Origin of the sequence: Neolewinella persica DSM 23188, assembly GCF_000373105.1 — a bacterium.
Taxonomy (GTDB): Bacteria; Bacteroidota; Bacteroidia; order Chitinophagales; family Saprospiraceae; genus Neolewinella; species Neolewinella persica.
Window position 1 is genome coordinate 76,641 of the sequence record NZ_KB890447.1, and the last position, 57,671, is coordinate 134,311.

A 57,671-nucleotide genomic window follows, 5' to 3' on the forward strand; every position below is an offset into this window, starting at 1 on the left:
AACCTAATTCGAGTACTTGGCCTTTACTGATCCGCAACGGATGGCCGAAATGCTGACCGACGGCAATTATGTCGGCACCAATGGCCGGGGCTTCCGTACATATTTTGAGCGGTGGCAAATCAAAAGGTGTTTCCGGCTTCAGGAAAGCCAAATCGTAGTAAGCGTCCAGGTAGACAACGTGGGCGAGTTGCTCCGGCTCTTTTTCGCTTCCGACCACTACGGTGGCATTGTCGCGGACCACATGCTCGTTTGTAATCAGCAAATCGACCGCCGGCAGGTACACACCAGTACCAGTGCTAAAGGGAGTGGCAACCTGGAAAACGTAGGAGGAAAGCATGGGTTAAGGGTTGCAGTTGTTGCAGCTTGCAAGGGGGTGCAGATATTGCAGGAAGTGCAAGATCGGAAAATTGTTGGGAATGCAGATGGGTTCTGCGGACATCCCTCCGCTTTAGGCAGATTAGCAGGCGGAATAAATTCCGCGGAACCAACGTCTCGGTCCGGTTTGTGTCAAATTGCACTTCGGGCTTTGTTCCCCGGCACTTCTGCCGGTCCGCTATTGCCAACCGGCAGAAGTGCCGGGGAACAAGGCCCACCAAGCCGAGAGGGGGCGGAGATGCCAACCTTTTTGCACGATTTGTTAAACACACTTTGGCCAGTTCTCTCTCGTCTTCGCCTTCAAAATGCCTACTTTTGCGATCCAATTATGGAGCTGCTTTTTGGTGGTGCCCTTAGTGGCATTCCTACAAGCCCAGCAACCGGAGCGAAGCGACCCTGCAACAACTGCTACCTGTATGTATACCCCAAGTGAATACTACGAAAATATTGCCGCCGAAAACACTTTGCTGGCCACGACATTGCAAAGTAGGTACGACCGTCTGGCCATGGCTCGTCTGGTCATTTTTCTGGCCTGGATCGCGGCCATGATCGTCCTGATCGGCACCAATGGTTTGTGGGCCCTGGTTTTTTTTATCATCTCCGTTCCCCTGCTGGCCTGGGGCGTGCGCAAACACTTGAGGATTAAACGAGCAGCCGCTAAAGCCCGGGTAATGGGCGCCCTGGCGCAGGGCGAACTATTGGCCCTGGAACATAATTTCAGCCAATTTGACGACGGGCAAAACTACCTGGACCAGGCACATCAGTACGCGCTGGACCTCGACATCTTTGGTCCGAAGAGCATTTTTCAACTGATTAACCGGACAGTGACCGCACCGGGCAGCTTGCGGCTGGCCGAAGCCTTACGGGGGCGGCATGAGGAAGCAACGGCGGCGCGGACGCGGGTACAGGGAAAGGTTTTAGCAGCTATGCCCGACTGGTGCCTGCATTTTCGTACCATTGGTGATGATCTGGACGATGACATCCGGTACTTTGATCGCTTGCTGGGTTGGTTAGACCGGCCCAACGTAGTTGGCGGGGGTATCCACACCCTGCTTCTCTTCGTCACCCCACTGCTAACCATCGCCTCGCTGGCCTTCATGTTCCTGGTCAGCCCCTGGCAACTGGGCGTACTCGGTCTGTTGCCTGCCGCCTGGATGCTGCGAAAATACCGCGCCACCATCGAACAGGAGCACACCCAGACGGCCGAAATGGGCGACATGCTGTCTACCTACGCAGCCCTGTTGGAGCACATCCGGACTTTGCCGGAGGCTTCCTCCGACGCGGAAAAAGTATTTGCTGAAGCCGCTCGCTTAGGCGATGATTCCATCGTCGCACTCCGCAGACTAAGCTACCTCATCAGCCAGCTTGACGTCCGCTACAATCCGTTCGTGATCATCCTGGAAATCGGAGGGTTATGGAGCCTCCACTGGCTTCGTAAACTCGATCAGTGGCGGGAGGAACACCGCGCTGAGTTACCGGCATGGTTGGCCGTACTTGCCGAAACCGACACGCTGGTCAGCTGGGCTACTCTCCGCTACAATAACCCGGACTGGACAGACCCGGAGTTTACCGACCAGCCCATCGTAGAGGCCACCGGCCTCGGGCATCCGCTGCTGCCGGCCACCGGCCGGGTAACCAACGGTTTCAGCCTGGGAACCAACGGCCATATCCACCTCATCACCGGCTCTAATATGGCCGGTAAATCCACCTGGCTCCGGACCGTAGGCGTCAACCTGGTCCTGGCCAATGCCGGCTCCTCCGTCTGTGCACAGCACCTGCGTCTGCGCCCAAATCTGGAAGTATGGACCAGTATGCGTACGCAGGACGACCTCAGTGAAAGCACCTCCTCTTTCTATGCGGAACTGAAGCGCCTTAAAGCCATCATTGAAGCCGTTAGCGATGCGGACCAGCAGGTGTTCTTTCTCCTCGATGAGATCCTGAAAGGAACCAACTCCAGGGATCGGCACACGGGCTCCCGGGCGCTCATTCGTCAGCTCATCCGTGAGCGGGGTGCTGGCATCATCGCTACCCACGACCTTGAACTCGCGGCCCTGGAGTCAGAACCCGGCTCCCACGTCGAAAACTACGCCATGGAAGTACAGACCGACGGCGACAAGCTGACCTTCGATTACAAACTCCACCCCGGCGTTTGCCAATCGTTCAACGCTACAGCATTGATGGCCCGGATGGGGATTGATATTCCGCCGGAAGAGATTCGGCTGCGGCACGATTAAGCCAGTCGCTTCGCTCCTTGTTGCAGAGCGCCTTCGGCGCGTTGCAGGTTGCAGCTACCGCACGAGGCAGCTCGCTCCGCTCGTTTTTAATGCTTTTTTTAAAAAAAGCTGGAAAAACTTGGATGAATTGCCTGTGGCATTTTTTTTCTGCAACCTGCAACCTGCAACCTGCAACCTGCAACCTGCAACCTGCAACCTGCAACCTGCAACCTGCAACCTGCAGAGAAGACACCAGAATTACGGCTTATTGTGATCGTAAAGGCAGACTTAAGTGAATAGCTAACTGTATTTTCGCATTTCTCCTTGATCCGGAGTTGCCACTTTGGGAACTCCCGCAACTCCTGCCCATGAAAATTCTGGTCACCGGCGGCGCCGGTTATATCGGTTCCCATACAATTGTCGACTTACTTGAAAACGGCTACGAGGTTGTTAGCGCAGACAATTTTCACAACGCACGTCCAACGGTGTTCGATGGCATTGAGGTAATCACCGGCGTTCGGGTGAAGAACTACAACGTTGACCTGGCGGACCGCACGGCGACGCTGGCGATGTTCGAGAAGGAGAAATTTGATGGCGCGATCCACTTTGCCGCCTACAAACTGGTTGGCGAGAGCGTGGACATGCCCCTGGCCTACTACCGCAACAACGTCAACAGCCTGGTGAACGTGATGGAAGGCCTGCACCAACAGGGGAGCAGCAACCTGGTCTTTTCGAGTTCCTGCTCCGTCTACGGCAACGCCGACGAATTGCCGGTGACCGAGGCAACACCCCGTAAGCAGGCCGAAAGCCCCTACGCATTGACCAAACAGGTGGGCGAGGACATGATCGTCGATTTCTGCAAAACAACACCGGAATTTAAGGCCGTATTACTTCGGTACTTTAACCCGGCTGGCGCACACCACAGTGGAAAAATTGGTGAAGACCCAAGTAATCCGGCTACCAGCCTGGTGCCAGTGATTACGCAAACGGCCGCAGGTAAGCGCCCCATGATGAAGGTATTCGGAACGGACTATGACACCCGGGACGGAAGTTGTGTCCGGGATTACATCCACGTCGAAGACCTGGCCCACGCCCATACCTTGGCAATCCGGTACTTGTTGGATGGAAAAGCCTCAGATAATCCCGCGCTGTTTAACCTCGGGATCGGAGAAGGACTTACCGTACTGGAAGCCATCAATGCTTTCGAAAAGGTTAGCGGGGTAAAGCTGAACTACGAACTTGGCCCACCCAGAGCGGGCGACGTGATCGCTGTTTATGCTGATCGATCCAAAGCAACCAGGGAATTGGGATGGGAACCCACCCGGGGAGTGGAAGAGATTATGGACTCGGCCTGGAAATGGCAGCAGACTTTGGCTTAAAGCTGCGGAACAATAAATTAAGGAGAGTAATCTGTTAATCTCCTGTTTTTCGTCCTATTGAATTGTAGCCGAACTGATGGATGCAAAAACTCTAGGCCCTTCCTTTTTAATCTCTATTTTGAGCGTGTTGTCAGCCTGAATAAGCCAATTAGAGTCATATTGTTCAGCCGAAAATGGCCGACTCCGCTTAATGTAGCCATCTAAATCGTAAATTACCCGTAACAATAGGAACAAGTCATTGATGGAGAGGTTTTTTCCGGAAATGCTTATCACTTGTCCGATGCGCTCAAACTTAAGGTCATATTGCTTGACAAAAGCGGCGTTGCCTTTTAATAAATCCCAGTATTGTGTTAGGTTTTTGGCCGACCGGTATACGGGCAAAGGGCTGGTAAGCCCGGAGAAGACATAGCCGTCAATTGTGTCCCGTTCTATTCGTGTCATGTATCCTTCCAGTTCAATATTGTCATTGAGTATACCAAAGCTAGAGTAGAAAGTGTCTATTTGAGGAACCTTCTTAACGATGGTGCCTAGTGATAGGTACGAAATAGGACTTGCCGTGCGAAGGTTTGCACCATCCCTAACATTTAGGCCGGTAGCTGACCAGACAAAAATGGTGTCCTTATAGCTTAATTTACGGCTAGAGGTAATGGTGTCTACCTTTCGCTCAATAGCCTGTACTCTTTGTAATAAGTCAACCTTTGCTTCAGCAGAAATTTCAGGGGAAATCATGCTGGTATCTATAATTATATTAGAAAGGACATCACTTGTCTCTTCAAGAAGTTTTTCTGTCTTGGCTTGGTCTTTTTGAATCTGCTTGTTCTTCTCAATAAGTAATTCCTGCTCTAAGGTTTGCTGCTTTTTAAACATGAAAACAAAAACAAGGACTAACGCAAGGGCAAGAATAATTATGCTAATGATCAGTACATTCTGAACGAATTGCTTCTTTCCTCGCCTTTCAAGGGAGTTAATGGTCTTATAAAGTAATTCGTCTTCGTCGCCTTTATTATCATTCATATGCCCGCGATTCTGCTTTCCTGCATTTTGTTGACTAAAGTTTTGATTCGCTTAATATCCTCAAAATAGGCGCCGGATTGAAGCGTGCTGTCAGTTAACATCATCTCAATTCGCTGTCGGTACCTCTTACATAGCTTAACGATGTCAAGTTTTTGATTGACATCTTTAACCGGGATGGCACCCAATATGGCTGGCATCAGTGAAATGATCGATACGATCATACGGATTAGAATATCGGAGTTGTTAAGCACAAAGAAAATCACGGTAAATAACGCGACACTTAGCAAAAGAAGGACTACGGAGAAAATGATTGAACGACTAATATTATCCGTATTGACTTGTATGATACTGTCAAGGTTCCATACCAGAACCCTAAGGTTCGAATTTTCAAGATCTTGCTTCTCGCTGTCTGTTTTGCTGTGATCGTTTCTGGTGTCAATTCGGCCACTGATCTCCAAAATGGCGGCATTGATGCGGTTCAGTTCCGTAGGCTCTACCTTGAGTCCTCGTAATTGATCACGGACAAAATAACCCATCTGGCTTTTCAGGAGGACAACCTCTTCACAATAATTAGGAGATTGTTCCAGAACATACGCATCCAGCAGGTCCAAGGCCTCTTCGGTCTTACCCTCGATAATCAGGTTTTGTATTTTACCGTTCTGGGTCATAGTTCAATACTTGTAAATATAGTGTTTTGTCGTCTATTTTAGAGATTGATGCATGTCTCGTTAAGGAATCAGGTAGATTTACTTAGAAAATATCGAAAATAACTTATGCTGCTAACGCTCCTAGGTACCGCTACCTCCCAAGGTATTCCCGTTATTGCCTGCGGCTGCAACGTCTGTCAGAGTACTGATCCACGAGACAATCGATTACGAGCCAGTGCATTACTCTCCGGCAAGGGAAAACATTTTGTGATTGATACCGGGCCTGATTTCCGGGAGCAAATGCTGCGTAACCAGATACAGGAGATTGAAGGGGTAATCATCACGCATGAGCACTATGACCATACGGCTGGATTGGACGATTTGCGGCCGTTTTGCTTCAAGCAAAAAATCGATATGCCGGTCTACTGCCTGCCGCGGGTAGCGGCGGATTTACGGAACAGGTACGCCTATGCTTTTTCGGGATATCCCGGCGTCCCGAGGTTGGACATTCGGGAGGTGAACTTCGGTGATAAGATCCCTTTTTCCGGGGGAAACATCGAACTGCTGGAAGTACTGCACGGGGAATTACCCATTCTGGGCATTCGGTGGGGGGATCTGGCTTACCTGACCGATGCTAAAGAGCTTCCGGCGCGGACGCTGGTGCAATGTAAAGGGATAAAAAAAGCAGTGATTTCAGCATTGCACCACGCTGGGACACATTCTCACTTATCTCTGGACGAAGCCATTGCTTACCTTAAGCAACTGGGTGTTGACCAGGGTATACTGACGCACTTCAGCCACCGGATGGGGCGGACGGCACCACTGAACGCCGAGCTGCCGGAAGGCGTGGAATGTGGCTGGGACGGTATGCGGATATTGGTTGATTCTCCGGCCTTCGGGCTGTGAAAGTGAAAAGCCTTCAGGCTGTTTTCGGGCCTAAAGGCCTCGCAACGGGACGGCCTGAAGTTCGGGCAATTAACCTCCTTCACCATTGCGTACCTTAGGGCTTTACTTCCTGATCTACTCAAAAAAGATGAACCTACTTCACACCCTTACGCGTGCGCTCAGCGCGCGCCTGCCACTTTTCCGGCTTTGCTCCCTTACTTTTCTTTGCACCGGCGCCCGCGCCCTGAAGAGAGGAAGAAGGAGAGAACGAAAAAAAAGGAGGTTGATTCTTGCGGCCATTCCTTTACTCCTTACTGCCTTTTCCCCCTTACTGGGGCAAGACATGCGCCCCGCCTGGCACTTCATGGACAAGGCCTCCATGCCCTTGCCCTCTGAGAACATGCCGGACTACGTGAAACCACTTTATACCACCGAAGTGGACTATAATGAAATAATGGAAATTCACCAGGAATACTACGCCGACCGGGGGATGCGGGAGTGGCGCGAAGACCTGGAGCGTGATCCATATGCCAAATTTTTCCACCACTGGATGCAGGGAGCCGCCGCTGAAGTGAACGCTGACGGTAAAGTCCGGCAATTGTCAACCACCGAACTCCTGGATCGCCGGGCCGCGATCATCGCTGCCGAGCGCAGGACGCCTGCCCTTCTCCTGGAAAAATCAGCCGCTACCTGGAGCTTCGTTGGCCCCAGGCGCACCGTCTGGCGCGCTGAGCACCGGCCCAACCAGCAGGTAGCCCCCTGGCAGGTCAATGTTTATGCTTTCGCCGCATCTCAGAGTAATCCTGATATCCTGTTCGCCACCAGCGAAACGGGAGAGGTGTATAAAACCACTGATAAGGGCCTGAACTGGATACCAATAATGACTTACAACTGGGGTGGCGCTGGCCGGGCCATCGCCATCCATCCCACCAACCCTTCCGTAGTGTTCGTTTCCACGAATACCGACATTGTCCGCTCCACCGACGGCGGGATGACCTGGGCCAGCGTACTGACCGCCTCTGGCCTGAGCGGGAACAGCCTTGAGTTCAGCCCCAACGGCGGAACCATCATCGCTGGCACCGGACAAGGAGTAAGAAGAAGTACCGACGGTGGTTCGACCTGGAGCACCCAACTGAGTGGCGAAATACTGGACGTGGCTTTCCGCCCCGGAGATAATAACACGGTGTATGCGCTGCTGCGGCAATCGAGTCCCAGCCAATGTATGCTTTACAAGTCAATGAATGGCGGTGTGTCTTTCAGCCTGAGCATGACCGGCTGGACGCCGTACCCCGATCACAGCGGTGGCCGCATTACCGTCACCCCCGCTGACCCGGATTACCTGTACGTGGGGCTGCTGCAGGACCCCGTAAATCAAGTGCCGGTCATCCTGAAAAGTACCAATGCCGCCGGCAGCTGGACCCAAACCGCGATCGGCGGCACGGCGAATTTCGATGGCAACAACGGCCAGGGCTACTATGATCTCGACATTGAAGCCAATGACCTCAATGCCGAAGAAGTGATCTTCGCCACCACCACCGCATGGAAATCCTCCGACGGCGGGGTATCCTATACTGCCATTGGCGGCTACAGCGGTGATTTTGATATCCATCCGGATATCCAGGAGATCATCAGTATTGGTGGGGATACCTGGCTGGCCACGGACGGTGGGATGAATTATTCCACTGACTTTTTCAGTGATGTTGCCAACTGGGAAGCCCGCATCGACGGCCTTGATGGAACCAATTTTTGGGGGTATGACCAGGGTTGGAACGAAGATTATATGATCGGTGGCCGCTACCATAATGGTAATACGGCCATGCACGAAAACTACCCGGCACAGTATGCCCTGCGGATGGGTGGTGCTGAAAGTCCGACCGGGCACGCCTGGCACGGTAAACCGCGACATGCTATGTTTGACGACATCAGTAATACCATCCTCCCCGCCAATTTTACGTCTGTGGCAGAAGGGTCTTTCTCTTTCTCAAAGTTTCCAAACATCTGGTATTATGGCAGTGGCTACAGTTCCTTACTGATCGACCACGAGGATTACGAGACCTTCTACGTAGGTGAAGGCAACGACTTCTGGCGGAGTGAAGATGGCGGCAATAGCTGGGAAAGCCTGCACAACTTCGGCAGTGAGGTATTCCACTTCGACATTTCCCGGGCTAACTCGGACTACGTGTACCTATTGGCCCGAAACGGTATTTACAAGTCGACGGATCGCGGCGAGAGCTTCACTTCGATAGCTTTACCACCGGGACTTTCCGCCAACAATGCCAGCTACGGCCGGATTGCTGCCAGCGGCACTAATCCGCTGGAAGTATGGTTGATGGATTACCGCGCTGGAGCAAGTAGCAGCCGTAACCGGGTTTGGTACAGTAGCAACGGCGGTAGCAGCTGGACCAGCTGGCATACTTCCACTTTGGCCGGCCGGCAGTGGACGGCCCTGGCGCACCACGTTGGGAGCAACGGCGGAATATACATCGCCTCAGATCGCGGGGGTATCGCCGGCACCATGCCCGCAAAGGTCATGTACCGCGATAAATCAATGACGGAGTGGATGGACTGCTCCGCAGGGTTTCCGGCTTCGGCCAACCCACAAAAGATGCTGCCGTTTTACCGGGACAACGTCTTGCGTTGGGCAGGTAACCGCGGCGTTTGGGAAATGCCGCTGGTAGAACAGAACTGGTCCCCAATCGCCCAGCCCTTCGTGAACGGCAGCGACGTATTATGCCCCAACGATCCGGTAAGTTTTGGTAGTTATTCCGTGGCCAAAGCTTCGGCGACTTACTCCTGGTCGTTGCCCGGCTCAACTACCACCACCGCGTTGAACCAAAGGGAAGTGAACGCTACCTACGCCACCCCTGGTACCTATACAGCGACGCTGACCGTGAGTCAGAGTGGGCAAACCGATACCAAAGCGGTGGAAATAGTCGTCGGGGATAATTGTGTCCCCGATAAGTTTCCAGGAAACAGTGTGGTATTGGCCGGCAATGCCGGAGACTACGTGACGATGAAGGACCCGCTCAACATCACCACCAATACCCTGACCATGAGTGCCTGGATCAAACGGGACGGACCACAGGTAAGCACGGCAGGTATCTTTTTTATGCGCTCCAGCTCCGCCGTCGCCCTGAATTTTTACGACAGTGAGAACCTATCCATCCACTGGAATGATACCCAGTGGTGGTGGGACAGCGGCCTGACCGTCCCCGACGGAGAATGGGCACACGTAGCCATGACGGTAGCGCCTGACCAGGTGATCCTCTATCTGAACGGCGTACCTTCCGTTAGGAACTTTACGGTGGATGCCGTAAATTTTGACGGGCCGATCAGTCTGGGCCGGGATCCGGGGCGGAGCTCCCGTCAGTTTAAAGGGGAAATGGATGAGGTCGTTATTTATGACCGGACCCTGAGCCAGGACGAGATCCGGGAATTGATGCACCTGACCCGGAAACCAGCTGAGGAGACCGGGGTTTTGGCCTACTACCAGTTTAACCGGGAGGAAGGTCTGGTGTCGAACCGGGCCACGGGAATCCACGCCGCATTGAGCGGCTCAGCGAGCCGCACCACCTCCACCGCTCCGGTTGGGCCGGGGGAGAGTGCCCGCCTCGACGTCAATGCTTCGGGAAATTACGCTTTTGGAGGTACGGGACTTGAGCTGGATTTCCCCACCGGGACTGTCCCCAACGGCGAACTCTGCGTTTCCCGGATTGATGTCCGCCCCGATCAGGTTCCGGCCATCGGAGAAGTGACCGACAAATACTGGGTGGTGCACAACTACGGAAGTAACGGTACTTTCAGCGAACTCAATGCCATGACCTTCAATAGTATTGGAACGGTGAATGGGGCCCAGGCTGCCGATCCGTCATCCATACAGTTATACAAACGAGCAAGTACAGCTCACGGTACGACATGGGGGGAGGTATCGGCTACGGCCACCAGTGCAACTGCAGGCGCAGACGGTTCCGCTACCTTCGGAACCGGCAACGGGCAGACGAGTTTCAGTCAATTCATCCTTGGCTTTCAGTCACCTGCTCTGGGCGCAGAGCTGATTCAGTTTGCTGCATCGATTCGTGACCAGAAAGTTGTTGACCTGACCTGGGTTAGTGCAAACGAAGAGAATCTGGCCTTCTATGAATTACAACGGAGTGCGGAAGGCGGAAGCTATATTCCGCTGGCTGAACTTCCAGCGGTGGGCAATAGTACGGTCAACCAAAGCTACGCCTACGTTGATGAGGCTCCTCTTCGGGGAAGGGCCTTTTACCGGCTGCGGCTGGTGGACGTTGATGGTATGGAGACCTTCTCGGAGGTGCGTAGTGTCTTGTTTCAGGGCCTTGCCGATCGGGTAAGTGTGTTTCCTAATCCTTTACGGGCCGGTGAATTACTGAACGTCCGTACTAAGGACAGAGGAGCTTATGCCCTGGATCTTTACACCGCGGATGGAGAGCAGGTAGGGACTTACCCGGTAACTGGAGATGCGGCGATCAGATTACCTGAGTTGCCGACTGGAGTTTACAGTTACCTGGTCCGGTCGGCGGCTTATCGAAGTGGCGGCGTGTTGGTGATTGAGTAGGGGCGCAGACTAAGGAACAGGGCTTACCATTTCTTGCTCTTTAAACCCTGGTGCAGCACCTGCGTCCGCGCTAAAAAACGTAACGATTTGTTGCTCTTCTACTATTTTGTTGCCTTGAATTATTGTTCTAAGTACTTGTGGGCACCAATATTGGGGGATGAGCACGTTATTGCATCGTCCCCCATTTCGATAATCGACCATGAAAAAGGATACCTCGGATTTGTCCCTAGCCTTTCTTGATCTGATCAGGGAGGAAGAACACGCACTAAGTGCGGGGTTGCCGAAGATGAGTCAATTGAACGAAAGTGTTGAGTTGCAGTTTCTGCGCTATAAACTTCGCCTCCAGGTCCGAATGCTTTTGTATGAAGGATACGTAGGTGCCTCCGGAACTGACTTGTCTGAGGCAGATTTTTCAGAGTGTGAAGCACTAATTGACCGTCGGCCGGGCATACTGGGTGTGTCTCCGGTAGTAAACACCTTTTGGCGACAAGTAAAGCTGATTCAGGACGACCCACATCAGATTGAATTGAGCTCGGCGCAACATTTATTGGCTTACCAAAATACCTATGAATCATTATTCTCATTAGGCGAAGCCAGGGATTTTTTCGAAGGCATGGCCGGATTTGCTAATCACCTGGTTAATAACGGGCGCAAGGAATTCTCCCAACTTAGTTTTATCATGGGGTTGCGGGCGATCGAGCTAAAGTTTCGTGGAAAGAAGAAAGCGAATCCGGAGGAGTATTTGTCCGATGCAGTGTATTTCAATGTAGTAATTATAGGCGTGAGTCAACTGCATCATGATGATGTCAATAAGCTACTGGAGGTTAATGATTTTGGTCGTCGGGAAAGCATCAGGACGATCAGGGAGTGGTTTGAAGCCTTCATAAATTATTATGCGAGGTTCCTCGACCCGCTTCACCGAAAAAAGCAACAGCATTATTTACGAGGGGTCATTTATTTTCACAACGAAGAATACGTCGAGCTAGTAAAAGTATATGCTAATCTCTCTATTCCAAATCATGATGTTGCCAATATTATCATCAAGCGCTGTCTTTTTTGCGCTTCCTATTCCATACTTTATCACGGGACGGCGGCTGAACGCAGGATGATGAGGCGGCGAAACCTGAACCTGGACTTGCAAGTAGATCGCATGCGTAAGCACCTGGAGTACCTGCGGGAAGGGCGACCAGCGGTAAGTAAAAGATTGTCGGCTACATTTGAGGAGTTTGGTGAGTTGAAAAAAATATATGCCCTGCGCCGTACGGTCGAAAAGGGGGTGATGTCGGCCAGCGTAAAGAAAAAGTATCTGTACGAGAAATCGCTGGTTGATCCTGGGAAATTCAAATCCGCACACTCCACAAAAAAATGGATAGAGCGTGAGTTATCCGCTTTGCCCTGAAAAAAATTCTCCCGGACTATCGTATTGATAGCCAATTTGTTAGGCCTTATTTTTTTTGAGGTCTCGCTTCTTAAAATTTTCCTGTTCTCTTTTTAGACCAGCTTGGGAAGCTGAGGCCCCTACCTTTAGGTGGTCTTTCAGTCTAAGTATATTTTTGTCCAGAAATAAAGTATTGTTCACCTTGTTTTCGGAGCAACAGCTCCATCCCTATTAATTTGTCAACAGATGTCTCTCATTGAAAAGTAAGCACCGCCCGATCGTCCATAATTGGAGGATCGGGCGACTTTTATTAACCCCGAAGGTAGAGATTCACCGCCTCCACCCGGTTCGCTACCTGCATCACCCGGTAAATGGCGTGAACGTGCTGTTTTACGGTACCAACTTTCAGGTCCAGGGCGTCGGCGATTTCCTGATTGGATTTTCCTTCCGCGAGGTTGCTCAGTATGTCGTTTTGCCGTGGGGTTAACTGGTCAATAGGCCGGTGTGCATGGCTGGGAACAGTAGTGTGCAGGCTACTGATCACCTTGCGGGCCATTTCCCGGCTCATCGGCGCGCCGCCTTTATTCACCTCCTTGATGGCGCGCATCACGCCAATGATGCCGTCATTTTTGAGGATGTAGCCGTCGGCACCGAAACGCAGGGCGTTGAACAGCTTGTCGTCGGTATCGAAAACGGTGTGCATCAATACGGAGCAAGCGGGCAGGATGTCTTTAGCTTTGACCATACATTCGATGCCGTCCATTTTAGGCAGGCCGATGTCCATTACGATCACATCGGGGCGGTCAGCTGCGATGACGGATAGTGCCTCCTCCGCGGAATAATAAACGCCGGTTAGTTTCAGGTCCTTATCCCGCTCGATGTTTCGTCCGATGGCGTGGGCGATGTCTTTCATGTCTTCAACTACGGCTACTTTAATCATGGTTCCGGGATTTAATTATCGTTTGTGGGTAATGGCCAGGTAAGATAAATGGAAGTGCCCTGGCCGGGGGAGGACTCAATGGTAAGCTGGCCACCAATTGCGGCGGCTTTTTCCTTCATATTATCCAGTCCGTAGCCGCTCATGCTATTTTGGGAGATTGTCGTTGTGAAGCCGACACCATTGTCGATTATGGAGATGACCAACTGGCGGTTCACTTCCTTGATGTCGAGGGTGACAACTGTAGCCTGAGCGTATTTGGCCGTATTGTGCCAGGCTTCCTTTACGATGAGGGTGATGTTGCGCTTTTGCCGGCTGGTGAGCATGAATTCCGGCTGTTGGTATTCATCCGTGAGGCGGAAACTGATTTTGCGGTCACCGAAAAATGTCTCGCCGGCTCCGCGGAGTTGGTCGCCGAGTGCCGATAGGGTCGCCCTGCGGTTGTCGAGGGCAAAGATGATGTCGCGTACGTTCTGCAGGCTGTTGCGGGAGAGTTCGTTGATGCGGTTGAGCTCGTACTCGTATTCCGGGGTTTCACCGGTCAGTAACATCTCCTCACTGAGGTAAAGGATGCTGGAGATCTGGCCGCCGAGGTCATCGTGTACTTCTCCGGCGATGCGGTCGCGCTCGGCGGCAAGGCGGGCTCGCTGTTCCTGCAGGCGTTGTTGTTTGAGGCGTTCGCGGCGGAGACCCAGGATGTAGAGGCTGGCGGCAATGAGGGCGAGGGCGCAGGTGCAAAGGGCGTAGAAAAGCAGGGTTTGGGTGAAGGGCGGATTGATCGTAATGTCCAGGCTCTTTTTACCGGAGGGCAGGCCGTTGCGGTTAATGGCGGTTAGCTGGAGGGTGTAGTTGCCGGGGGGGAGGTTGGGGTAGCGGATGGTTTGATGTGCATCAATCGTTGTTGGGAACTCTTCAAAGCCAATCAACTGGTATTCTATGGATGAAATGCCACCTTGATGAAGGCCAATATTAGCGACTTGAAAATCAAGTTTATTCTTGCGATGAGGAAGTGGTAGCCGATTATTTACAAATTGGAATGTACTATCCTGGAATACATCTAAATCATTGATACGAAGACCAGAGATATAAGGCGACAGTTTTAAAGTGTCCGGCACAAGCTGACGGGGGGCAAAGGTGAAAAGTCCATTTCTGGTACCCATCAATATGCTGTCAGAGGGTAATAATAGTGCAGGGGAGTCATTAAACCGGTTAGCTGGTAAACCATCAGCAGCACTATACCATATGCTAGAACTATCGGCTTCATTATAGCTGAACAGACCGTTTCTAGTTCCTATCCAAAGTAATCCATCCCGATCTTTTACTAAAGCTTCTACAATTGGATTTTTGTCATTTGCTTTGGTCAGATGAATTTTTTTAGCTTGTTCGTTTTGAATAAGATAAAGACCGGATGTACCCCCAACATATACATTTCCTTCTTTGCTATTATTCAATGTTGCTTGTATTTCCCCGGGTAAAGGAATACGTTGTCGGAGATGATAACCTTGCTCATTGTAGGCACCGATCCAAACCTCTGAACTACGCCATGGCAACAGGAAAGTACTATCGGTAAGTTGAAAAAGTCCGAGAAAGTCATTAGTGCCAGTTGGAGAAAATTGTAAAGACGGCTCCGTCAATATCTTTTCGTCTTGTATTTTACAAATTTCTACTCCTCTTTCAGAGAGCATCAAGAACGAGGTGGATGGAGATAAAAACATTCCTCTGACCGGGTATTCTTGTTTTGGGTAGGATCGCCAACGAGACTTGTCCCGGTCATAGGACCATATTTTCCGCAGGCCTTGCAAAAACAATTGACCTTTTGCCTCATAAAACTTGCCACGATAAGGTGGGCGAGAGGAGCTTTCGGGCAACTTTAAAGGTTCCCATTTCCCACTTAAAGATGCAGAGCGTGACTTGTATAACGCCAGTAAGCCCGCAGCCAGAAGACTTTTTTCTTCAGAAACTATGACGGAGGATATCCCTTTCCCGGACAATAGGGAGTTGGTCTTGATTAATGCTGGGGTAGTTTCGATGATGTCAATTCCTGTATTGTATTGACTAACGAGTATTCGACTAGGACCATCAGCATAAAGTTCCTTGGGGTCATTTGAAGAAATTCCATCTCCTATATTGATCGAATCTACAAAGACTCTTTGCTGTGGGTCATACGCATGCAAACCATAACCGGTAAAACTCATCCATATCAAACCGCTACCGGTAGTATGACAAAAGTCCCAAACTGAATGATTTTTATCGGAACGGGTGATTCGACTGAATTGAAAAGTGGTGTCACTTAACTTTAACTCAGCTAAGCCAGTATTCAAACCTAAAAGGAAAGTACTATCACCAATATCTATTGCTGAAATAACATTTTCGTCGATATTTATCAGGCGGGGCTTGACAATCGCTCCTGGCCTAGGTGTGAACACCTCTAACCCCTTACCGTAGGAAAAAGGACAGGCAAGGATTTGATTCCTCTTCCCGTCCTTACTTGTTACGAGAAATCGGTTGCCCAAAGTCGGCCCCGCAATGCGCCGGTAAAGCATTGTTTGTGTGTCAAATGACCAAATTTGATTACCCGCCTTTAGCCACAATTCACCTGATCGCCGATCAAGATGGAAGACGTGGTAATTTTGTTGAACCATGTTTCCATCTCGCACAATTCGGTAAGTTTGAAAAGACTTGCGACTGGGGTCATAGGCGTGGAGAGCAGTATAGGTTGAGAACCATAGTAACTCATTACCATCTTCGTACATTTTGCTTTGTACCGTCTGGTCATGTACATACGGAGACTTGTGGTCTCTGATCGTAAGTTGTTCCGCAACTTTTCCATCGAAAACACTTAACCCTGTAGTGTTTCCCAGGTAGTAGAAACCATCGGTTGACTTTGATACGAAGGCAATGCTTTCAGGTGCGGGCAAATCGTTTTCGCCCAATGAGTTGATCATAGTTTGTCCACTACCTCTAAAGGGAAGGCAAACTAGAAAGGTGATAAACCAAAATTTTGATGGTGAAATCTGACGAAGAGTCATTTAATTAGGTGTATTACCAAAAGTAGTTCGAATGAAATTGGCGACTTCAAGCACAATTGACGACTCAACGGTATTGACTTTTTGTCTAGTAGTAATAAGGGTTCTTAATGCAGCAGGGGATAATTGTTCCTGCACTTTCGGGATGAGACTAAAGCCAAACCAAAAATCACCTTCAGCCATTGCTGCCGCAATTCCCTGACTTACTTCCCAAAAGTCCGGACAAGGAATCATCATAAATGCACCGGGAGCCTTTGCTGCCGGTACTTGAGTACTGACTTGAGGGGGTTTAACTCCTTCAACAGTACCTTCAATAGGGTCAAATTGATCAATGAGGTCACCTTCTTGAACAGGGGGAGGAGGGGCTACCGCTGTAACATCAAATGGTTCTGCCTTAAGCGTAAAGGCATGGCCTGAGTCGTAAATGGGAGGTGGAGAAGGGTAATTATGTTGTTGTACCCGCAGGCGAGGGTTGTGCATTGTACTGTACCGGACTTCAGCACCGCTAAAAAAAACATCATTGTAGCCGTTTCCATTTGCAGGGTCAAGGTAAAGACGTAGAATGTCAAGGTCGGTACGTCGGACGAATGAAGCCTCTGCCCAAGTCCGGTGATGGGAAAGATCGCTTATGTCTAGTCCTTCAGGTCTAGGTGTAAAGACTGTTTGTGTCAGGGCTAAGGCAGGGATGTAATCAATGCTATGTTGACTCGAGTAGGTTCTGGGCGCTTGTGTACAAATATGTGGAATAATAAAGTCAGCGGAAATGAAGTCCTCAGTAAATAATACTGAAAAGCCATTTTGAGTGCTTTTCCATAGCTTCTTTATCTCTATTTGCTTCATTGGAACTGTCGTCCCTCCTGTTGGAAAGAGAAACATCCATCCTATAAGATCTGTATCTGTACTGCTTGATGAGGGCAGTAGGTTATAGATGCCGGGAATTGTGAAGCCTGCAGTATAATGACGGTCACGCGAGCCCTGCATCTTATTTCGTAAGCCTTCTTCAGGGTTGTTTCCAGGGTCTTCAGTAGGGTATGATGAAGTCGTAGTAGGCATAGTGTACGGGAGTTTAGTGTATTCGTAAAAATAAGGGAGAGCAATTCTAAACATGTTGTTAAGCCCGACCAACGGACCACACCACCGGACAAAGTTCGGGGAACGGATCGACGAAAAGAGGCTAACTTAAGTTATAGAAAGGGCGGCTCGTAAGGTTGTTCTTCCCTGAAAGTAGGCGATAACCGGCGTAAATGCAAGAGGAGGTACCAGGATCGCCTTTCTAAACCACCACATAGGGCATCCTTAAAAAACAAAGAGGTTCAATATTGCAGCACCAATATCAGTTGCCTGATTACTTTTTTCCGAGTAGGTCAACGACATACATATTATTGGTTTTTGCTATTGCGAATGCCAATTATAGCCTTTACTTTTAGTTGGACTCCCTTCCCCGGTTGATATTAAGTTTGGTGATCATTTCAGGGCCACCAGCAGGGCCTGATTCCTCGGCCGAGTAGCCAAGTATATGGGACAAAACCACTAAGTTGGACCGTCCGGTGGCTTTACTCCCTTAGTACTGCGAAACCGACGCCCTTTTGTGACCACCAATGATACCGTAGTGAGAAATACAAAGAGAAAGCTCATTAATAAAGTAGTTTGAAAAATTATGTGGCGCTGAGCGCCCGCAAATGCTATTGATCTCAGTTCAACTGCATCCCAAACCTTCCGGGTTTGGGTTTAATAAGCATGATTACAGAAGGACCACTAACTAAGGTTATATCCCGAAAGGCCGCACAGCCCCGATCTTTACATCGTTGAGACACCAACCCTGTCCTATGTGCAACCGTCCGGAAACAAACCTTTAGCCCGCCCCGGATCGTAATCTTTTTGAACATGCTTGTTTAGTGAATTAAGGTCGTTCGCTTGGCGGACGACCCTTTTTAGTAAGTTGATTTTAAAGACGCCTGACACAGATTAAACCCATTCATCATGTCACCATCTAACATACTCTTGTTAGGAGGCTCGCCTATTTATCTGGCAGGGCTGACTGACAGCCTCATTCGTTCTTTTCCCAATAGTCAAATCAGCTGCCAGGCAACGGAGCTGCCACACCTTGTTTCCACCGTCATCTTCGTTGCCGCGGATACGCAAAAAAGTACGGATCAGTACTTAAAGCAACAACTGCGTAAATACTCCCTTGCCCGTTTTTTTGTCCTTGGTCCCCAACGTACGCCACACTACGTGCGCACGCTGATTCGAGCCGGTATAGCAGGATACTTGTTAAGCTACGTTTCCCCCCAAAAGCTGGTAAAGGTATTGGCAGATACCGGCGCTGGAGAAACCTACGTGGACCCAAAACTGGAAGCGGAGTGGATTCACCAGCAATTCCGGTTAGGCAGCAGACGCACCTCCTCTATTTCCAAGCGCGAACGAGAGGTCCTTCAACTGATTACGGAAGAGTTCACCACCGCCGAAATCGCCAGCAAGCTCTTTATCAGCCTGAGCACGGTCGAATCTCATCGAGCCAGTATCCTCGGTAAACTCGGCGTTCGTAACGTGGCCGGAATCGTAAGAGAAGCCATCCTCCAGGAGCTTTGCACCCTCCAGTAGTGGTATACCACTAGTTTAAGAATTCAGGGTAAACAAGGATTAAAGCCAGATTATATGCACCGTTCTTTGATCTAGTGGTCGAGTTCTTAAGTCTTCGAACATTTAACGCAGGCAGCATGGTGCTGGACGACTAACTGAAAATCCACCGTAGCTATGGCTATGCTGAACTGTCATCCAATCGTTCAACTCCACGCTAACTGCGTCAAGCTATTGCGAACTTCATTCCTCGACCACTAGCTAAATAACCCATATTAAAGCCCTGTTTTATGGCCAATGTTCAGGATAATGTTGCTCCCCTATTAGAGGCCGTACGTGGTTACCTGGCGGGGCAACTACAGATCCTTCTGGACGAGCAGATGGATCAGGTGGTACTGGACAATATCGGCCGGCCACAAGAGGGCCTTGCTATTGATCAGGGTGGTGCCACCTACATTACCCTGGTGCGAACGGAGGTAGACGCAAGTCGTAAAAGTCAGCGAAACTATCGAACGTTTCCCTCTCCGGGGGGAGCTGCTCCAAGTATCATTAAACGACAGCCACCGGTTAGCCTCAACCTCTATTTACTCATCACGGCCAACCACGACGACTATAACATTGCCCTAAACGTGTTGAGTGAGGTCGTGGCGACCTTCCAACACCGTAACGTCTTGGTGGCGGCAGACCTTCCGCTATTACCAGAGGATGGCTTCTTCGCCACCCGCCAGCTCAAATTCAGCCTCCTTTCTCCATCATTTGAAGAATGGAACCATCTCTGGAGTATGCTGGGGGGCAAGCATTTGCCCGCCTTACTCTATTTGGTCCAGTCTGCAGACATCGAATACATCCCCTCCGCAGATCTTCCGGGCAGCCCAATACGAGAAATTCACCTCAACGAAACCCTCCGCTGAACATGGGCTTCCAAATCATATACGACGCTTTAGTAACCCTGCGCTGCTGGCAGCCGGCCTTCCTGGGCGGAGTGACCACCGTACCGCTTACTGTTGCTGACGCCACCGCTCCGGAGACCGACTTTCTTACGCGGTACAACCTGACTCCCCGCGAGCTCAATGACTACCTGAACTACGACATTCGGCAGTTCCTGGACATTCGCCCCACCGAAAGGGGCGAGGCCACCCTGAAACGCTACGGTTGGCGCTGGTTACCCGGCACCCAGGGCGGCAGCCTGGTGGCCTCCACCGCCTTACCGCCTCCGGCAGACAGCCGACTGCAGCTAGCCGTTTCCATCCGCGATTTTCGCTTTCGGGAAAAAACCGATTTCGATGGCCCTGATGCCAACCCCGCACCTGCTGATCCTGACCAGGAAACCGAGCAGATTCGAGGACTGGTATTCTTTCTTACCGACCAGGCCGTCGCCGGTGGTGGGGACTTCAGTATTCCCGCAGCTGGGGTCGGCCTTGATGAAACACGCTTTTTACCCAGCTACTCGCGCTCCTTCTCTTTGGATAAAGACAGCGACGGTAACGAACCTATCGAGGTACGGGATCCTATGCGGGCAGATCTACTGCTGAAAACGCTCGATTTTTCCCAAACTGAGCCTGACCAACCAAGCTATTTTCTTGAACTCCCGCAGCTCCCTACCGGTCTTTACCGGCTTAGCGGAACACGTATTACTGACCATTATTGCCTCATTGGCCTGGCGGGGACGCCTGGCGTGCTGGGCTTCATTGAACTGGGCGTGCCAGCGGCAAGCCCCATTGATCTTCACTTCAAAGAAAAACAACCATAAACCATGGCTAACTACCGCGCCCCCGGCGTTTATGTCGAGGAAATATCATCATTCCCGCCTTCAGTGGTGGCCGTGGAAACGGCCATCCCCGCCTTTATTGGTTACACGGCCCGACGGCCGGGGCCCCCTTTAGCCGCAGGGGTAAACGCGGCTGATCCCGTTCGAATCGGTTCGTTACTTGAGTTTGAGGAGCTTTTTGGCCGGGGCCTTGCCCCCGCAATTACCCGGATCGATCTGGATGATAACCACCAGTTCGTGCGGGCGAGCCTGGACCAGACCTTTTATCTATATCCAGCGCTGCAACTTTTCTATGCCAATGGCGGTGGTGATTGCTACATCGTTTCGGTCGGTGATGCGCTTGCCGCTGGTGATGCGCCCGACGCCACCGAGCTCCAGGATGGGATTGCTGTGTTGGAAACCTGGGATGAGCCGACCATTTTACTGATGCCCGATGCGGTTTCTTTAATTCCCGCAGTTGGAGACCCTCACCCCATGTACGGATTAGCCAACCTTATGTTGACCCACTGCCAAACCCTGATGGACCGCGTGGCTGTCATCGATTTGCCGGAAGATGCCGTAGACGGAGCCGACTTCCGGACGAACACCGGGACAGCGGGCCTGGCCTACGGAGCTGCCTATACGCCTTGGTTAAATGCTGCCCTTGCAAAACCCTATAACGCTGACATTCTTGATGCCAATGCTAATATTTTCGTGGGCGCGGCCGCAGGTGCAGGGGTGAGTTTGGAGGACGCAGTGCCGCCCGACGAGCAAGTATTGGTTCAAGCTGCCGTTGCCAACGGACCGGACTCATTGGAAGCAACCACACTTTTTCAGGAATCCCCCACCTATCGCAGCATTCTACGCGGGCTCAATGCTACCGCTTTGCCGATGCCGCCCAGCGGGGCGGTGGCCGGACTCTACGCTTTTGTCGATCGTACCCGAGGAGTGTGGAAGGCCCCCGCCAACGTAAGTGTGAGCGGGATACAGTCCGTCACCGACGTCTTTACCCACACCGAACTTGGCAACCTTAACGTAGACGCCATCAGCGGAAAATCTATCAACGCTATCCGGCATTTTACGGGCAAAGGCATCCTGGTATTCGGCGCGCGCACCCTGGCAGGAAATGATGGAGACTACAAATACATCTCCGTCCGCCGGCTGATGAATATGTTGGAAGAGTCCATCAAAAAAGCCACCGAACAATTCGTTTTCGAACCCAATACGGCCAATACCTGGACACGGGTACAATCGATGATCGAAAACTTCCTCACCCTGCTTTGGCGCGATGGCGGCCTGCAGGGTGCCAAACAAGAACATGCCTTTCGGGTGGCCGTTGGCCTGGGCCGGACGATGACGCCACAGGATGTTATCGACGGCCGGATGATCGTAGAGATCGCCGTGGCGCCCGTTCGCCCCGCCGAATTCATCGTTCTCCGCTTCATGCAGCACTTACCCAACAGCTAAAAATCACCTCCCCATGCTAGCCAATCTAAAAGTCCCGGGCGTATACACCCAAGAAATATCCGTACTGCCTCCTTCGGTAGCCGCAGTACCTACCGCCGTGCCGGCCTTCCTGGGGTATACCCAGCTTACGCAGGATGCCGACGGACAGAGCCTCATCAACGTCGCCGTTAAAATTCAGAGCCAAAAAGAATTTGAAGCGCTCTTCGGTTTCGGCCCTGAGCTACGGCTGACCGAAGTGTTCCTGGATGCCCAGCTGCGCTTCCTCCGCTCCGATGTGCAACTTGACTTTTACCTCTACGATGCCATTCGCCTCTTTTATGCCAATGGCGGAGGGGAATGCTACATCGTTTCCGTCGGTGGATACAGTTACGATCCCGGGGGAGGTCCCGAAATCGTACCAGCGAACTTCACGGATGCAGGAACCGGCCTTGATGTCATCAGCCGGGTAGACGAACCTACACTCTTACTCTTTCCCGACGCGGCGGCAATGGACAATGCCGGTCTCATTGCGGTACAACAAGCCGCCCTCGCCCAGTGTGGGGATCTGAAGGATAGGTTTACCGTCTGTGATCTAACGGAGGGAGATACCATTCAGCGCGTCGGGTTTGCACCCGGGCAAGATTTCCGGGATGCCATTGGTGTTAATAACCTCAAGTATGGTGCCACGTACACGCCGTGGTTGCAATGCTCCTTGCAACACCCAATTGACTTTTCGCTGCTACAAAGCATTACGCTCAACTTTGCCGATGGATCTACCCTTGTAGGGTTTGACCACACTACGTTGCATGACGACAATCCGGACATTCTGCCTTTGATGCTGGTCAATACGGTAATCACTGCCCATAATGAAATTCAAGCGGGCCCTCAACCTGTTGACACCACCGCTTTTACCGCAGCCCTCGATGCCTCGGAAGCCGATCCCCCCGTAGTACCACTACCTGTTGAGATTCCCCCTTTGCGGGTCGCCCTCGATGCGGCGATCACTAACTATGATGCGGACGACACCCTAACCGATGAGCTGGCGACAGCTTTTGCCGACTACCAGGCGGCGATATTTTCAGCCTACGATCTGGAGAATAACCTCCGTAGTCTTTTCCCGCTTTACGGCACAGTAGCCAACGGAGTCGAGAACGCCGTTACCCACCACCCGCCAAGCGGAGCAGTGGTAGGTGTATATGCACGGGTGGATGCTGCCCGGGGTGTCTGGAAAGCACCGGCCAACGAGAGCCTGAACTCCGTACTAGGGCCTACGGCCCGTTTTACCCAATCGGAGTTGGCTAACCTAAACGTGTCTACCAACGGTAAGTCCATCAACGCCATCCGGGCCTTTACCGGCAAGGGGACACTCATCTTCGGCGCCCGCACATTGGCGGGCAATAGTGGCGACGACCGCTACGTCAATGTCCGCCGACTGCTCATCTTCCTGGAAGAATCCATCGAGAAGGCCGTTGAAGCCTTCGTCTTTGAGCCCAATGATGCGAACACCTGGCGGCGGGTACAGGGCATGATCGAAAATTTCCTCAACCTGCAATGGCGCGCAGGCGCCCTGCAGGGCGCCAGGCCGGAAGACGCCTACCGCGTAGCCGTTGGTTTAGGCCGGACGATGACGGCAGACGATGTGATAAACGGCCGCATGATCGTCGATATCAGCCTGGCTCCGGTCCGGCCAGCGGAATTCATCATCCTCCGCTTCAGCCAGCAGCAGGCCCAAAGCTAGTGCGCTGTCAGGCCAGTCCTGGCCGACTATCGACGGCGTCTTACAACTCCAATTAAGGGAGGTGGCACCTTGCTTCCTGGTCTCCGGTATTGCACCTGCGTCCGCGCCCAAAAACAATTAATTTCTAACAATTAACTCTCCAGAATCATGGCAGACTTACCCTTATTAAAATTCGGATTTCTCGTGGAATGGGGCGGCGAACGCGTCGGCTTCACGGAATTAACCGGCATGGAATCCTCCACCGAGATCATCGAATATCGTGAAGGGGCCAGCCCCGTGGCTTACAAGCAAAAGATGCCAGGTATGCTGGCTTTCGGCAACATTACCCTGAAGCGGGGAACGCTGGCGCTGGACTCTGATTTTCACCGTTGGTTCAGCACCCACCAGTTCAACAATACGGAACGGCGGGACCTCACCATCAAACTGCTCAACGAAGAGCTGGAACCCGTGATCACCTGGCGGGCACTCAATTGCTTCGTGGTGAAGTACATGCCTTCAGAACTCAAATCGGACGCTAATGAAGTGGCGGTGGAGGGTGTGGAAATTGCGATGGAGTCGCTGCATCAGATGACCACTTAAAAGCACTTTAATCCATGGACTTTACCCCCGCACTAGGTTTTCATTTCAGCGTTCACTTCGGATTTTCCGGAGGGGGCGAAGACATCCGTTTTCAGTCCGTAAGTGGCCTGAATGTAGAGTTCACCACGGAGAACGTGGTGGAAGGCGGTGAGAACCGATTTGAACACGTGCTGCCGGTGCGGACACAATACGCGGACCTGGTGCTGACACGTGCACTCGTGGAGAGCTCTCAGTTGGTCAACTGGTGCAAAAACGCCTTTACCAATTTTGAACTCAGCCCAACGGACATAACCGTCCACCTGCTCAACCCGGAAGGCGAACCCTTACGCAGCTGGCAGGTAGACCGGGCCTGGCCAAAAAAGTGGTCAGTTTCAGATTTCAATGCCGAGGAAAACGCCCTGGTGATCGAAACCCTGGAGTTGGGCTACCGCACTTTTCATTTGCTATAAAACTCATTCGATATGCCCGTCATCATCAAAGAACTGGTCATTACCGTCAAGGCAAACGAAGCGCGTCAGGCACCCGTAAGCCAACAACGGCCAGAGGCGCGTGCGCAGCAGGCGAAGCAAGGCCAGGATGCTTTGGTACGGGAAGCCGTAGAACAAGCCTTGCAAATTCTTAACCGTAAAAACGAACGCTAAATGCTTGGGCCTTTAGAAAAAATGAAGATACTGGCGTTTAAAGACGCCGATCGGAAGCAGCCCGCGCTGCCGCCCTCTTTTCCGGTGCTCGTTAACCCGGAGAGTTACGGCATGGAACACGCCGTGGAATACGATGTGGACGAAACCGTCAAAGCAAAGGACGGAACGGAGAGCACCTCGACGCTGAAATACAAGAAAACACCCCCGGGGGTCTTTACCTGCGAGCTTCATTTTGATGCAAGCGGTATTCTGGACGGCATTGCACGGCCTGACGTGATTGCGGAAACGGAGTTGTTCAAGAAATTCCTCCTTTCCGTAGAGCCGGAGACCCACGATATGCGCCACTTTACCATTATTTGGGGAGCCATGATCTTCAAGGGAAGGGTGACGGCATTGAACTACAATTTTAAGCTTTTCTCCAATGATGGCCGGCCGATTCGTGCCGTAGCTGAAGTTTCTTTTAAGGGCAGCTTTTCCGACAAAATCGGGGAGTTGATCAACCACCTGTTGTCTCCCGATCTGACGCACCGTCGGGTGGTTCGGGCGGGGGATACCCTGGCCAACCTCTGCCAGGAGGTGTACGGCAATTTAGTACACCTGCAAGCGGTGGCCCGCCATAATGAGCTGAACAGTTACCGGAGTTTACCGGTAGGAAGAACCCTTTCTTTTCCTCCCATTAAAAGCCCCGCCCGATGATCAACTCCCCTTCCCTGATCCCCACGGTGGCGCCCGCTTCGTCGGTTAGCTTTGCGGTGGCAAGTAATGGCCTTGATCTGGGGCCCTCCCTGCCCGTGCTGTCTATTGTCGTTGACCAGGAGGTAAACCGGATCCCTTCCGCTACGCTGATCCTGGAAGATGGCAGCCTGGCTGCGCAGACTTTCGCCCTGAGTGAGAGTGGTCACTTTGATCCCGGCAGCGAAATAAACATTCAACTAGGATATACCGGCACTAATGAAACGGTCTTTAAGGGCATTGTGGTGGGACAGTCCATCAAGTTACGGGCCGACAAGACCCTACTAGTCGTCACCTGCAAAGGTGCTTCCTACCGGATGGCCATCAAACGGCAGACGCGTTATTTCGAAGACCAGTCAGACGCCGATGCCTGGCAGGTGCTTTTGGACGCTGCAGGTCTTACGGGGGATTTCTCCGGAGGTGATCGGATTGTACCCGAACTAACCCAGCACCTCTGCACCGACTGGGATTTTATGGTGAGCAGAGCTGAGGCTAATGGCCTGGTCGTGATCGCTAAAAACGGCGAGGTTCAGATACTTAAACCCGAATTAGCCGCGACGGCTGCTTTGCAGCTGGCTTACGGAGCCAACCTGATGAGCTTTGACGCAGAGGTGGACAATCGCCACCAGTTCGTCGAAGTAGAAAGCTATGGCTGGAGTGCTGCTGACGACGAAGTAATGAAAGAAGATGCAGGTGTTAACCTCAGCTTAGGCGACGCGTACAGTACTGCTGCGCTGGCCGACAGTCATGATTTATCCCCGTTAAAACAAGTGCAGGGCGGTGGCGTAGAAGCCGCTGAATTGTCGGGTTGGTCTACGGCAACAAGCCGGTTTTCTGCTTTAAGCCGTGTTCGCGGCACGATGGTCTTCCAGGGAACGAGCAGCGTGACCGTAGGGGATACTGTGGAGCTGGACAAGATGGGCGCGGTGTATAACGGGCAGGCCTACATCTCGGGTATCCGCCATGAGTTGCGGGCGGGGCAATGGACGACCACCGCCCAGCTGGGTCTCTCCCCGGAGCGGCATACGGAGAAGTATGCGGTGAGTGCGCCACCTGCGGCTGGGTTACTGCCTGCAGTTAGTGGCTTACACATTGCCACGGTGCTCAATGTTCATGAAGACCCGATGGGGGAGGAGCGCATACAGATAACGTTGCCGGCTACCGCGCCGGAGGGCGCGGGGAATTGGGCAAGGCTGGCGGCCGGTGTTGGCGGCACGGAGGCGGGCCTTACGTTCCGGCCGGCAGTAAACGATGAAGTGGTGGTGGGGTTTCTTCACGCTGATCCACGCTATCCCGTAATTCTTGGCGGCCTGCACTCCTCCAGTCACCCGTCACCATTAGCGCCTACAGAAGATAATGAGCAGACCGGCTACGTGAGCCGCGGCGGGCATCGCTTCGTTTTCGACGACAATGAAAAAACCATCGAATTAACCACCATGTCGGGTGATCTGCTCCGGCTAAATGGTAACGATGGGGAGATCAAACTGGAAGACCAGCATGGAAATACGATTACCATGAGCAGTTCGGGCATCTCAATAGAATCGGCTACTGATCTGAACCTGAAGGCGACGGGCAAAGTCGCCATTGAAGGTGCCGGTCTTGAAATGAAATCATCCACCACGGCCAAATTGGAAGGCAGCGCAATGCTGACTTTGAAGGGCGGCATGGTACAAATCAATTAACGATGCCGGCAGCAGCAAGAATAGGTGACATGCATGTTTGTCCGCTCAGCAACGGACCATCACCCCACGTAGGCGGCCCCATAGCGGGGCCGGGCCAACCAACGGTGCTGATTGGCGGCATGCCTGCCGCCGTTGTGGGGGATACCTGCACTTGTGCCGGTCCGCCCGATGCGATTCTGGTGGGCTCCCCAACGGTACTTATCGGCGGTGTGCCCGCTGCCCGGATGGGCGATTCCACGAGCCACGGCGGTAGCATCGTGGTGGGACTTCCAACCGTCATCATCAACTAATCAATAACAAACCATGGAACAGGACTATCTAGGTATTGGCTGGAGTTTTCCCCCTGATTTTTCCCAGGCGGCCGGCGGCGTGGAAATGAGCTCGGGACCACAAGACGTGGCCGAAAGCTTACGCATCCTCATCAGTACCCTTCCCGGCGAGCGGGCCATGCGGCCCGACTACGGGGCCGCCTTTCAGGACTTGCTCTTCGAAAGTATGGACACTACGACCCAGACAGAGTTTTTTGACCGTATCCGTATTGCCCTGCTGCAATACGAGCCACGCATCCTGGTGGATAAGCTTGCCCTTGATACCAGTTTTCTCACCGAAGGACGGGTGGAGCTGGTGGTGGATTACCGCATCCGGGCGACCAACACCCGCTACAATTTCGTCTATCCCTTTTACCTGGAAGAAGGCAGCCTTCTGGAACAACTTTAAGCCCAACGCGCCATGTCAACTCCTGCCGATAATCCGCTGAAAAATCCTCACCCGCTGCCCCCAGACGGTAGCTTCCAGGGTGGACGGCTACCTGCAGCCCTTGCTACGGACTACGTGGGGGTAGACGAGAAATCTGTGGTAGAAGGCGTTGAATTTACGCGCCGCTTAGCGGCGTTGTTCCATTTTGTCAACAAGAACGGAGTGGCATCGGGGAATTGGACGGCCTTTTATGAACGTCATCCTGCCGTTGTGACTGCGAGGCTGATCAGCTGGCCGCTCGAGCAACTCGGTCAGCATTTCGCTGCCTACCGGGAACTAATCGAGGACCACCAAAGCCCCTTGCCTAAAGAGCAGCTACTACTGGGCATTTTTGACTTATTGAGCAGTGCCGTTGTGGCATTGGACGAGTTGACGGAGCGCCTCCCGGTTGCTTCGCCCTTACGGCAAAAAGCGGAAGCGCTGATAAAAAAACAACTTGCCCCGGCTTATCGCCGCTGGCTACAATATTACCTGGCGGCCAACCCCGTTTACTTCGGCGCATTAGGAGCTGACGAGGTTCCCGGTTATTTGCGGGATACTTACGCCGCTGGCGGACCCCTCATCAATACTGCCGATCTTTTGACGGACAATCTTTCCCTGAACGGCCGCTGGACGGAGGAGGAAACATGGACCGACTACCTGGGCAACCTCACTTCCGATCCGATTGTTTTCGGCCCCGGCCCACTCAATACTGAGCCGGAAGCGGAGATTATCCATGCCTTGGGCCATACCTTCTTTCACGGCATATACGAGGCTTTTGTATCCTCCGCCCTGCACCTGCGCGCCGGCGCCCAAACCTACTGGGATGCCCTGCTGCAACAACCTACTCACCAACCTCACCTGGCTTTACTGCTCACCTTCCTGGAAATGCGGGAGGCCCAGCGGGCGATGTTGAATGAGCTGACGGATAAACACCTCGACTTTTACTACCGCAGGGTGCTAAGAACCACCCCCGCCGCCAGCCAGCCCCCTCAGGTACATCTGGTATTGGAAGCCCGCAAAAACATGCCAGCGGCTTATTTGCTGCCCGGTACCACCTTTAGGGGCGGTAAGGATGAGCAAGGCCGGCAGCGCAGTTTTATCAGTCAGGAGGGCGTAAATGTATTGCCCGCCAGGATCGTTCACCAACGTGCACTTTTTAAGGTACACAATAGTCCGGAGGTCTACGATTTTCCGGGTGAGAACCGCGTGGTTTTTCCCCCTAAGGATGCCGGCCGCCTCTACGCCGCCACGGTGGTGAACAGCCCCGACGGAGCCGGGGAGGAGGACATGCCGGAAGGGACCGTAAGTTGGGATGCCTTTGGCCATAAAAGCAAGCAGGGAAACACCTTGAAAGCGGGTATGCCTGCCGCCAGGTTGGGCTTTGTTCTTGCGTCTCATTACCTCTTTTTGCAGGAGGGAGACCGGACCATCACTTTCAGGTTTACGGGCTCGGGGCTTAATGCACTGAAGGGGCAATCATTTAAGATCTTCCTGAGTACGGCAAAAGGCTGGTTGCAACGAAAGGCCAGTGTGGAGAACGATCTGCGCCTGTCGATATCCCTGGAGCCCGATGATCCGGCCATCTTGCCTTACAGCGAGGATGTCCATGGCCTGGGCATTACGACGGCATTTCCAGTTGCGAGGTTTGAATTGCCGCACGACGAAATGGGCTATGCTTATTATAAACTTCGGAATTCCCGGGTAACTCAGATTCAGATTGGCTTAAACGTGACCGGCCTCCGCAAGTTGGTCCTTTCCGGCCCTACCGGTCCGCTTGATAGCGCGCAAGCTTTTTATCCTTTTGGTCCGGCCCCCCGCCAAAATTCAGTATTTAATATCGGGGCCAATGAATTATTCCAGAAGCGCGGTGCTAATGCTACGCTGTACTGGGGATGGCAAAACAGTCATCCGAATGGCGTCAGTACCCAACTTGAAAGGCTGAACCAGGGTGTTTTTGGACTTATTGGAGCAAGCTTCAACCATACCGGCAGTTCGGGCAGTAAGACTTTTAGCATTGATCAGGAGAGCATGATGGAGCCGACCTTCGCTGATACACTTGCTTACCAAAGCGATAGTGTCCGTGGCTTTGTCCGGCTCAGACTGAATGGGCATTACGGCCATGCGGGTTACCCCAAGGCACTGGCGGGGTGGACGGCAGGAAAATCAGGGTTTAACGAACCATCGGTTCCCTTTGACCCAAAGATGACCGAGGTATCGCTGTCTTATACGGTAATCGAAACGGATAGTAATGTGATGAACGGCCAGGCAATTACCACCGAATATTTCCACCTTACGCCTTTTGGCAGCCAGCCTACGACGACAAATGCTGATGAAATTGACCTGCTTCCGTCCGTTTTCCCGAATGGGGATTGGGGCGCGGACGCAGGTGCATTATTAGTTGGAATAGAGCAATGGGAGCCAGGGCCGGTCCTGAGTCTTCTGTTCCAGATCGAAGAGGGTACGGCGGATCCTCTCCTGGAGAAACCGACCAACCACCTGCTGTGGCACTACCTTGACGGGAACGAGTGGAAGAGTTTCGGCAAGCAAGATTTGGTTGACGGTACGGACCAGCTACTCCGGTCTGGGTTAGTAAACCTGGAGCTGCCGCAGAACCTGAGCCTGGATTGCTCCAGAATGGGCACTACCGACATTCAGTGGATCAGGATCAGCGCTCTGACGAAGACTAAAGCGATAAACCAACTACAGGGCATACACCTGAATGGTGTACGGGTAGTTCAGGTATTTGCGGAGGGACAAATTGCTGGCAACGAACCGTTGCCTGCAGAGACGATTACCAAAATGCTGGTCCCCCTGCCCGGCGTTAAGAAAACTACGCAGCCCTATCCGAGCTTCAACGGGGCAGCCCCGGAGGAGCGGGATGAATTCTACACCAGATTAAGCGAACGCCTCCGCCACAATGAACGCGCGCTGATGGAATGGGACGTGGAACACCTGGTATTGCAGGCTTTCCCGGAAGTAGAGCGGGTGATTTGCCTTAACCACCTTGAGTTCGCGCCGGGAGCGGCTCCTGGCCAGCACATCTACCATGAATTACGGGCCGGGCACTTCACCGTAATCCCCCTGGGCCGGGCGAGCATTGATACGCTGCGACCCTACGTCAGCCTCTCTACCCGGGAGGCCATCACGGACTTTTTGCGGAAGCGCATCAGTTGCCACGCGACGCTACACGTTCGTAACCCATTGGTGGAGGAGGTACGGGTAGTCGCCAAAGTGAGATTCCATAAAGCTTACGATGACGCCTGGGCTTTTGGCCAAATTCAGAAAGACCTGATCGGCTACCTTTCTCCCTGGCAGGCATTGGGCCTTGGTAGTTTGGACTTCAGGGCAGGGGTGCAGCAGTCGTCAGTAGTGAATTTTCTGGAAGAACTGGAATACGTAGACGTCATCAAAGACCTCGTGTTACTGCATCTGGCGGACCCTGCCCAGAACAACGAAGAGTTGCTACGGCCCACCAAATTGGTCAGTGTACTGGCCTCGGCTCTAAGCCATAATTTCTCTCCCTTACCTCAAGAGGAGGTCGTGGTTATCCCCGAAGTATGTAGCCCCGGGCGACCCCGCCGCCGTGCGCAACTGATCACCGAAAACAACCCCGAAGGATGAACACCGTAATTGATCCCAGCCTGTCTCCAACTCCTGCCGCTGACTATACCTCTCTGCGGGCAACGGCCTATGCCGCCATTGAGCGGATGGCGAACGAAAAGTGGACGGATTTCAACGCCCATGACCCCGGTATCACCTTGGCCGAGCACCTGGCTGATGCGCTGGCGGAGATCGGCTACCGGGGCAGCTTCGACATCGCGGATCTACTAACGGGCCCTGGTGGCGGAATCGACCACCGGCAACCCTTCTTTACGGCTCGCCGGATCATGACAAATGCTCCGGTAACCAATGCGGATTTTCGCCGCCTGCTCATTGACCACCTGGAATTAAGCAACGCCTGGGCCGTATGTAAAGCCTGTGCCTGCGCACCCTTGCTCTATCCGGAATGCGAGCTGGAAAGCTTACGTTTTGCCCCTCGCTGGCGCTTACTGCCCGAGGGGGTGCCGGACGAGCACGAGCATCCCGTCAGGCTAAAGGGCTTTACGGACTTTTATCTTCAATTCGCCCCGGATGATGCCCTGGGTAACCTGAATAACGAGCGGGTGGAAGGCCAGTTGTTCTTCCTTGATGAAGCCAACGTCAGCCGCGCCCACACCGTAGAAATACGGATCCCAAATTGGCAGACCAGTTTCCCCAGCCCTTTTGCTGATTTTAGCGCAGAAGAAGCAGTACTAGCGGGGACCACAGCCCTTACCAGCTTCCGGCGGAACCGAGAAACTCCCGATAACCCCGAGGAAATTGACCGCGATGAGTTGGTCCGTGGGTGGCGGAATATCTTTTACTGCGACCTTCTCCTGGCCTTTACCCTTGATGGAGATACAACCACTATCGAGATTCCTGAGGTGACCATTCGTATCTGGCCAGGCGGTAGCCTGGACGGCAATGTTTCGGGGGACAGTGTCCTGGCGGCCATCATCGAAAGCGGCCTAATGGACCAATACCAGCAAAAGGCCAAAATAAGGGCTGAAGCTTTGGCGCAAAGCGTGACGTTACTCCATGAAAATCGTCGGCTTGGGGAGGACTATTGCCGCTACGACCACATTAAAGCGGAAGACGTCGCTGTTTGTGCAGACCTTCACCTGACGCCGACGGCCGATGTGGAACTTACCCTGGCCACCTTTTACCGGACCCTGGAGCGGTTGCTCAATCCGGGAGTTCCCTTCCGGACATTGACGGAGTTGACCGATCGGGGACTAACGACAGAAGAGATATTTAACGGGCCTGCCCTTGACCATGGCTTCATCCTCGAGGAAGACCTGGTGTCTTCTCAGCTAAGGGAGCAGGTCTACGTAAGTGATCTGATCAACGAATTGATGGACATTGAGGGGGTGGCACGGATCGAGAACCTGCAGTTCACGGTGTACGATGAAGACGGTAAGCCCGTTATGCCAGCTCATACCTGGTGTATTCCGGTAAGCCCGGCACATTACCCTGCCCTGTACCTGGCCGCCAGCCAGGTGATGCCCTATAAAGATGGTCTGCCGCTGCTTCCCCGAAAATCGGAGCTGCGGGATATTTTGCTGCAACTACGGTCGGCAGACCGGGCGCTGGCTTTGCCGGTAGACGAACTTGACTTTCCTATCCCTACCGGTATTCACCGGGCCGCACCATCGTACCTGCCCGTTCAACGTACCTTACCAACGACCTACGGACTAAGTGTGGAAGGCCTGCCGGCTGATGCTTCACCCCTGCGGCAGGCCCAGGCCCAGCAGCTGGCTGCCTTCCTCCTTCCTTTCGAGATGATGACGGCGGCTACCGCTGATCAGCTGACCCATTTTGGGGACCTGTTCAGCACCGACGAGCAGATGGCCGACACCTATCAGCACCCTGATCTCTTCGCGGCGGGCGGGCCGCTGGCCCACCTGGATGGCTTATTGGCTGATCCGCTGACTGCGCAGGACCAGATTGCCGAACTTACTGAAAGTGAAGGGACCTTCGCGGAGCGACGGAACCGCTTTCTTGATCACCTGCTGGCTCGGTTTGGAGAACGGATTGATAACTACAGCTTATTGATCCATGACCAGAGCACCCGCCTGGCTTATGGCCCTGAAAAGTTGATTCAGGACAAGATCCGCTTCCTGCGCTTTTACCCCGAAATCAGTGCCCGGCGGGGTGTGGGCCTCAACTATCGCCTCGGGGAAAAGGTGTGTGGCTACCGGAACCGGTCCGGCATCGGAGATCGTATCCGCAGGCTGCTGGGGATGGGAGATATCCGCTCGCTCTTTGAGTTAAGTACGCAACGAACGCCAGAAGGCTGGGAGACTACCTGGGCGCTACGCGACCCAACCCTGAATGCACTCGTCCTTCTCCCCGCACCTGCGGCCGCGCCCACCTTATTCCTAACCGCAGAAACAGCTGAAGCCGCCGCCTGGGCCACCATTGAACTAGTGATTGAGCAAGCGACGGACCTGACGAACTACCGTGTTCAGGGCGTTGATGTATTCGTTACGCTGACCACTGACGACGGCAACGGGCCACAGACAACAGACATTGCCCTGCTGGACGGAGGCGCTGACGCCCTGAGTCTACAAACCCTGGTGACCGGGCAGTTGGAGCAGGAAAAGCTTTACGTGGTAGAGCACCTGCTGCTGCGGCCAAAATTCCCCGGCGATGCGCTAATGAATGTATGCCTGGGCGAAGACTGCCAGCACTACGGGTTGGAAGATCCGTACAGCTTCCGGCTGACTTACCTGCTGCCTGCAAGTGCTGAGCCCTTTAGTGAAGACATGGACCTGCGGCGGTATGCCGACCGGCTCGTCCGACAGGAAACCCCCGTTCACCTGCTGCCTAAAGTGTGTTGGATCGGCGAATCACTCGATGAGTTTGACGCCCGTTGGTGTGCCTGGCTGGAGGCCAACGCAGCGTTTAACTGGCCAGTGCTGAACGACGAAATGGAAAGCGCAGTCTTGTACTGGATGGAGGCCAATGACGGCCCCGATACGGCCCCCGCAAGCAGGTCCGATGCCCAGTTGCTGCTGGGTTACTTCGGTGATCGATTGCGGGAACAAATGGCGTTGGTCGCTACCGCAAACACGGATCCGCCTGCCGACCTGGCGAACCAAATAATGGCGGCTGCCTGGCCGCTTAATCCCGCCCCGAATGACTATGATCATTTTGGAGCAGACCTGCAACAAATAGCGGCTAATGACCCCGCCTTGTGGGCGGCCTGGCGAGCACCAGACGATGCCAGTTTGCTTGCCCTCCGGGCCATGCTTCAACAGTTCTACACGCCCTGGTTAACCGTCAGTTTTCGGCTCCATCGCCTGTTGACCCTCTTCCAGGAAATGCACAATGTGTACCCAACCGCTACCCTCCACGACTGCGAGGACGGAGATGACGAGAACCCCGTCCGCCTCAATCAAACCTCCCTCGGAACCCAATCAAGTTCTTAACCATGTTTCCCGAACAAACCACTTACCCACAATTCGCACCCAATCAAGTACTGAGTAATCAGCATTTGAATGATTTATTCGAATACCTCGACGAACAGGATCGGCTGACACGAACCCACCTGATCGGTATCGGTATTGTCTGCGGCCTCGAAGCCTCGTACGGCCAGGGAGAGAATAACTTTGGTATTTCTATTTCCAAAGGCTGTGGCGTAACCAGCGAAGGCTACTTGATTCGTTGGGATGAGGACGAGGTGCTCGAATACTTTTCCCCATATGCGATGCCCGTTGCGATCGATTATACTTTTTTCGACTTGCCGGACGGAACGGACACTTACCCCATGTGGGAGCTTAAAGTTGCGGATGATGATGATCCTGCCACAATGCCTCTTAGTGAGGATTTTCTCATCGGGGTAGATCAATTGGAAGGAGAGGGAGATGAGAAAGTGCTGTTGCTGTTATTTGAGTGTAAACTTCTGGATAACCGGAATTGTACCCCAAACAATTGTGACGATAAGGGTAAGACGGTAGAAACAAATGTCCGCCCATTGCTTATTCGCCGCCAGGACCTGGAGCACATCCGGGAAGAACTTATGGGCGAGGTGCCGGAGGTGGCAGCGTATTACGCGCTTCATGCAGGGAGGGCTACACGTTTGAGCCTCCCCAGCTTGTGGGGCCCACGTTGGGATGTGCTCAACACCAGCCCGGTGTCTACCCGGGATTTTTTCGAAGCCTATCGAAATATGCTTTCCCAGGATTGGCTGGAGGAAGTACAGTCGGCACTGGATGAGGCCTACGCTGCTTTGAGCCCGTTGCTGCCAGGCTACGCTAGCAATCCGTTCCTTAACCGGGTAAGCGGGATGCAGTATTTGAATGATGGCCGGATGCTGGAGAGTGAGGTGGCCCTAGGTTACCAATATTACTACGACCACCTGATGACCATCCTGCAGGCCTATGCCGAACTGAGAGATACAGCAGAGGAGCTGTTCAGCCTCTGCTGCCCGGATGGCCGCATCTTCCCCCGTCACCTGGTACTGCACCATTTTGATGAGGGCGGCATCAGGAATAACCTACGGCATACCTGGGTGAGTAGCCCGGTACAGAATCAACAATCCGGCACCCGAGAAGCCTTGCTGCTGTATTTCGACCGCCTCGTGTTGTTGGTGGCTGGTACGGAATTACCGGTACCTGCTGCCCGCCCTGGCTTTTCTTTCTCGGATGATTTTACGGCGGTCGCTGATGCCACGGTAGCAGGAGCTGCTGCTCTGAGCAGTGCACTGCTGGCCCGTGATCGGGTTTCAGGCACCTATGCAGTACGCTCAGAAAGTGTAGCGGCGAAAGTGAATCCGCGGGCAACCAACGCTTATTATGCTTCGGTCAGCGCAAGACCCATCGATAATTTCCAAAAATCCTTTGTGTTAAAGGCTGCCCAGGACTTTTTGATCGATGCTTTCCAAAGGCTAAAACTACACCACCCGATCCGCATTACGCCTTCCTTCCTGGGGCGCAAGCTGTCGGCAAAAGCATTGCCTTACTACTACGACCCCACCTTACTGTTGAGCACCTGGAATTACCAGCTGACCCGCAGAGGACGTGAAAACGAAAACCTGGGTTTTGATGCGGTGGATTGGCATGATAATACTGATTTCGTTCACCGCCCGCTCCGTTATGATCTGGAGCCGCGTAAGTTCCTGCGCATCGAGGGCGGGGTAGGACAGCCGTACCTGGCCGTAGTCCGGGAAATACAGCGTCAGATCACCACCTATCGCTTGCCGATTGATGTAATAGCCTTACGGACGGGAAGCCTGACGGATGACTTTGCGATCAACGACTATCAAGTACAGTTTGCTGATCTGGAAGCGGATTACTGCCAGTGGCGGGAGCGCTTCCTGGGGCGGATGGCCGAACTTGGTGCCAGGCTATATGATATTGAACGGCTCGATAATAATGCTAATGATAGTGGGCTGCCCCGGGTTGCTATACCCCAGGCAAAGTTGCTCCAACGCCTGGATGCTTACCGCTACGCCAGAGACACCCTTGGCGAGTTTTACGAACTACATTTCGATCAGCATACCGGGAATGCACCCTATCTGCAGGGCCTGAACGGTTATTACATCCTTCCAATGTTGCTGCTCAACCTCGTCTTACAAACCGAAGACGCATTTGCAACCTCCCTCCGCCAACTAAATTATGATTTTGCACAGGGAGGACTAACGGGCTTACAGGCAGCGGCACGGGCTTGGGCCAGTAGCCTCAATAACGCCATGAACGAGGCCTTGCCTGGCAACCCGCCAGACAATCGGTTCCTTGATGTGAGAGAATTTCAGGACCAGCTGGACCTATTCGTTAGTTCTGGTGATCTGGCGGAGCTCCGCAAAATCTATGCGCAGTACAACGAGCGACGCGATGAGGTACTGAAAAGACAGCTGCTGAGCGGATTCCAAAAGGAACATCCTGGCCTGCAATTTAAGGCGGGGACAGAATTGGGCGGCACCTTCATTGTCTTGTACCACGGTGAAGGGGCAGAGGATTCAGCACCAACCACGGGCAATTTCACCCTGATCGGTTTCGTGCGAGCGGGAAGCGTACCCGCTAGTGGTGCGAAGATCAGAGCTGAGGGTACTTCCTTTGGGGCTACCACGATGAATAACGGGTTTTTCCGCATGATTGTCAATCAATTGCCTACCCGGCTAATTATTGAAAGTGGTAACCGGGAGCCCTATTATTATTGGGTGAGTAATGCCAACCAAACGCACGAGATTGACCTCAATCAGGCTGCGCCGGCAGACAACGCCCGGTCCATTCCGGGCATATCTGCAGGTACGGTCATTGGGGATTTTTACCTCCCGTATCGTTGTTGCGGCAAGAGCGCCCCGATCCACATCTTCCCGCCGGTACCGGAGGAACCGATACCGGCGCAGCTCCGTGCCAGTGCGGAGCAGGCTACCTGTACGCAGCGTGAGGGAGGTACCAGTAATGCTGATTTTAAATTCACCGTTGTTGGGGGAACTGAACCCTACTTCCTGGTCGATGAAGCAGGTAACGAGGCTTCTCTTGCCGACGGGCAGGTCCTCAACATCACCAATGGTGGCAGCTTCCAAATAAAAGATTCTGGCAGCCAGACGCTTCCACTTACGCTTGAACTGGTGGCCCCGCTCTCTCTCCGGCCAGATTCTTCTGAATGTGTAAAGGAGAATACATTGGTCCGCCATTTATTTACCCTCCAGGGCGGCAAGCCGCCTTACGCTTTCCTCAATCCTCAAGGAGAATTGGTGGACCTGCCTGCAGGTAGGCAAGGCGAAATCCTCGTGCCGGCAGGTGAAGACTTTACCATCAGCGTTTCGGATGAATTTGGTGAAAATTGTACCCTTACCCACCCCTTTGCCGCCCAAAGTTGTGAGGATCCGGGAAATGAGTGCGACTTGCCGTGTGAAGGTAAAGCCGAATCCCGGCTTCACCGGATGTGGATGTCTCCGCCATTGGTGAGTCGTAAAATGACTTACCGTGAGTTCAAATTTACCTGGGAGGAAATAGAGGTATTCGGCGAAAGACTTACAGAAGAACAACTCAACAAATTGAACGAGGAAATCCGTGCGACGCTAATTGCAGAAGGTATCCAGATCATTACGCCTGACAATTATGACACGGTGATTGAAATCATCATTGAGTTGACGGAGAAAGCTGTTACTGCCCTGAATGGTGGTCTTGGCTTACCGCCAAATGAACGTCCGTTGGATTTTAGCCTGGAAGAGCAGGACGGTGTTCCTTTTGTCCGGATCGAGTATTTCGCTTGTCACAAATTCAACCTGGTGCTCAATTTAAGTTACTTGGTCTTTATTAGCGGCGAGGAGCTGAGAGAAATAAAGTCGAACTTAATTTACACTATAGACGCAACCACAATTGATGGTGTCAGAATCGAAGCCGTTTCCCCGGCAGAGCGGGACCGTTGCGCCACTGGTTTACCACTTACTTCGCTGGTGACGGGGACGAAACCCCAGGGGGGATTCACCACACGCAGGACTGCGGAAGGACGTCTATTCAGACTGAATGCTGCTACGGAAGGTAAAGCGATAAGTTGGTCATTCCCGCCCGATGCAGTAGTCAAAGAGACCCCTGATGGCCCGGTGGCTACCTTCCCTGAAGGCGTGAAATCTGCCATCGTAAGCCTGGTAATCGTCGACCCTGAGACGGGTGCCTTCAACATTAAGAAAAAGACGATTAAGGTATGAGTTCCGTCCACCATATCCACCGTCAGCAGTTAGTGCTTGAAGCGGGAGCCGTTTCTCCCCAGGCGGCCTCCGTTTGGCACCGACGGTTGGAGCAGCTGCATAAACGCAGTCTGGTCCCTGCCCTGAACCGGCAGCTGGATGTGTTGGCACCGAGGGGGGAAACCATCGTTTTAGATCGGGTGGAGGTGAGCCTTACGGTGGCGGATATTGCTGATCTCGAAGAAGACTTGGGGCATACTTTTAGTCTTGCGCTGGCAAAGGCGCTGAACCATGCGCAGCGGCAGCCGGCACCAGCGCCCGACGGGCTGTACCTGCTTCGCCATTTTCTGGAGACGGGGAACTTTCCGGCGGGGAGCCCCCCGATTGAGTTAGTGAGCGAGCAGCTGTTGGAGGAAATGGCCAAATGGCCAGCTTCGGCATGGTCTGTACTGGCCGACTTGTTGTCCGCAAATTTACCGCAGCGGGTTGGGCGCTTAACGCAGGTGCCGGGGAAGGTGGCGGAGCATTGTTTTTTTGCGTTGCTGGCCTGCCGGCCAGCCAGCCTACAACCCCGCCTCCGGAAGGCCTACGCCAGGTCCGCTAAAGCCACCAGCGTTTGGCAAGCGGTGCTCGGGGAAATGTCCTCACCCACCACAGTGGGCAGGGAGGTGCTGTCGAAGGAAGAAGCGCCCACACTGGTTACTGCCCAACCGGACGTAAGAATACCAATACAAGCAGATTTTTACCTGGAGAACGCCGGACTGGTCATCCTCCACCCCTACATTAACTACCTCGCAAAACAGCGGGAGACCTTCACCGAAACGGGAGACCTTAACCCACACTACTTGGCTGCTCTACTTCATTACGCCGTAAGCCCAGGGCAGGACTTTGCGGAATGGGAGCATCCGTTAACCAAGATTTTGCTAGGGCTCCAGCCCGATGAGGAGCTGTCGCCCCACCTCCTGAATGACGAAGACCGCCTGGCCGTAGACGAGCTTTTGCGGGGAGTGATTGGTCATTGGTCGGTGCTGAAACGGACAAGCCCCGACGGTTTGCGCCAGGGCTTTCTCCAACGGCCGGGCAAGCTTTATCGAGAAGGCGGTGGCTGGCGGTTATTGGTCGAATATAAAGCACAGGATCTGCTCCTGGCCCACCTGCCGTGGAGCATCGGATTGGTGAAAACCCCCTGGATGGCAGAACTGCTGCAAGTGGATTGGTCATGAGTGAACGGGTAAGGACAGCCCCCAGCCGACGTCGCCCCTCGCCCCGTCGCTTCAAAGGCCCGACTTCGGATGGGCCAGGAGCACTGACGGGCGGTACCACCACCTTGCCTCCTGACCCCCTCCTTGCACCTGCGGCCGCGCCAAATGAACTGACGGTTGCCCCCCCTGAATCTCTTGAAACGGAAGGTGCCGCGCCACAGGCCAATGCCGAAGGTGCCCCGCCAGAGGCTGCTGCAGCCCTGCCCGAAGTGGGAGAAATTGCTCCGGCCACCGAAGAAGAAGCGGCAGCGGAACGAGCAGCCCTGCTGGAGGTGTCGCTGATTATCCCCCCGGCTCCTGAAACACTGGAGAGCAACTCCCGCTCCGCCGCCCGTTCCTCCGGTGGCCGCATGAGCACCACCGGAGGTGCCGCCAGGGAAGTCCCACCTGCCAACTCCAACACCGAAGCCGCACGCGCCAATGTGACGGAACCGGAGGTGGAAACGCGCGCCCGGACCCAGGCTGCCCTGACGGCCGTATTGGAAGAACAGCCCGAGCCCAGCCCCGAAATTGTCAAGTTATGCGATGATATTCAGGAGAAGATCCGGAACAAACGTCCGCCGGATGAGGACGCCTTGCTGGAAGCTGATCCAGAGGACGACGCCAATAAGGTCGGTGAGGACTTACAACAAGACGTCAACGCTGAGACGGAGTCCGTCAACAGCGAATATGCGGCACTTGATACCCCCGGCGAGGGCGTCCCGGACCAGGTTAGTGCGCCCATCCCCGCAGCGCCTGCGCAGCAGGCAACCCCTGCCGCTAATGCCCGCAATGCAGCTCCGGATGCAGTCCCCGATGAAGACCTGAGCCTGGAAGAGGATCTTGCCGCCAACCAGCAGCGGGTGGCGGATGCGGGGATGACCAGCCCGGCCGCTGAAATCATCACCACCGGACCGGTCGCAGAAGCCCGTACCAGCCTGGGTGAACTGGAAGAAACTGCGGCGGTAGACCCCGCCCAGGTAGCCCTGGAACAAGCTGAAGCCATCGCCAACAGCGAAGCGGGAATGGCAGCGCTGGAAGCCCGTGCCCTGGCCGCTCTTCAGGAAAGCCGGGAAGCTTCCCTGACCGGGGCTGACCAGCAGCAGGGCGAAATGGTGGGCTCGGAAGTGGACCAGCGCGCACTTGCCTCTGCCGAAGCCGAGGGTATTTTTAATACGACCCAGAGCACCGTTCGGGGCTTACTCCAGCCACTGTCAGCTACCGCACTGGAGCGCTGGAACACGGGGAAGACCAGCATCATTCAGGAATTCGATGACGCCCTGCAGGTGGCCAAAGATGAGGTGGAAGAAAGGCACTCGGGCATCGGTGGCGCTTTTAATGCGGTGGGCGATTATTTTGGCGGATTGCCCAGGTACATTACCCGTATTTACGATAGGGCGGAGAAAAAATTCGGGGACGATGTTTGTACCCTTATCCTAGGTATTTCGACCTACGTTAACGGTATTATTCTGAGTTGTGAACAACTTATCAACAGTGCCGACGAACGCATCAAGGCCGTATTCGATAAACTACCCGCTGACCTTCAGGACTGGGCCCAACAGCAACAGGAGGGTTTCCAGGGGCGGCTGGATGGCCTGCGCGAGGAAGTAACCGATACCCAGAAGAATTTTAATAAGCAACTCGTTACCGAAGCGGCCACTGCGGTGGACGCCGCCCGTGCCCGTATTGCTGACCTGCGGGAAGCTGCTAAAGGTATCGTGCAAAAAGTGGTGGAGGCCGTAGCGGCCTTCATCGATGATCCCGTCCGGGCCATCATCAATGGGTTGCTTTCATTAGTGGGTATCGCCCCGGCGGCGTTTTGGGGACTGCTGGCCCGGATTGAACACGTGATGGAGGACCTGGCCGACGACCCCGTTGCCTTCGGCAATAACGTGATGACGGGTATTGGCAACGGGTTCCAGAAATTTTTTGACAACTTTGGCAGCCACCTCCTGTCGGGGTTTCTCAACTGGATTTTCTCCGCCATGGGTACCGTGGGTGTGGCCTTGCCACCTGATACTTCGCTGAAAAGTATCATCACTTTTTTTCTGCAAATATTGGGGCTTACCTGGCCGAAAATCAGGGAAATTCTGGTGAAGCACATTGGGGAGAAAAACGTTGGCCTACTGGAAAAAGCCTATGAGCTGCTGGACCTCCTCATGGCCGAGGGCCCGGCAGGTATTTTTGAGCTGATCAAGGAGCAACTCGACCCGCAAGCCATCGTTACGATGGTCATTGAGAAAGCGGTGGAGTACATGGTGGGGGCGATTATCGAAATTGCCACTATCCGGATTATTGGTCTGTTCAACCCGGTTGGGGCCATCATCCAGGTAGTGGAGGCGATTTACAAGGTTTTCAAATGGATTTTCGAGAATGCAGCGCGCATTTTTGCCTTGGTGGAATCTGTGGTCAACGGCCTGGTCGAGATCATTGCCGGAAATATTGAAGGCTTTGCCCTGAAGGTGGAAGAAGCTCTGGCGGGGATGTTGGTGCCAGTAATTGACTTCATTGCCGGGTTCCTGGGCCTTGGGGATTTGCCGGAAAAGGTGGCGGAGATCATTGGTGGATTTCAGGAAATGATTCTGGGATATGTTGACCAGGCGGTTGGATTTCTTGTGGGCCAGGCGCGCAACTTGCTCGCCATGGTAGGGATAGGCGGGGGCGCGGACGCAGGTGCAGCGGAAGGTTCCGGTGGCGATGGGGAGGTAGGCGATGACTTAAGCTTTTCCGCTGATGGTGAAAGCCACCGCATGTGGATTGATACCCAGGGTGGGGTGGAAGTGATGGTGGCCAGTCAGCCGGAAACGATTGAGGCAAAGCTGGCCAGGTGGCGTGGGCAATTGACAGAAAAAATTAAGGATACCAATAAACAAACCGAAGCGCGTGGCTTACTGGACCAGGTAGAGGCGGAACGCAACACTACCGAAGACCTCGCCGAGCAAACCGTAGTGGAAATGGCGGAGGCCCGGCAAGACACCGATAATGCTGAAGCTGCCAATGAAGCCAATGAAGCCGATGACCGCACCGAAGCTGCCCAACGTGGTATGATGGGTGATTTGATTCGCCTCTTCGAACTGTTTGGCGAAAAATCGGTCTTGGTAACTTTTCAGCAGGAATTTGGCAAGGTGGCCCCGTCGGCCCAGCAAGTCATGGTTGATACGGTTACTGCTAATGAAGACCAATTTGAGGGCTTGACGAGCTGGGCGGATGTGGTGAGTAAACTTATTGAACTGGGAGACATCGCCGATTACCATCAGCGCCCCCTTGGGCGCGGGAGCCAGTCGGGCAGTTTCCAGATTGAAAACTTCACGGCCTTTAAAGGTGCCTTCCTTGACGCACTAACTGCCGTCGCTACCAGCAAAGGACAATCTAATAATGATTACCTGCCGAGCGAGAACTGGAACCCTTACGCTGAGAATCGCCGCCCCGTCGTCCATCGCCAGGCGCCGCCACCCGGCGAAGAAAGCAGTGCCGGGCCGGGCGTTGCCATACTGACCGAGCTGCAGGCCTACCTGTTTGATGCGGGCAAAAAATCAGGAATAGCGATCAAAATGAAGGCCTACTTTGAAAAAAGCATAGTGGGCCATCGGGAACACGCCAACTACCGGCCAAATATTCAGCGGTACGAAATTATTAATAACGCCTTTCAGTTCACTTACGACTATAGCGACCAGGCTGAGCAGGGTGGGGCAGACGACTTTATTACTTCGATAGCTTTTGGCAAGGTGGGAAGTGCCCAGACCTTGAACCAATCGAGCCAGGGCAACAGCCTGAAGGTAAAAGACAGTGGAACGCGGGGAAGGACAGTTAGTAGCGGCGGACTACGATCAGATGACGGAGGCTTCCCGCTTCACAGTGCGCACTTGATTGCAGATTGGTTCTCCGGATCAGGATTTGGGGCAGCAGGTAACCTGGTACTGACCTCTCCGGATTATAACCTGAAGGCCATGGGAGACGTGGAGAAAAAGGTCTATGAGGCCGTTTCCACCGCTTCCCGGGCCCGTCCTCAACCAGCAGACCCCGTACAAAACCCCCTCCCACCCCTTACCTTCAATATGACGGTGGTGGCTAGTCTGCGTACTTTCGGAGATGAGGCAGTTGTGGTGGAACTGCGTGCAGCGCTGCAAGGCCAACAAAAGAAACTGGAAGAAAATGAGTTGAAAAATATCCTTGAAGAAACCATGAAGTTATTAACCAGCCGGCGAGATCCCCGCCAGAGTCTCCAGGTTACCTACGCTGCCAGTGGCAGTGGTATCTCCTTCCCTGCACTCGGCCCGCTTGGCCCGGACACCCAATTTGGAAAATAAGTAAACGTACTATGCAAAACAGGACCGCCATCGTTGGCCTCAACATTTACGAAGCGCTATTGAGTTATGCTGAACAATTGTTCAGTAACCGGATCGAGCATGCGCTGGAGAAAGCTGAGTTAGCGCCATTGGCTGGCCTGCAGGCTAATGATAGTCAGCTCCCGCTGGCCATCTTCCTCACCAGTCTGGCGGGGCACCCCGGGCATCAGGTGGCGGTGGTGTTGGCGATGTTGCCGGAGCTGGACCCCGGCTTTCTGGCCCGCATCCTGGCGACCAAAGTGCCTGCCGGGAAGGACTTACTTACTTTTGGTGGTCTGCGCGGAAAGCAACACCGGGGGATATTGCCAACCGGTGAGACATTGCAGTTTCTACTTGGTGGAGGTAGCCTGTCCAGTCGCCTGGCCAGCCGGGAACTGCTGTCGCCGCATTCTCCCCTGATCAAGGCCAATATCCTGCGGCTGCTACCGCCGCCGCCCGGTGAACCGGTGATGGCCGGCCAACTCCAAATCGATGCCAGCTGGTTAGACCAAATGATTACGGGGCAGCTGGCTGAGCCTGCCTTTTCTAAGGAGTTTCCGGCACAACGGGTGGAGACAAACCTTAGCTGGGACGATGTAATACTCGATAAGAAAACGTCTCTTGCCCTGACGCACGTACAGCACTACCTGGCGCACCATACCACTATGGACGGGCAGCCAGGATTCGGGCGTTACGCCCGCCGGGGTTACCGGGCCCTTTTCTACGGCCCTCCGGGGACGGGGAAAACCCTGACGGCAGGGCTGTTGGGGAAAACAGCTGGCCGGTCGGTCTTTCGGGTCGATCTTTCCATGGTGGTGTCCAAGTACATCGGTGAAACCGAGAAAAACCTGGCCGCCCTGTTTGCCAAAGCTGAAAATAAAGGGTGGATTCTTTTCTTTGATGAAGCCGATGCGCTGTTCGGCAAGCGTACGGAAGTGAAAGAAGGCAAAGATCGATATGCCAACCAGGAAATCAGCTACCTGCTGCAACGGGTTGAGCAATACGACGGACTGGTTATTTTGGCCACCAACTTCCGCAATAACCTCGACCAGGCCTTTACCCGCCGGTTTGAGGCCATCGTATCCTTTCAGGTGCCGGGCCCGGCAGAGCGGGCGCTGCTTTGGGAAAAGATGCTTCCGGCAAACCTGCCACCAGGACCGGAGGTGAATCTTGAAGAGCTGGTAACTCGCTACGAGCTTACCGGCGCTGCTATCGCAAATTTGCTGCGGCACGCTTCCCTGGAAGCCTTAGCCGCAGGACAAAAAACGCTCACTTTACCATTGTTGCTTGCCGCGATCCGGCGGGAATATGAGAAGGGGAATAAGATGTTTCCGGGGTAGGGGGCTGTTTTTTTACATGAAGTCCTAAGAGCCAGAGGAGGTTTTAACTCCTTGCTTGTGTTCCTTTCATTGGTCCTATTCTTTTGATCGCGATCAGCGCAATCGTCCTCCCCCGCTTGGCGCTATCCAAAAAATCAACGAAAACGAGGGGCTGCCCTCGAGCCGGAGGCCCTTCTCTGATCTCTCGCTAAGCAGGGCGTCCTTCCGGGCTANGGTGTGCACACAAGTTTACAGACCCGCCGTTTTACACATCGGAGGAACTTTTTTGAGCGCTTCGGCTTCGCCTCCGTGCTCAAAAAAGATGCCTACGATGAGAAAACGGCTCGACAGTCANGCGGTTTTCTCATCCGATGCATCTTTCAGCCTGACGTAGTCGGCTGAAAGTTCATCGGATGTGTAAAATCGCGATCATTTAGAGCACCGTAAAGATGTGTGCACACCATAGCCCTCCGGGACTAGGCCACTTTTCTCCCATTGACCTTTTCCTTGCACCTGCCCCGATAGCTATCGGGGCGCCACAAAAAGCTATTCTCCAATCTTCACCTGTGTTAGGCCCCCATTTCCATTAACCACCGCCAAATACTGCATCTCCGCTCTCGCAGGATTCAACGTATAAACCCCAGAAAAGCGAGGAGCTAAAGCAACCTTGTAGGTATAACTCCCCGCCGGTAACCGATCACAGAAGATAGCCACGCGGTCCCGCCGGTACTCCCGGTGGACGGCAAAGGGACCTTGGCGTTCGTTACGGTCGGCATAACTACAGCCCGCAGGGATGGGGATTTCGATCAGCACGTAGTCGGCGTCGGAGGTACTGGTGACGGTTACTTCCAGGTAGGAGGTGGTGCCTCGCTGGAGTTGGTCGAGCGGCCGGTCCCGCGCATCGATCAACTGACTGGTGATTTGGAAACCGTCGTCCTTTACCGTCGGCTCGGTCTCGAACCACCGCTGGTAGAGGGCCACCGGCAGCGGGCCACTGCCCGCCCGTTGCAAACGAAGCCCCGGTACCGCCTCAGAGGCGACCTCCGTTTCGTAAGGGAAGGTTGTCACCTTTGTAGCTACGCCGTCAGATTGTAGAGTCACCACCGGCGGTGCCAGCGCATCATCTTCGGCTAGCAGGGCCGGGAGTAATTCCGCCAACAAGCGGGCAGACTCCAGCGTATTGGTGCCCAGCAGTGGCACGTTGCCCGGTCGGTTCCGCGCGGCAGATTGCCCCAGCAGGTAGTTAATTGTTTCGGCCGCTTCCTGCTTATGGCCGGCATCGGAAAGGATTCGCTGCGCCAGTAAATTACACGCCAGGCGGCCGTCCAGCGGCTGGCGGTAGAAGAAGAAACCGCGCTCGCCCCAGTAGCGGCCCAGGGCGGCATGGGTGGTGGAACTGTCGAGCAGGCGCTGTACGTCAACCGTATCGCCCCGCAGTTGGTGAAGCCGGGTCACGGCCAGCAGTTCATAATCGTTGGGCGCAGAGAAGGTGTCGATCCGAATCATCTCTTCGTCGGTAGGCGGATTACCCTCCTCGGCCAGGGCCAGCAGGATCTGGAGCTGGTCGCGGGCGGGCAACTCCGGTACCCGACCAAGCAAGTAGCGACGAATGGACGTCAGGTCGGTAACCGTTTGGCCTGCCTTTTCCGCCATCACCAGGGCGCGGTAAACGTGCAGACTGATCCAGGGCGTGGAACTTGGCGACGAACCCCACCAGCCAAACCCACCGTCCGGACGGCGCAGCTTTTCGAGGCGGAGGATCATCTTTGGTACGTCTCCCGCCTGGCCAAACACCTTGCCTTCCGCCTCACGGACAGCCTTCAATTGCAGCAAACCAATCAGCCGACTAGCCGTCTGTTCGGTGCAAGCATAGGGATAATCAACGATGTGGTTGAGGTCGTTGAGGAGTTGTTGCAGGCGGTTGCCGGGCAACCGCAGGGTCACCGGACCACGCTCCGGGCGGATGAACGCATCCGGTAACCGGGTGGTCTTGTCGGTCAGCATCAGCAGCTCTCCGCTGACGGTCTCCGTGCCTTTGGGGTAGACGGGCACGGAACGGCGTTCGCCATCGGAGATCCCTTTACCGTCCATTGCTTGTACGGTGAACTGGTACGTCATACTGTCCGCACCAACGGCTGTTTCTATGGGGTGCCGCTCCTCGATGGAACTGACCAACGCTGCATCCTGCGTCCGCGCCGCCTCCTTACCTCCTGAGAAAGTAAGGCGTACATTCTGCGGTTCCGCCTCGCGGTTGATGGCCAGCGTTGCCGCTTCGGCCCGGTCGCCTTCCACCAGGAAACGCGGCAGGTAAAGCTGGGCCTGGAGCGGTAAAAAGGCATTGGTTTGCGCCAGCGTGAAACCGATCCTCCGCTTCCGATCCTGCCCCACCGCAAAGGTGTTCCAGGCCGTGATGTCGTCGGGGAAGGTAATGTCGAAAACGGCTTTGCCCTGCCGGTCGGTTTGCAATTCGGGGACAAATGCCGCGTAGTCGGAGAAACTTTCGCGAATGGCGGCCGGGGGCAGGTTTCCACCAACGGTACCGGAAGCGGCACCTTTGGTAGCAATCAAAACCACCCCGTTGGCGCCCCGCGCCCCGTAAATGGCCGTGGCCGAGGCGTCTTTAAGCACATTAACCGTGGCTATTTGTGCTTCGGTCAGGTCGTCAATATTTTCGACGGGAACCCCATCTACGATGTACAGCGGATTACTTAAGCCTAAACTGCTTATGCCACGAATACGAATATTTGTGGCCGCACCGGGTGTGCCCACCCGCACACCATCGATGTAATAATCTACCCCATCGCTCCGGGAGCCGCGCACGTTGATGGCCGCTCCTTCATCTGAAATGGTCACTCCGGCTACTCTTCCAGCAAGGAAACCGATGTCTCTTCTTGGCAGGTTGCTAATTTCCTCAGAGGAAATGGTACTCACAGAACCACTCAGGCTTCTTTTTAGCACTGAGCCGTAGCCTACAACCACCACCTCCTGTAACATTTCAACAGATGATTCCATCGTTATTTTAAAGGGGGAAACCGGGAACTGTGTATCGGTGACGGCAAGTTTTTGCGTAGCATAACCCGTATAACTGAAAACCAGCTTAAAGTCTCCAACTGGCACCTCCAGGCTAAACCTACCGTCGAAATCGGAGACCGTGCCAACGGTTGTTCCTTCAATCAGGATAGACACACCAATTAGGGGCATTTCGTCTTCATCCGTCACCATTCCGCTCATCCGGTCCCCCGCAAATACCCGTTCTACATACACTACTTCGGGCTTCGGTGCTTTGGGCGGCTTATTCAATGAGTAGCCTTCAAAACGGTCGAAATTATTGAAATGCTTCACGTCTGCCCGGTGGAAGGCCAGTAAAGTGAGGCTGTCCTCACCGAGTTCTACCAATTGGTGGAAAACGGAGTCGTTACGGAAATGATAGAGTACGTCGTAGGCTCCGGGATAAACACGGTTGGGTGCGCTGCGGTCGGCATAATAGAATTCGTAGGTTTTGGCCGGCGCAAGGATGACTTTGCCTAACCCAACGGGCAAATTATTGAATTGCAGCCGCGAAACCGGCTCCATCGGTAGGATTCTGGGGAGCTGACTTGCTTGGGAAATGTAGCGCGGTTGCAGTTTTTGCTTCGGGAATTGATAAGCATATTGCGGAAGTCCTGGAGCCCGCGGTCCACCGCCCGCGGAACGATTTTGAAAATTCTCTACTGTTTCTTTCTTCAACGGGTACAACCGGTCCCGCTCCTTGCTGACCCGGTAAGTTACCCTCGGCTCGAACCGGAAATCAACACTGTCCCCTTCGGGAAACCAAAAACGTAAAAGGTTATTGTCAGAGGCTAGTCCCAGGGGTGCCCAACCGGAATTACTTACCAGATTAGTGGATTGGATGATATCCCTCCAACTTGCTTGAAAATGAAGGGCACCGCTCGTACGCATGTGCGACAGCGCAAACACCCGCTCATAAATCCGGTCGATTTCTTCTTTGGTGGGTTCCTTTATTTCCCGTCGCGTCCAGCCCGCCGAAACCCATCGTACGGCATCGAAGCTGAGCACCAGCTGGCGACAACTCTCAAAGTAAAGGCGCTTTTTGTAAACGTATCCATCAATTCTGAGGCTTATACTGTGGTAGCCGCTGTCGACCGGAATGCTGTAGGGTGTGGCGATGTTGGGGTGCCACCAGTACACCAATCGATCGTCGACGTAAACGGTCCGGATGGTGACTGGCTTATGGTGTCGGATGATGAAGGGCGAGAAATGCGCGTGTTGTACGCCCGCGGGTAGCAGGGTGTCGAGGTCCCGCTGGAAGGTGAATTCCGCATTGGGATATCGCAGGCGGTAGGCCAGGGCGGTATCGAGGCCATAGTCTTCCACCAGCCAGCGGGGTGGGGTGTCGTTGCGCTTCAACTGGAAGGCTTCTCGTTGGTAGTCTTGCCGTTGGCGACGGCGTTTGGCGCGCCTATTGTAGGTCGGTGTGGTCACCGGCGTCTTATCGAAACGGGCGTTGAAGGTGCCGGCGGTGAGGCGCACGCCGGACGCGGGGCGGCCCCGTTGATCGGTTGCCGTCAGGGCAATGCGGACGGTCTCGCCGGGCGTCACCTTGGCCGGCTGGGTGAGCTGAAGGTCAAGTACGTTTTTGTGCTCGGTCAGCAGGTCATAGCGTGGGGTGGTGAGGTGGCTGCGTTCGTGCCGCCACTCGCCACCGGCGAGGTAGGTGTAGTGGAGTTCCAGGGTGGTGCCGGGGGCGAAGCCGGAACGGATAAATACGGTGCTGTCCTGGTTTCCGGTCGCCAGGGTGCGTTGTTCGGCGTGGAGCGTCCAGCGGAGGGGCTGGGCGTGCGGGTTGGGGAATCGCAGGAGCAGGGTGTCGCGCGACCAGTAGGCGGGGTTTCCGGTGACTGGTGTCAGGGCTGCCAAAGATTCGGAGGTGCTTTGCCCGCCGTAGAGTAGGCGATAAGTGGTTAGGCTATGGTCGATGGGCAGGGTGAGGGGCAGCGTTATTTCCTGCGCCGAGGTGTCCTTTTGGGGGGTGATGGTTTGCAAGATAGCTTTTTTGGGCGCGGCCGCAGGTGCAAGGAACGCTTGCAGGCTGTCTCCCCGAACCTCCAGCTTGGGGATCAGGGGGTAACGCCGGTCTACTATAAAAGCATTTAAAGCTTCTTTGTATTCTCCTGAGGGACCGGTCAGCTGCGTCTGAACCCGGATTTTTACCGAATGCCCCCTTGGGAAAAGACTGTCGGGCAGGATGATCCGCCGGTCCTTGCGGTTGTCGGTGGGTTCGGTGTACGTGTAGAGGGTATCGGGTAAAACGAGGGTGTTCGTATCCTGGCTGGCCACGAAACGTTCCAGCAGGACGGTGATTTTTACCTCACCGTTGGGGAGGGGCAGGCCATTGATGTCTTCGGTCTTCACGTCGAGCCAGGCGGAGCCTGGCAGGCGGGCGTCGTCAGTGGCGGCGGTAGTGAGGGCGTACTCTGCCAACTCGTAATCCTGGAGTTTGAAGCGTATGGTGGGGGAAATATCGCGCCACCGTACGCCCGGCAGGTCGAAGCTGACCGTATACTCCTGGTCCAGCGGCCAATCGGCCGGGATGGCCATAACGTGGAGGTACCGCCCCTTCTCGTTGCCGCCCACCCGAGCCCGGTAGCGTTTGCTTGCGCCACCGCCGTAGGTTTGGATCAGCATATTCACCGAGTCGGGACCCACCGGGCGGCCCTTCGGAAAGGCCAGATAAGCGCTTATCCGCAGCGTATCCTCCGGACGGTACTTCGGTTGGCTGGTGGAGACGTAACCGGTGATCGGATTAGGGCGAGTGATCCGGTGAATGGTATTTTTCAGGGGGTAGTTCCTTGGCCAGTGCCAGTACTGCCGGCCGATGCCGTCTTTAAAAACGTGGTAGATGCTTTGACCGTAATAATAGGGCGTTTGCAAGGTCCTGAACGGCTCGATGCCGCGCAGGTGCCGAACGTCGTTGGAGAACCTGCTTCGTTCGATGTCCTCCCCAACGCGGTAGAACAGGGTATCACCACCAACTATGATTTTTAAGTCGTCGATCCGCCAGTCGCGCCGCCGGTAGGCCTGGTGTTTTTTGACATAGCAGACCTTTTTGCCGTCCGCCATAACGTTGGCATCCGCCCGTGGCTGACCAGCGGGGTCGTGAATGCGGAGCTGGAATTTTCCGTCCGCCGCGTTGATCTCTATGTCGTATTGATAGGTGTGAAAATAACTGTAGGTCAGCTGTTCGCCCACCAGCAAGGCTTCGAGGTAATGGCCTGGCGGTAGTTTGGCTTTCTCCGTGCCGGCAGGGTAGGGCGCGCCCAGCCCCGTTTGATCATCAAGGCTGATTTCCCAATTGCTGAGCTGCTCCACGGTGGCTGCCGGGATGGCGTAGATTCGTTCGATAGCTTTGGGGAAGGCGAAGGACTGGCCGCTAAGGAACGAGGCTGACGAAAGCAGGAGGGCAAGGAGTAATAGGTGCCGCATAGGGTGATGTTGTGGGTAGGTAGATGCTTAACTTTGGAGACTTACACAAAGGGCGAGTGGGTTGTGGCTCGAGTTTTTACCCTTTGCGGTTAGGAGATTTCTCGGGGCACAGCCCGCTCGCCCTTATCTTAGCAAGATGAATCATCAAAATCGGAAGCATTACCCCATTGGCCAAAAACCCGTGCATCTAACCTACCGATTGTACGGCAGCATACCAAAAAGCTTTGATGAACACCTTAAAGACAAAAGAGATAGGGCGTTTGCAGTCGCTAGAGCGAAGTCCTTGAAATACCCTTCCGAGATAGGCGGACATTTTTTGGCTAAGAGTATTTTTGACATTAATGCCCGCTATGAATTAGCGTTGGACAGCTTTCTTCACGAAAACTCTAACGGACCGTATCATTTGTCAAAATCTGAATTAGCGGCTGAAGTCCTCAAGTCTTATCAGTTTCTTCACGATAAAGGTCAATTGTATGTCTACGCTGTCTGTGTAATGTCTAACCATGTGCATGCCATTGTAAAGGCGCCCGAAGAATTAGAAGAAGTAGCTTCTGGGCTAATCATGTCCCGTCATAAAAGCCATACGGCCCGAAAATGCAACGAACTCCTTGGCTTAACGGGATTACCTTTTTGGGAGGACGATTACTTTGATCGAACGGTTAGGGATGGAAAGTTTATTACCGTTATGTGGTATGTGTTGAATAATCCCGTAAATGCAGGTTTGGTGGATAACTGGCGAGAATGGCCCAACTGCTGGATAAACCCCGACTATGAATTGCTATTCACACGCTAAGGGCGAACGGTTTATGAACCGAGGTTTATGCTTCCTCTCCGCGAATTTTGACCCTTATACTGTCAGGAGATTTCTCGGGGCACAGCCCGCTCGCCCTTTATTCATACCTAAGGGCGAGCGGGCTATGCCCCGAGTTTTGCTGTTAACTGGTGCGAATTTTCATTACTGTTACGAGATTTCTCGGGGCAGAGCCCACTCGCCCTTTATGTACAAACCAGGTTTTTCAAAGTCCACAGCCCTGCACCTGCGACCGCGCCCAACACAACTAACATTTGCCCCTTCTCCCCGGTTACAACAATAAAATGCCCCAGCCAACCATGGAGAAATTACGCAAAATCGTCTATCTCATTCTGTGCGTTATTACCGTTCTGATGATGCTGTTCTCTGTCCTTTCCGTGTTCCGAAACACCTCGAGTAACTACCTGAAAATGCTCGATTTTCCCCGGATTCAGTTTTTTCTTGGTTCACTCGTTACCCTCGTATTGTTTGTGATCATGACCCAAAAATGGCGCTGGTATGATTATGCCCTGGTGGTCGGCCTGTTGGGTGGGCTGGTCGTGAACGGAACTTACCTCATTCACTATACCCCTTTATTTCCCGACCGTGTACCTGAAGCAGCTGCGGACCATGCTCCGGAAGATAGGGTAAGCCTGTTGCTGACCAACGTGCTGATGAAGAACCGTACCGCTCAACCACTGATCGACCTTATCCGGGAGAAGGACCCGGACTTCCTGATCGCATTAGAAGTGGACAGCTGGTGGGATGAACAACTCCGCGGAATCGAACAGCAATACCCCTATACTCAGGAAAATACCAACGAGGTTGCCTACGGTATGGCCCTGTATAGTAAGTACCCCTTCAAGAACGTCGAAGTCAATCGGCTGAATAACAAAAAAGTCCCTTCTTACCGGGCGACTGTCCAGCTTCCCAATGGCCGCGATATTGTACTTAATACCGTCCACCCCGTACCCCCGAAAAGCTTCGAGGACTTCCCCGACAACAAGGGCCAAAAAGAAGTAGCGCTTCGTAAAGTGGGACAGGACGTGGCGAGCAGTTCACTGCCAAACATTGTCGCCGGTGACCTCAACGACGTAGTCTGGGGCTACACCGATCTACTGACCGGTACCACGGATCTCCTTTTCGATGTCCGCGTCGGGCGCGGCTTTTATAATAGTTTTGACGCCAATTCGTGGTTCATGCGCTGGCCCATTGACCATGTCTTCGTTACCAGACAATTCGCGTTGTCCCGCCTGGAAAGATTATCGAAAATCGGATCAGATCACTTCCCGATATATGTGGAATTGGTATTGGAAGACAAGTAACGCCAAAGTTGTAAGGCGGCTGATCTCCACTTTCGGGGGTTAAATCAGACCGGTAAGTAAATTAGCCCCATGAAATACCCTACCAATCCCGCCAAAGAATTCCACACCTCCGAACAATGCCACATCATCGAGGTAATCAATCAACCCGATCATCCGGATGTTTCCCTGGCTCAGGCCCGCGTGGAGCCCGGGGTGACCACTCGATGGCATACGGTAGAGGCGCGGGAGATATATTACATCCTTTCGGGCAAAGGTCGGGCGGAGGTCGGCGAGGCTACCTGGGACGTTGGCCCGGGAGATGCCGTAAGCATTCCACCGCAGGTGCGGCAGCGGATCACCAATACCGGGCCGCAAGATCTGGTCTTCCTTTGTGTTTGTACGCCGCGGTTTACGCCGGAGGGGTACCGGGAGGTTGGGTAGGGGTGAGCTCCTGCTCCGAATGATGGCCAACTGAAATCCAACGAAAACCATGGCAACGAAAATGAGGGGATGAATCCCTCCGCTAAGCCGGGCGACCCTCCGGGCTACGGGATATACACAAGTTTACATTAGTAATCCCGACCGTCGTTTTACACCTCCGAGGAGCTCGCGGCTGCGCCAGCTCGACGCCTCGGAGGAGAAAACGCCTCTGGTCAAGACAAAAACGTAGTGATTTTCTCCTCCTAGGCATCTTTTGGCCTGACGTAGTCGGCCAAAAGTTCCTCGGAGGCGTAAAATCGAACTGCGAGGGACCATGTAAAGATGTGTGTATACCGTAGCCCTCCGGGTCTAAGCCTACTCCACCACTAACTCATCTAAATATATCCGCGCCTTATCCCCCGCCCGATGATGTCCCTCCGGGATGCTGTCGAAGGCTTTCAGCCGTACTTGTATGGCCGTTACTTCAGTAGGGGAAAAGTTGATGGTGCTGCGGACTTTGTTTCGGCCCTGAACAGCGGCTTCTTCCGCTTGGTCCAATTTGGCTAAGGGGAGAAATATCCTTTTCCCCCCGGATGGTGCTCCGAAAACCTGTACGACCTCCGGCGGATAGATCGCTGAAATGGTGTAGCGCAAGGTGGAGAAGCTAAGGGAACTAATGGTGGTTGGTTCGTCAAAAGTAACGGTGAGGGTGAGGTCGTTGTCAGTTTTATACCAATTTGTATCCACCGGCGTGAGCCGGCTATACTGGAGGTCGGTAAGCTTGGGAACTGATTGGCCGTTGGTGTCCTTCACTGGCCTGTTCGCTGCCAAATGGACTGGTAAATCCATGAATACTTCATACCCGACAGCTACTCCGTTAATAAAGGATCTGGCGACAACTTTTCCAAGAGGGCCTATGGAGAAAGGACCGGTGTATTTAGTAGATTTCATACTTGGTACATTACCGTCAAGCGTATACCGGACGTCGAGCCCATTGGCCTCTGTAGTAAAACTGACCTCAATACCGCCGTCCTTGCGAACGTGATGCGGCCAGGGGCTAAACGCACTCACCGCATAGCGCACGCCCTGGGCATCCAACCGCTGGTAAGCGTGCAAAAGCCGCTTAGTAAAGCCGTCCCAGTCCTTCCGCTCCGGCTGCGTCCAGGCATTCTCAGCGATGGCGAACAGGCGGGGATAAACCATGTAGGTGAACTTACTCCAATCACTGATCGACTCGGTCCACAGGTTAGCCTGAATACCTTTGATCAGGGAACCTTCTTGTGGCGTCAGGTCATCCGGAACGATCTGGTAATTGTAGGCATCGGAGAGCAGGGAGCGGGAGTAGCCGAGGTTGGGCTCAAAGTCGTCATGGCCCTGTTTAAGGTCGAGGTAACAATACTTGCTGGGCGTCATAATGACTTCATGCCCGGCCCGGGCTGAAGCCAGCCCCCCTTCTTCCCCGCGCCACGACATGACCACGGCGTTGGGCGCCAGGCCACCCTCCAGGATCTCGTCCCAGCCAATCATTTTCTTATCCCGGGCGTTGATGATTTCTTCCATTCGGTGGATGAAATAACTCTGTAATTCCCCCTCGTTTTTCAACCCTTCTGCACGCATTTTTCGCTGGGCGTCTGGGTCGATTTGCCATTGTTCTTTATTACACTCATCTCCGCCGATGTGGACGTAGTCGAAGGGAAAGAGGTCCATCACTTCATTGAGCATCGTTTCGGCAAATTGGTAGGTCTCGTCCTTGCCGGGATTGATGGTGTTGTATCGGAATACGCCGCCGGTAGCTACCGCAGGAAGTGCCTTTACACCGCCGATCTCCGGGTAGGCGGCGACAGCGGCCTGGGCGTGGCCCGGCATGTCGATTTCGGGGATGACCTCAATGTTTCGTTGCTTGGCGTAGTCTACCACTTCGCGGATCTGCTCCTGGGTGTAGAAGCCGCCGTAGGTAGGTTCTTCACCGGGCTGAAGGGGCGCCCGGCCCCACCAGTCGGAGATTTGTTCGTCGGTGTTAATGCGGTCGGCGCGCCAGGCGCCGATTTCGGTTAGTTTGGGGTAGGCTTTTATCTCTATACGCCAGCCCTGGTCGTCGGTCAGGTGCCAGTGGAAACGGTTGAGTTTTTGGCTGGCCATGATGTCCAGTACGTCTTTCACCTGGTCGACGGTAAAGAAGTGGCGGGAGACATCGAGCATAAAACCCCGCCAGCCGAAGGCGGGGGCATCTTTGATGTGGACGGCGGGAATGGCAAGGTGCG

Annotated in this window: 34 protein-coding genes (2 of these 34 cut by a window edge); 26 read left to right on the forward strand and 8 right to left on the reverse strand. The window is 53.8% G+C overall.

Going from position 1 to position 57,671, the window contains the following annotated elements:
• Positions 1 to 337, reverse strand: the beginning of a protein-coding gene (locus B036_RS0119380; RefSeq protein WP_020570386.1) for a trypsin-like peptidase domain-containing protein. The gene continues 719 nt to the left of window position 1, outside the view; 337 of the gene's 1,056 nt are visible here — the first part of the coding sequence; it begins with the start codon at positions 335 to 337; its stop codon lies beyond the left edge, outside the window.
• A 454-nt stretch (positions 338 to 791) separates the two neighbouring features.
• Here B036_RS0119380 and B036_RS0119385 point away from each other — a divergent pair, with 454 nt between their 5' ends.
• Both B036_RS0119385 and galE read left to right on the forward strand, forming a co-directional pair.
• A complete protein-coding gene (locus tag B036_RS0119385; protein WP_020570387.1) occupies positions 792 to 2,609 on the forward strand; it encodes a MutS-related protein in 1,818 nt (605 codons plus the stop codon).
• 347 nt (positions 2,610 to 2,956) lie between these two features.
• Complete coding sequence (gene galE / locus B036_RS0119390) at positions 2,957 to 3,967, forward strand: UDP-glucose 4-epimerase GalE (protein WP_026232140.1); 1,011 nt, start codon at positions 2,957 to 2,959, stop codon at positions 3,965 to 3,967.
• A 54-nt stretch (positions 3,968 to 4,021) separates the two neighbouring features.
• On the opposite strand, the gene B036_RS0119395 is transcribed toward galE, so the two are convergent.
• Together B036_RS0119395 and B036_RS0119400 are read right to left on the reverse strand one after the other, a co-directional pair.
• The gene (locus B036_RS0119395) at positions 4,022 to 4,981 is read right to left on the reverse strand and encodes a hypothetical protein (protein WP_020570389.1); all 960 of its coding nucleotides are present in this window, start codon (positions 4,979 to 4,981) and stop codon (positions 4,022 to 4,024) included.
• Positions 4,978 to 5,649, reverse strand: a complete 672-nt coding sequence (locus B036_RS0119400; RefSeq protein WP_020570390.1) for a hypothetical protein — start codon at positions 5,647 to 5,649, stop codon at positions 4,978 to 4,980. Before B036_RS0119400 ends, B036_RS0119395 begins: the two co-directional genes overlap by 4 nt.
• Before the next feature lie 105 nt (positions 5,650 to 5,754).
• Between B036_RS0119400 and B036_RS0119405 the strand changes: the two genes are divergently transcribed.
• The 3 genes from B036_RS0119405 (at position 5,755) to B036_RS0119415 (ending at position 12,488) form a co-directional block, all read left to right on the forward strand.
• Entirely contained in the window at positions 5,755 to 6,534 is a 780-nt protein-coding gene (locus B036_RS0119405) for an MBL fold metallo-hydrolase (RefSeq protein ID WP_020570391.1), read from the forward strand.
• A 127-nt stretch (positions 6,535 to 6,661) separates the two neighbouring features.
• Positions 6,662 to 11,089 carry a LamG-like jellyroll fold domain-containing protein gene (locus B036_RS0119410; RefSeq protein ID WP_157472233.1) on the forward strand — a complete coding sequence of 1,476 codons (4,428 nt, stop codon included), beginning with the start codon at positions 6,662 to 6,664 and terminating at the stop codon, positions 11,087 to 11,089.
• Positions 11,090 to 11,288: 199 nt separating this feature from the next.
• Positions 11,289 to 12,488 (forward strand): hypothetical protein, encoded by a 1,200-nt coding sequence (locus B036_RS0119415; RefSeq protein WP_020570394.1) that lies wholly within the window; start codon positions 11,289 to 11,291, stop codon positions 12,486 to 12,488.
• A gap of 289 nt (positions 12,489 to 12,777) precedes the next feature.
• On the opposite strand, the gene B036_RS0119425 is transcribed toward B036_RS0119415, so the two are convergent.
• The 3 genes from B036_RS0119425 to B036_RS0119435 form a co-directional block, all read right to left on the reverse strand.
• Positions 12,778 to 13,407 (reverse strand): response regulator, encoded by a 630-nt coding sequence (locus B036_RS0119425; RefSeq protein ID WP_020570395.1) that lies wholly within the window; start codon positions 13,405 to 13,407, stop codon positions 12,778 to 12,780.
• Positions 13,408 to 13,418: 11 nt separating this feature from the next.
• Positions 13,419 to 16,349 carry a sensor histidine kinase gene (locus B036_RS0119430; protein WP_020570396.1) on the reverse strand — a complete coding sequence of 977 codons (2,931 nt, stop codon included), beginning with the start codon at positions 16,347 to 16,349 and terminating at the stop codon, positions 13,419 to 13,421.
• A gap of 84 nt (positions 16,350 to 16,433) precedes the next feature.
• On the reverse strand, positions 16,434 to 17,483 hold the full coding sequence (locus tag B036_RS0119435; protein ID WP_157472235.1) for a hypothetical protein: 1,050 nt from the start codon (positions 17,481 to 17,483) through the stop codon (positions 16,434 to 16,436).
• Positions 17,484 to 18,410: 927 nt separating this feature from the next.
• Between B036_RS0119435 and B036_RS32350 the strand changes: the two genes are divergently transcribed.
• From B036_RS32350 to B036_RS0119525, 18 genes are all read left to right on the forward strand, one after another.
• Entirely contained in the window at positions 18,411 to 19,031 is a 621-nt protein-coding gene (locus tag B036_RS32350) for a response regulator transcription factor (protein WP_083926262.1), read from the forward strand.
• Between the two features lie 266 nt (positions 19,032 to 19,297).
• Positions 19,298 to 19,918, forward strand: coding sequence for a DUF4255 domain-containing protein (locus tag B036_RS32355; RefSeq protein WP_020570399.1), 621 nt, complete (start codon positions 19,298 to 19,300; stop codon positions 19,916 to 19,918).
• Positions 19,919 to 19,920: 2 nt separating this feature from the next.
• A complete protein-coding gene (locus B036_RS0119450; RefSeq protein ID WP_020570400.1) occupies positions 19,921 to 20,757 on the forward strand; it encodes a hypothetical protein in 837 nt (278 codons plus the stop codon).
• Positions 20,758 to 20,760: 3 nt separating this feature from the next.
• Positions 20,761 to 22,221, forward strand: a complete 1,461-nt coding sequence (locus B036_RS0119455) for a phage tail sheath family protein (RefSeq protein ID WP_020570401.1) — start codon at positions 20,761 to 20,763, stop codon at positions 22,219 to 22,221.
• A gap of 13 nt (positions 22,222 to 22,234) precedes the next feature.
• The gene (locus tag B036_RS0119460) at positions 22,235 to 23,938 is read left to right on the forward strand and encodes a phage tail sheath family protein (RefSeq protein WP_020570402.1); all 1,704 of its coding nucleotides are present in this window, start codon (positions 22,235 to 22,237) and stop codon (positions 23,936 to 23,938) included.
• Between the two features lie 147 nt (positions 23,939 to 24,085).
• Positions 24,086 to 24,517 (forward strand): phage tail protein, encoded by a 432-nt coding sequence (locus B036_RS0119465; protein ID WP_020570403.1) that lies wholly within the window; start codon positions 24,086 to 24,088, stop codon positions 24,515 to 24,517.
• A 14-nt stretch (positions 24,518 to 24,531) separates the two neighbouring features.
• Entirely contained in the window at positions 24,532 to 24,966 is a 435-nt protein-coding gene (locus B036_RS0119470) for a phage tail protein (RefSeq protein WP_020570404.1), read from the forward strand.
• A 12-nt stretch (positions 24,967 to 24,978) separates the two neighbouring features.
• A complete protein-coding gene (locus B036_RS0119475) occupies positions 24,979 to 25,158 on the forward strand; it encodes a DUF5908 family protein (RefSeq protein WP_020570405.1) in 180 nt (59 codons plus the stop codon).
• Positions 25,159 to 25,854 carry a CIS tube protein gene (locus tag B036_RS0119480; protein WP_020570406.1) on the forward strand — a complete coding sequence of 232 codons (696 nt, stop codon included), beginning with the start codon at positions 25,159 to 25,161 and terminating at the stop codon, positions 25,852 to 25,854. It abuts the gene before it with no gap.
• A complete protein-coding gene (gene vgrG, locus B036_RS0119485) occupies positions 25,851 to 27,572 on the forward strand; it encodes a type VI secretion system tip protein VgrG (protein WP_020570407.1) in 1,722 nt (573 codons plus the stop codon). Before B036_RS0119480 ends, vgrG begins: the two co-directional genes overlap by 4 nt.
• 2 nt (positions 27,573 to 27,574) lie before the next feature.
• Entirely contained in the window at positions 27,575 to 27,862 is a 288-nt protein-coding gene (locus B036_RS0119490; RefSeq protein WP_044103223.1) for a PAAR domain-containing protein, read from the forward strand.
• A 13-nt stretch (positions 27,863 to 27,875) separates the two neighbouring features.
• Positions 27,876 to 28,289: a GPW/gp25 family protein gene (locus B036_RS0119495; protein WP_020570409.1), complete on the forward strand. Its 414-nt coding sequence runs from the start codon at positions 27,876 to 27,878 to the stop codon at positions 28,287 to 28,289.
• A gap of 12 nt (positions 28,290 to 28,301) precedes the next feature.
• A complete protein-coding gene (locus tag B036_RS0119500; RefSeq protein ID WP_020570410.1) occupies positions 28,302 to 31,931 on the forward strand; it encodes a baseplate J/gp47 family protein in 3,630 nt (1,209 codons plus the stop codon).
• On the forward strand, positions 31,928 to 35,323 hold the full coding sequence (locus tag B036_RS0119505; RefSeq protein WP_020570411.1) for a hypothetical protein: 3,396 nt from the start codon (positions 31,928 to 31,930) through the stop codon (positions 35,321 to 35,323). Before B036_RS0119500 ends, B036_RS0119505 begins: the two co-directional genes overlap by 4 nt.
• 2 nt (positions 35,324 to 35,325) lie before the next feature.
• Positions 35,326 to 39,549 carry a hypothetical protein gene (locus B036_RS0119510; protein ID WP_020570412.1) on the forward strand — a complete coding sequence of 1,408 codons (4,224 nt, stop codon included), beginning with the start codon at positions 35,326 to 35,328 and terminating at the stop codon, positions 39,547 to 39,549.
• The gene (locus tag B036_RS0119515) at positions 39,546 to 40,751 is read left to right on the forward strand and encodes a contractile injection system tape measure protein (protein ID WP_020570413.1); all 1,206 of its coding nucleotides are present in this window, start codon (positions 39,546 to 39,548) and stop codon (positions 40,749 to 40,751) included. The genes B036_RS0119510 and B036_RS0119515 overlap by 4 nt, the downstream gene beginning before the upstream one ends.
• Positions 40,748 to 45,076, forward strand: coding sequence for a phage tail protein (locus tag B036_RS0119520; RefSeq protein ID WP_020570414.1), 4,329 nt, complete (start codon positions 40,748 to 40,750; stop codon positions 45,074 to 45,076). Before B036_RS0119515 ends, B036_RS0119520 begins: the two co-directional genes overlap by 4 nt.
• An 11-nt stretch (positions 45,077 to 45,087) precedes the next feature.
• Positions 45,088 to 46,434 (forward strand): ATP-binding protein, encoded by a 1,347-nt coding sequence (locus tag B036_RS0119525; protein ID WP_020570415.1) that lies wholly within the window; start codon positions 45,088 to 45,090, stop codon positions 46,432 to 46,434.
• A gap of 525 nt (positions 46,435 to 46,959) precedes the next feature.
• Here B036_RS0119525 and B036_RS0119530 read toward each other — a convergent pair.
• Positions 46,960 to 52,896, reverse strand: a complete 5,937-nt coding sequence (locus B036_RS0119530) for a carboxypeptidase-like regulatory domain-containing protein (RefSeq protein ID WP_020570416.1) — start codon at positions 52,894 to 52,896, stop codon at positions 46,960 to 46,962.
• 136 nt (positions 52,897 to 53,032) lie between these two features.
• On the opposite strand from B036_RS0119530, the gene B036_RS32360 reads away from it, so the two are divergent.
• The 3 genes from B036_RS32360 to B036_RS0119545 all read left to right on the forward strand — a co-directional run bounded on the left by B036_RS32360 (position 53,033) and on the right by B036_RS0119545 (position 55,431).
• Complete coding sequence (locus tag B036_RS32360; RefSeq protein ID WP_157472239.1) at positions 53,033 to 53,689, forward strand: transposase; 657 nt, start codon at positions 53,033 to 53,035, stop codon at positions 53,687 to 53,689.
• A gap of 302 nt (positions 53,690 to 53,991) precedes the next feature.
• Positions 53,992 to 55,011 (forward strand): endonuclease/exonuclease/phosphatase family protein, encoded by a 1,020-nt coding sequence (locus tag B036_RS0119540; protein WP_020570418.1) that lies wholly within the window; start codon positions 53,992 to 53,994, stop codon positions 55,009 to 55,011.
• Between the two features lie 69 nt (positions 55,012 to 55,080).
• Positions 55,081 to 55,431 (forward strand): cupin domain-containing protein, encoded by a 351-nt coding sequence (locus tag B036_RS0119545; protein WP_026232145.1) that lies wholly within the window; start codon positions 55,081 to 55,083, stop codon positions 55,429 to 55,431.
• Positions 55,432 to 55,785: 354 nt separating this feature from the next.
• On the opposite strand, the gene B036_RS30170 is transcribed toward B036_RS0119545, so the two are convergent.
• Positions 55,786 to 57,671, reverse strand: partial view of a beta-N-acetylhexosaminidase gene (locus B036_RS30170; RefSeq protein WP_020570420.1) — the 3' portion only. Its footprint extends 418 nt past the window's final position; 1,886 of the gene's 2,304 nt are visible here — the last part of the coding sequence; the start codon falls outside the window, past its right edge; its stop codon occupies positions 55,786 to 55,788.

What these genes read in the sequence shown, in the direction of transcription:
- B036_RS0119515 (WP_020570413.1), top strand. Translation starts at nt 39,546, where the DNA reads ATGAGTTCCGTCCACCATATCCACCGTCAGCAGTTAGTGCTTGAAGCG.
- B036_RS0119450 (WP_020570400.1), top strand. Translation starts at nt 19,921, where the DNA reads ATGGGCTTCCAAATCATATACGACGCTTTAGTAACCCTGCGCTGCTGG.
- B036_RS0119400 (WP_020570390.1), bottom strand. Translation starts at nt 5,649, where the DNA reads ATGACCCAGAACGGTAAAATACAAAACCTGATTATCGAGGGTAAGACC.
- B036_RS32355 (WP_020570399.1), top strand. Translation starts at nt 19,298, where the DNA reads ATGGCCAATGTTCAGGATAATGTTGCTCCCCTATTAGAGGCCGTACGT.
- B036_RS0119410 (WP_157472233.1), top strand. Translation starts at nt 6,662, where the DNA reads ATGAACCTACTTCACACCCTTACGCGTGCGCTCAGCGCGCGCCTGCCA.
- B036_RS0119530 (WP_020570416.1), bottom strand. Translation starts at nt 52,896, where the DNA reads ATGCGGCACCTATTACTCCTTGCCCTCCTGCTTTCGTCAGCCTCGTTC.
- B036_RS0119500 (WP_020570410.1), top strand. Translation starts at nt 28,302, where the DNA reads ATGTCAACTCCTGCCGATAATCCGCTGAAAAATCCTCACCCGCTGCCC.
- B036_RS32350 (WP_083926262.1), top strand. Translation starts at nt 18,411, where the DNA reads ATGTCACCATCTAACATACTCTTGTTAGGAGGCTCGCCTATTTATCTG.
- galE (WP_026232140.1), top strand. Translation starts at nt 2,957, where the DNA reads ATGAAAATTCTGGTCACCGGCGGCGCCGGTTATATCGGTTCCCATACA.
- B036_RS0119415 (WP_020570394.1), top strand. Translation starts at nt 11,289, where the DNA reads ATGAAAAAGGATACCTCGGATTTGTCCCTAGCCTTTCTTGATCTGATC.
- B036_RS0119405 (WP_020570391.1), top strand. Translation starts at nt 5,755, where the DNA reads ATGCTGCTAACGCTCCTAGGTACCGCTACCTCCCAAGGTATTCCCGTT.
- B036_RS0119510 (WP_020570412.1), top strand. Translation starts at nt 35,326, where the DNA reads ATGTTTCCCGAACAAACCACTTACCCACAATTCGCACCCAATCAAGTA.
- vgrG (WP_020570407.1), top strand. Translation starts at nt 25,851, where the DNA reads ATGATCAACTCCCCTTCCCTGATCCCCACGGTGGCGCCCGCTTCGTCG.
- B036_RS0119465 (WP_020570403.1), top strand. Translation starts at nt 24,086, where the DNA reads ATGGCAGACTTACCCTTATTAAAATTCGGATTTCTCGTGGAATGGGGC.
- B036_RS0119540 (WP_020570418.1), top strand. Translation starts at nt 53,992, where the DNA reads ATGCCCCAGCCAACCATGGAGAAATTACGCAAAATCGTCTATCTCATT.
- B036_RS0119520 (WP_020570414.1), top strand. Translation starts at nt 40,748, where the DNA reads ATGAGTGAACGGGTAAGGACAGCCCCCAGCCGACGTCGCCCCTCGCCC.
- B036_RS0119545 (WP_026232145.1), top strand. Translation starts at nt 55,081, where the DNA reads ATGAAATACCCTACCAATCCCGCCAAAGAATTCCACACCTCCGAACAA.
- B036_RS0119385 (WP_020570387.1), top strand. Translation starts at nt 792, where the DNA reads ATGTATACCCCAAGTGAATACTACGAAAATATTGCCGCCGAAAACACT.
- B036_RS0119425 (WP_020570395.1), bottom strand. Translation starts at nt 13,407, where the DNA reads ATGATTAAAGTAGCCGTAGTTGAAGACATGAAAGACATCGCCCACGCC.
- B036_RS0119395 (WP_020570389.1), bottom strand. Translation starts at nt 4,981, where the DNA reads ATGAATGATAATAAAGGCGACGAAGACGAATTACTTTATAAGACCATT.
- B036_RS0119460 (WP_020570402.1), top strand. Translation starts at nt 22,235, where the DNA reads ATGCTAGCCAATCTAAAAGTCCCGGGCGTATACACCCAAGAAATATCC.
- B036_RS0119505 (WP_020570411.1), top strand. Translation starts at nt 31,928, where the DNA reads ATGAACACCGTAATTGATCCCAGCCTGTCTCCAACTCCTGCCGCTGAC.
- B036_RS0119470 (WP_020570404.1), top strand. Translation starts at nt 24,532, where the DNA reads ATGGACTTTACCCCCGCACTAGGTTTTCATTTCAGCGTTCACTTCGGA.
- B036_RS0119525 (WP_020570415.1), top strand. Translation starts at nt 45,088, where the DNA reads ATGCAAAACAGGACCGCCATCGTTGGCCTCAACATTTACGAAGCGCTA.
- B036_RS0119435 (WP_157472235.1), bottom strand. Translation starts at nt 17,483, where the DNA reads ATGCCTACTACGACTTCATCATACCCTACTGAAGACCCTGGAAACAAC.
- B036_RS0119430 (WP_020570396.1), bottom strand. Translation starts at nt 16,349, where the DNA reads ATGATCAACTCATTGGGCGAAAACGATTTGCCCGCACCTGAAAGCATT.
- B036_RS0119490 (WP_044103223.1), top strand. Translation starts at nt 27,575, where the DNA reads ATGCCGGCAGCAGCAAGAATAGGTGACATGCATGTTTGTCCGCTCAGC.
- B036_RS0119480 (WP_020570406.1), top strand. Translation starts at nt 25,159, where the DNA reads ATGCTTGGGCCTTTAGAAAAAATGAAGATACTGGCGTTTAAAGACGCC.
- B036_RS32360 (WP_157472239.1), top strand. Translation starts at nt 53,033, where the DNA reads ATGAATCATCAAAATCGGAAGCATTACCCCATTGGCCAAAAACCCGTG.
- B036_RS0119475 (WP_020570405.1), top strand. Translation starts at nt 24,979, where the DNA reads ATGCCCGTCATCATCAAAGAACTGGTCATTACCGTCAAGGCAAACGAA.
- B036_RS0119455 (WP_020570401.1), top strand. Translation starts at nt 20,761, where the DNA reads ATGGCTAACTACCGCGCCCCCGGCGTTTATGTCGAGGAAATATCATCA.
- B036_RS0119495 (WP_020570409.1), top strand. Translation starts at nt 27,876, where the DNA reads ATGGAACAGGACTATCTAGGTATTGGCTGGAGTTTTCCCCCTGATTTT.